General features: G+C 62.4%; 54 protein-coding genes and 1 tRNA gene (1 of these 55 running past the window's edge). 22 read left to right on the top strand and 33 right to left on the bottom strand.

From position 1 onward, the window contains the following. From RXV86_RS21120 to RXV86_RS21105, 4 genes are all read left to right on the top strand, one after another. A protein-coding gene (locus RXV86_RS21120) for a phosphopentomutase (RefSeq protein WP_316302524.1) crosses the window boundary here: on the top strand, window positions 1–607 show its 3' portion. Its footprint begins 599 nt before the window's first position; 607 of the gene's 1,206 nt are visible here — the last part of the coding sequence; its start codon lies beyond the left edge, outside the window; it ends in the stop codon at window positions 605–607. Further along, the gene (locus RXV86_RS21115) at window positions 604–1,590 is read left to right on the top strand and encodes an adenosine deaminase (protein ID WP_316302523.1); all 987 of its coding nucleotides are present in this window, start codon (window positions 604–606) and stop codon (window positions 1,588–1,590) included. Before RXV86_RS21120 ends, RXV86_RS21115 begins: the two co-directional genes overlap by 4 nt. Then, entirely contained in the window at window positions 1,587–2,219 is a 633-nt protein-coding gene (gene upp / locus RXV86_RS21110) for a uracil phosphoribosyltransferase (protein WP_316302522.1), read from the top strand. Before RXV86_RS21115 ends, upp begins: the two co-directional genes overlap by 4 nt. Window positions 2,220–2,334: 115 nt before the next feature. Continuing rightward, window positions 2,335–3,726, top strand: a complete 1,392-nt coding sequence (locus RXV86_RS21105) for an SPOR domain-containing protein (protein ID WP_316302521.1) — start codon at window positions 2,335–2,337, stop codon at window positions 3,724–3,726. Window positions 3,727–3,795: 69 nt separating this feature from the next. Here the strand turns inward: RXV86_RS21105 and RXV86_RS21100 are convergent, their stop codons facing one another. After that, window positions 3,796–4,170, bottom strand: a complete 375-nt coding sequence (locus RXV86_RS21100; RefSeq protein WP_316302520.1) for a hypothetical protein — start codon at window positions 4,168–4,170, stop codon at window positions 3,796–3,798. An 86-nt stretch (window positions 4,171–4,256) separates the two neighbouring features. Here RXV86_RS21100 and RXV86_RS21095 point away from each other — a divergent pair, with 86 nt between their 5' ends. Beyond that, complete coding sequence (locus RXV86_RS21095) at window positions 4,257–5,024, top strand: alpha/beta fold hydrolase (protein WP_316302597.1); 768 nt, start codon at window positions 4,257–4,259, stop codon at window positions 5,022–5,024. 11 nt (window positions 5,025–5,035) lie between these two features. Here the strand turns inward: RXV86_RS21095 and RXV86_RS21090 are convergent, their stop codons facing one another. The 13 genes from RXV86_RS21090 to RXV86_RS21030 all read right to left on the bottom strand — a co-directional run bounded on the left by RXV86_RS21090 (window position 5,036) and on the right by RXV86_RS21030 (window position 18,837). Beyond that, entirely contained in the window at window positions 5,036–5,215 is a 180-nt protein-coding gene (locus tag RXV86_RS21090) for a CTP synthetase (protein WP_316302519.1), read from the bottom strand. A 126-nt stretch (window positions 5,216–5,341) separates the two neighbouring features. Further along, window positions 5,342–6,340 carry a DUF1353 domain-containing protein gene (locus RXV86_RS21085; RefSeq protein ID WP_316302518.1) on the bottom strand — a complete coding sequence of 333 codons (999 nt, stop codon included), beginning with the start codon at window positions 6,338–6,340 and terminating at the stop codon, window positions 5,342–5,344. A 100-nt stretch (window positions 6,341–6,440) separates the two neighbouring features. Beyond that, on the bottom strand, window positions 6,441–6,860 hold the full coding sequence (locus RXV86_RS21080; RefSeq protein ID WP_316302517.1) for a MarR family transcriptional regulator: 420 nt from the start codon (window positions 6,858–6,860) through the stop codon (window positions 6,441–6,443). A gap of 2 nt (window positions 6,861–6,862) precedes the next feature. Then, complete coding sequence (locus tag RXV86_RS21075) at window positions 6,863–7,564, bottom strand: ABC transporter ATP-binding protein (protein WP_316302516.1); 702 nt, start codon at window positions 7,562–7,564, stop codon at window positions 6,863–6,865. Then, window positions 7,557–8,324 carry an ABC transporter ATP-binding protein gene (locus RXV86_RS21070; protein ID WP_316302515.1) on the bottom strand — a complete coding sequence of 256 codons (768 nt, stop codon included), beginning with the start codon at window positions 8,322–8,324 and terminating at the stop codon, window positions 7,557–7,559. The genes RXV86_RS21075 and RXV86_RS21070 overlap by 8 nt, the downstream gene beginning before the upstream one ends. After that, window positions 8,321–10,174: an ABC transporter permease gene (locus tag RXV86_RS21065; protein WP_316302514.1), complete on the bottom strand. Its 1,854-nt coding sequence runs from the start codon at window positions 10,172–10,174 to the stop codon at window positions 8,321–8,323. The genes RXV86_RS21070 and RXV86_RS21065 overlap by 4 nt, the downstream gene beginning before the upstream one ends. Window positions 10,175–10,253: 79 nt before the next feature. Continuing rightward, a complete protein-coding gene (locus RXV86_RS21060) occupies window positions 10,254–11,468 on the bottom strand; it encodes an ABC transporter substrate-binding protein (protein WP_316302513.1) in 1,215 nt (404 codons plus the stop codon). Between the two features lie 329 nt (window positions 11,469–11,797). Then, window positions 11,798–12,382, bottom strand: coding sequence for an amino acid synthesis family protein (locus RXV86_RS21055; protein ID WP_316302512.1), 585 nt, complete (start codon window positions 12,380–12,382; stop codon window positions 11,798–11,800). After that, complete coding sequence (locus RXV86_RS21050) at window positions 12,379–12,966, bottom strand: amino acid synthesis family protein (RefSeq protein ID WP_316302511.1); 588 nt, start codon at window positions 12,964–12,966, stop codon at window positions 12,379–12,381. Before RXV86_RS21050 ends, RXV86_RS21055 begins: the two co-directional genes overlap by 4 nt. Beyond that, window positions 12,959–13,825, bottom strand: coding sequence for a UPF0280 family protein (locus tag RXV86_RS21045; RefSeq protein ID WP_316302510.1), 867 nt, complete (start codon window positions 13,823–13,825; stop codon window positions 12,959–12,961). The genes RXV86_RS21050 and RXV86_RS21045 overlap by 8 nt, the downstream gene beginning before the upstream one ends. Continuing rightward, a complete protein-coding gene (locus RXV86_RS21040) occupies window positions 13,822–15,306 on the bottom strand; it encodes a 6-hydroxynicotinate reductase (protein ID WP_316302509.1) in 1,485 nt (494 codons plus the stop codon). Before RXV86_RS21040 ends, RXV86_RS21045 begins: the two co-directional genes overlap by 4 nt. Then, the gene (locus RXV86_RS21035; RefSeq protein WP_316302508.1) at window positions 15,299–18,016 is read right to left on the bottom strand and encodes a molybdopterin cofactor-binding domain-containing protein; all 2,718 of its coding nucleotides are present in this window, start codon (window positions 18,014–18,016) and stop codon (window positions 15,299–15,301) included. The genes RXV86_RS21040 and RXV86_RS21035 overlap by 8 nt, the downstream gene beginning before the upstream one ends. Next, window positions 18,013–18,837, bottom strand: a complete 825-nt coding sequence (locus RXV86_RS21030; RefSeq protein ID WP_316302507.1) for a xanthine dehydrogenase family protein subunit M — start codon at window positions 18,835–18,837, stop codon at window positions 18,013–18,015. The genes RXV86_RS21035 and RXV86_RS21030 overlap by 4 nt, the downstream gene beginning before the upstream one ends. 164 nt (window positions 18,838–19,001) lie before the next feature. Here RXV86_RS21030 and RXV86_RS21025 point away from each other — a divergent pair, with 164 nt between their 5' ends. Together RXV86_RS21025 and RXV86_RS21020 are read left to right on the top strand one after the other, a co-directional pair. Beyond that, window positions 19,002–19,352 (top strand): hypothetical protein, encoded by a 351-nt coding sequence (locus RXV86_RS21025; protein WP_316302506.1) that lies wholly within the window; start codon window positions 19,002–19,004, stop codon window positions 19,350–19,352. A 101-nt stretch (window positions 19,353–19,453) separates the two neighbouring features. Then, window positions 19,454–19,957 (top strand): copper chaperone PCu(A)C, encoded by a 504-nt coding sequence (locus RXV86_RS21020; RefSeq protein ID WP_316302505.1) that lies wholly within the window; start codon window positions 19,454–19,456, stop codon window positions 19,955–19,957. Window positions 19,958–20,041: 84 nt separating this feature from the next. Here RXV86_RS21020 and RXV86_RS21015 read toward each other — a convergent pair whose 3' ends face one another. Continuing rightward, window positions 20,042–20,734 carry an NAD-dependent deacylase gene (locus tag RXV86_RS21015; RefSeq protein ID WP_316302504.1) on the bottom strand — a complete coding sequence of 231 codons (693 nt, stop codon included), beginning with the start codon at window positions 20,732–20,734 and terminating at the stop codon, window positions 20,042–20,044. A 98-nt stretch (window positions 20,735–20,832) separates the two neighbouring features. Here RXV86_RS21015 and RXV86_RS21010 point away from each other — a divergent pair, with 98 nt between their 5' ends. Next, entirely contained in the window at window positions 20,833–21,513 is a 681-nt protein-coding gene (locus RXV86_RS21010; protein WP_316302503.1) for a site-2 protease family protein, read from the top strand. A 22-nt stretch (window positions 21,514–21,535) separates the two neighbouring features. Beyond that, window positions 21,536–21,979, top strand: a complete 444-nt coding sequence (locus RXV86_RS21005) for a low molecular weight protein-tyrosine-phosphatase (RefSeq protein WP_316302502.1) — start codon at window positions 21,536–21,538, stop codon at window positions 21,977–21,979. A gap of 35 nt (window positions 21,980–22,014) precedes the next feature. Here the strand turns inward: RXV86_RS21005 and RXV86_RS21000 are convergent, their stop codons facing one another. Continuing rightward, window positions 22,015–22,413 carry a hypothetical protein gene (locus RXV86_RS21000; protein ID WP_316302501.1) on the bottom strand — a complete coding sequence of 133 codons (399 nt, stop codon included), beginning with the start codon at window positions 22,411–22,413 and terminating at the stop codon, window positions 22,015–22,017. Window positions 22,414–22,585: 172 nt separating this feature from the next. On the opposite strand from RXV86_RS21000, the gene RXV86_RS20995 reads away from it, so the two are divergent. Further along, window positions 22,586–23,506 (top strand): fumarylacetoacetate hydrolase family protein, encoded by a 921-nt coding sequence (locus RXV86_RS20995; RefSeq protein WP_316302500.1) that lies wholly within the window; start codon window positions 22,586–22,588, stop codon window positions 23,504–23,506. Window positions 23,507–23,817: 311 nt separating this feature from the next. Here the strand turns inward: RXV86_RS20995 and rpmB are convergent, their stop codons facing one another. After that, window positions 23,818–24,105, bottom strand: coding sequence for a 50S ribosomal protein L28 (gene rpmB, locus RXV86_RS20990; protein ID WP_316302499.1), 288 nt, complete (start codon window positions 24,103–24,105; stop codon window positions 23,818–23,820). Window positions 24,106–24,392: 287 nt separating this feature from the next. Between rpmB and RXV86_RS20985 the strand changes: the two genes are divergently transcribed. After that, window positions 24,393–24,830, top strand: coding sequence for a hypothetical protein (locus RXV86_RS20985; RefSeq protein WP_316302498.1), 438 nt, complete (start codon window positions 24,393–24,395; stop codon window positions 24,828–24,830). Between the two features lie 15 nt (window positions 24,831–24,845). Here RXV86_RS20985 and RXV86_RS20980 read toward each other — a convergent pair whose 3' ends face one another. The 4 genes from RXV86_RS20980 to RXV86_RS20965 form a co-directional block, all read right to left on the bottom strand. Continuing rightward, window positions 24,846–25,772, bottom strand: coding sequence for a 3-keto-5-aminohexanoate cleavage protein (locus tag RXV86_RS20980; RefSeq protein WP_316302497.1), 927 nt, complete (start codon window positions 25,770–25,772; stop codon window positions 24,846–24,848). Between the two features lie 110 nt (window positions 25,773–25,882). Next, window positions 25,883–26,584, bottom strand: a complete 702-nt coding sequence (locus RXV86_RS20975; RefSeq protein WP_316302496.1) for an SDR family oxidoreductase — start codon at window positions 26,582–26,584, stop codon at window positions 25,883–25,885. Window positions 26,585–26,587: 3 nt separating this feature from the next. Further along, the gene (locus RXV86_RS20970; RefSeq protein ID WP_316302495.1) at window positions 26,588–28,417 is read right to left on the bottom strand and encodes an ABC transporter ATP-binding protein; all 1,830 of its coding nucleotides are present in this window, start codon (window positions 28,415–28,417) and stop codon (window positions 26,588–26,590) included. Next, a complete protein-coding gene (locus tag RXV86_RS20965; protein WP_316302494.1) occupies window positions 28,414–30,264 on the bottom strand; it encodes an ABC transporter ATP-binding protein in 1,851 nt (616 codons plus the stop codon). Before RXV86_RS20965 ends, RXV86_RS20970 begins: the two co-directional genes overlap by 4 nt. A 330-nt stretch (window positions 30,265–30,594) precedes the next feature. Here RXV86_RS20965 and RXV86_RS20960 point away from each other — a divergent pair, with 330 nt between their 5' ends. Beyond that, window positions 30,595–31,767: an FAD-dependent oxidoreductase gene (locus RXV86_RS20960; RefSeq protein ID WP_316302493.1), complete on the top strand. Its 1,173-nt coding sequence runs from the start codon at window positions 30,595–30,597 to the stop codon at window positions 31,765–31,767. 214 nt (window positions 31,768–31,981) lie between these two features. Here the strand turns inward: RXV86_RS20960 and RXV86_RS20955 are convergent, their stop codons facing one another. From RXV86_RS20955 to meaB, 5 genes are all read right to left on the bottom strand, one after another. Then, window positions 31,982–32,863 (bottom strand): DMT family transporter, encoded by an 882-nt coding sequence (locus RXV86_RS20955; RefSeq protein WP_316302492.1) that lies wholly within the window; start codon window positions 32,861–32,863, stop codon window positions 31,982–31,984. Window positions 32,864–33,033: 170 nt separating this feature from the next. Then, window positions 33,034–34,572: a trimethylamine methyltransferase family protein gene (locus RXV86_RS20950; protein WP_316302491.1), complete on the bottom strand. Its 1,539-nt coding sequence runs from the start codon at window positions 34,570–34,572 to the stop codon at window positions 33,034–33,036. A gap of 76 nt (window positions 34,573–34,648) precedes the next feature. After that, window positions 34,649–37,060 carry an FAD-dependent oxidoreductase gene (locus RXV86_RS20945; protein ID WP_316302490.1) on the bottom strand — a complete coding sequence of 804 codons (2,412 nt, stop codon included), beginning with the start codon at window positions 37,058–37,060 and terminating at the stop codon, window positions 34,649–34,651. Between the two features lie 409 nt (window positions 37,061–37,469). Further along, window positions 37,470–37,949, bottom strand: coding sequence for a GNAT family N-acetyltransferase (locus tag RXV86_RS20940; RefSeq protein WP_316302489.1), 480 nt, complete (start codon window positions 37,947–37,949; stop codon window positions 37,470–37,472). Between the two features lie 277 nt (window positions 37,950–38,226). Next, complete coding sequence (meaB, locus tag RXV86_RS20935) at window positions 38,227–39,204, bottom strand: methylmalonyl Co-A mutase-associated GTPase MeaB (RefSeq protein ID WP_316302488.1); 978 nt, start codon at window positions 39,202–39,204, stop codon at window positions 38,227–38,229. Window positions 39,205–39,306: 102 nt separating this feature from the next. On the opposite strand from meaB, the gene hrpB reads away from it, so the two are divergent. From hrpB to RXV86_RS20920, 3 genes are all read left to right on the top strand, one after another. After that, window positions 39,307–41,757, top strand: a complete 2,451-nt coding sequence (gene hrpB / locus RXV86_RS20930) for an ATP-dependent helicase HrpB (protein WP_316302487.1) — start codon at window positions 39,307–39,309, stop codon at window positions 41,755–41,757. 135 nt (window positions 41,758–41,892) lie between these two features. After that, a complete protein-coding gene (locus tag RXV86_RS20925; protein WP_316302486.1) occupies window positions 41,893–42,351 on the top strand; it encodes an NUDIX hydrolase in 459 nt (152 codons plus the stop codon). An 88-nt stretch (window positions 42,352–42,439) separates the two neighbouring features. Continuing rightward, window positions 42,440–43,924, top strand: coding sequence for an anion permease (locus tag RXV86_RS20920; RefSeq protein ID WP_316302485.1), 1,485 nt, complete (start codon window positions 42,440–42,442; stop codon window positions 43,922–43,924). Between the two features lie 24 nt (window positions 43,925–43,948). Here the strand turns inward: RXV86_RS20920 and RXV86_RS20915 are convergent, their stop codons facing one another. The 3 genes from RXV86_RS20915 to RXV86_RS20905 all read right to left on the bottom strand — a co-directional run bounded on the left by RXV86_RS20915 (window position 43,949) and on the right by RXV86_RS20905 (window position 47,305). Next, window positions 43,949–44,935: a 2-dehydropantoate 2-reductase gene (locus RXV86_RS20915; protein ID WP_316302484.1), complete on the bottom strand. Its 987-nt coding sequence runs from the start codon at window positions 44,933–44,935 to the stop codon at window positions 43,949–43,951. A 191-nt stretch (window positions 44,936–45,126) separates the two neighbouring features. Continuing rightward, window positions 45,127–46,053, bottom strand: a complete 927-nt coding sequence (gene argF / locus RXV86_RS20910; protein WP_316302483.1) for an ornithine carbamoyltransferase — start codon at window positions 46,051–46,053, stop codon at window positions 45,127–45,129. A 64-nt stretch (window positions 46,054–46,117) separates the two neighbouring features. Beyond that, entirely contained in the window at window positions 46,118–47,305 is a 1,188-nt protein-coding gene (locus tag RXV86_RS20905) for an aspartate aminotransferase family protein (RefSeq protein ID WP_316302482.1), read from the bottom strand. A 337-nt stretch (window positions 47,306–47,642) separates the two neighbouring features. On the opposite strand from RXV86_RS20905, the gene RXV86_RS20900 reads away from it, so the two are divergent. The 4 genes from RXV86_RS20900 to hisD all read left to right on the top strand — a co-directional run bounded on the left by RXV86_RS20900 (window position 47,643) and on the right by hisD (window position 52,111). After that, on the top strand, window positions 47,643–48,752 hold the full coding sequence (locus RXV86_RS20900; RefSeq protein WP_316302481.1) for an ankyrin repeat domain-containing protein: 1,110 nt from the start codon (window positions 47,643–47,645) through the stop codon (window positions 48,750–48,752). A gap of 71 nt (window positions 48,753–48,823) precedes the next feature. Beyond that, on the top strand, window positions 48,824–49,723 hold the full coding sequence (locus RXV86_RS20895) for a DMT family transporter (RefSeq protein WP_316302480.1): 900 nt from the start codon (window positions 48,824–48,826) through the stop codon (window positions 49,721–49,723). Window positions 49,724–49,871: 148 nt separating this feature from the next. Next, entirely contained in the window at window positions 49,872–50,453 is a 582-nt protein-coding gene (locus RXV86_RS20890; protein ID WP_316302479.1) for a GcrA family cell cycle regulator, read from the top strand. Window positions 50,454–50,806: 353 nt separating this feature from the next. After that, complete coding sequence (gene hisD / locus RXV86_RS20885) at window positions 50,807–52,111, top strand: histidinol dehydrogenase (RefSeq protein ID WP_316302478.1); 1,305 nt, start codon at window positions 50,807–50,809, stop codon at window positions 52,109–52,111. Between the two features lie 37 nt (window positions 52,112–52,148). Here hisD and RXV86_RS20880 read toward each other — a convergent pair whose 3' ends face one another. Continuing rightward, on the bottom strand, window positions 52,149–52,703 hold the full coding sequence (locus tag RXV86_RS20880) for a helix-turn-helix domain-containing protein (protein ID WP_316302477.1): 555 nt from the start codon (window positions 52,701–52,703) through the stop codon (window positions 52,149–52,151). 110 nt (window positions 52,704–52,813) lie between these two features. On the opposite strand from RXV86_RS20880, the gene RXV86_RS20875 reads away from it, so the two are divergent. The 3 genes from RXV86_RS20875 (at window position 52,814) to RXV86_RS20865 (ending at window position 54,483) form a co-directional block, all read left to right on the top strand. Next, complete coding sequence (locus RXV86_RS20875) at window positions 52,814–53,446, top strand: NAD(P)-binding oxidoreductase (RefSeq protein ID WP_316302476.1); 633 nt, start codon at window positions 52,814–52,816, stop codon at window positions 53,444–53,446. Between the two features lie 78 nt (window positions 53,447–53,524). Further along, window positions 53,525–54,004 carry a UPF0262 family protein gene (locus tag RXV86_RS20870; protein ID WP_316302475.1) on the top strand — a complete coding sequence of 160 codons (480 nt, stop codon included), beginning with the start codon at window positions 53,525–53,527 and terminating at the stop codon, window positions 54,002–54,004. Between the two features lie 5 nt (window positions 54,005–54,009). Beyond that, window positions 54,010–54,483, top strand: coding sequence for a low molecular weight phosphatase family protein (locus RXV86_RS20865; protein ID WP_316302474.1), 474 nt, complete (start codon window positions 54,010–54,012; stop codon window positions 54,481–54,483). Between the two features lie 251 nt (window positions 54,484–54,734). Here RXV86_RS20865 and RXV86_RS20860 read toward each other — a convergent pair whose 3' ends face one another. The 3 genes from RXV86_RS20860 to RXV86_RS20850 form a co-directional block, all read right to left on the bottom strand. Beyond that, window positions 54,735–56,534, bottom strand: coding sequence for an ABC transporter transmembrane domain-containing protein (locus RXV86_RS20860; protein ID WP_316302473.1), 1,800 nt, complete (start codon window positions 56,532–56,534; stop codon window positions 54,735–54,737). A gap of 292 nt (window positions 56,535–56,826) precedes the next feature. Next, window positions 56,827–56,901: transfer RNA gene (locus RXV86_RS20855), tRNA-Gly, on the bottom strand. A 320-nt stretch (window positions 56,902–57,221) separates the two neighbouring features. Further along, the coding region (locus RXV86_RS20850) for a hypothetical protein (protein WP_316302472.1) at window positions 57,222–57,413 on the bottom strand (192 nt) is incomplete at its 5' end.

Genomic DNA, 57,413 nt, shown 5'->3' with positions numbered 1-57,413 from the left:
CCCCGCCTTCCACGCCCTGAAACTCGGCCGCGTTATTGCCCGGCCCTTCGTCGGCACACCCGGCAATTTCACCCGCACCAAGAACCGCAAGGACCTCGCCATCGCCCCGCCTTCACCCACGCTGCTGGACTGGGCTCAAACGGCAGGACGCGACACCCATGCCATCGGCAAGATCGGCGACATCTTCTCGATGCGTGGCATCGCCGACAGCGTCAAGGGCAGCGATGCTGATCTGATGCAGCACCTGTCCGACCGCATCGACAACGCCGCCGACGGCTCGCTCACCTTTGCCAATTTCGTCGAGTTCGATACAAATTTCGGCCACCGCCGCGATGTGTCGGGCTACGGGCGCGCGCTCGAATGGTTCGACGCTGAACTGGGCAAACTCCTGCCCCGCCTTCGTGACGGTGACATGCTCCTGATCACCGCCGATCACGGCAACGATCCGACATGGGTTGGCACCGATCACACCCGCGAACGCGTCCCGGTCCTGATCGCGGGCCTTGCCCCCGGCAAAATCGGCCAAGTCGGGTTTGCTGACATCGGCGCCAGCGTCGCTCACCACCTCGGCCTCACCGAACGCGGCGCAGGAAGGAGCTTCCTATGAGCTGGAGCAGCTTCCCCAAGATCGAACTTCACCTGCATCACGAGGGCGCCGCACCCCCATCCTTCATCCGAGACCTGTCGAAGGAGAAATCCATCGACATCTCCAAGATATTCAAATCCGACGGCTCCTATGCGTTCAATGATTTCACCCATTTCCTGCAGGTCTACGAGGCCGCCACCAGCGTACTGACCGCGCCGCAGGACTATGGCCGCCTGACCTCGGCAATCCTCGACGAACTGGCCGAAAACGGTGTCGTCTACGCTGAAACTTTTCTGTCCCCGGACTTCTGCGGCGGCGGTGATGTCTCTGCCTGGCGCGACTACCTCTCGGAAATCGAGGATGCCGCCAAGCAAGCCGAACAAATCCACGGCATCATCACCAAGGGCATCATCACCAATGTCCGCCATTTCGGCCCGGAGGCCGCCAAACCCGTCGCCATCTGCGCCGCCGAAACCGCCGGCAACTTCATCGTCGGTTATGGCATGGGTGGTGATGAAAGCGTCGGACACCAGGGCGACTACGCCTGGGCGTTTGACTGCGCCCGCGAGGCCGGGTTGCGCCTCACGACCCACGCCGGTGAATGGGGCGGGCCTGAAAGCATCCGCGAAGCCATCGAAGACCTGAAAGTCGAGCGCATCGGCCACGGCGTCGCCGCCGCGCAGGATAACGCCCTGATCGACACCCTGATCGAACAGGACATCACGCTCGAGGTCTGCCCCGGCTCCAACGTCGCCTTGGGCCTGTTCCCGACTTTCGCCGATCACCCTCTGGCGCGCCTGCGCGATGCCGGGGTAAAGGTAACGGTAAGCACCGATGATCCGCCCTTCTTTCACACCACCATGACGCGGGAATACGAAGAGTTAGAGCGCGCCTATGGCTGGGGAGAAGCGGACTTCGCCGAGCTCAATCAAACTGCCCTTGAAGCAGCCTTCTGCAACGAGGACACCAGACAAACCGTGCAAGCCAAGCTGGAGACACCATGAAAGACCACCTCACCATCGTCAAACATCCCCTTGTGCAGCACAAACTGACCCTGATGCGTCAGAAGGACACCTCAACCGCCGTATTCCGCCAGCTGCTGCGCGAGATCAGCCAGTTCCTCGCCTACGAGGTCACACATGAACTGGACATGACCACCAAGACCATCGAAACGCCCTTGCAGGAGATGGAGGCCCCCACCTTGGCAGGTCGCAAACTGGCGCTGATTTCGATCCTGCGGGCGGGCAACGGCCTACTCGATGGCATGCTCGAACTGATCCCCTCGGCCCGGGTCGGCTTTGTCGGGCTCTATCGCGACGAGGAAACACTCAAACCGGTACAGTACTACTTCAAGGTGCCTGATCACCTGAACGAGCGACTGGTCATCGCCGTCGACCCAATGCTGGCCACTGGCAACAGCTCTGCCGCCGCCATTGACCTGCTGAAACAGGCGGGCGCCACAAATATCCGCTTCCTCTGCCTTCTGGCCGCCCCCGAAGGTGTGGCCCGGATGAAAGAAGCGCATCCGGACGTGCCCATCGTCACCGCCGCCCTCGATGAGCGGTTGAATGAAAAAGGTTATATTGTTCCCGGGCTTGGCGACGCGGGCGACCGAATGTTCGGCACCAAATAGGCCCGCGGCGTGACAGCGTCGGTTTCGGCCCGCCAAGCGGGTTTGTTAACCTAATCGCGCTTTACTCGCTCGCCGTGATCGTGCATCTTGGCACCACATCTTGTGGGGGCAAGACATGAATAAGACACGAACTATTGCATTCGGCGTGATCGCTGCATCTCTGGGCCTCTTTGTTGCCGAGTTTTCTGCTCAGGCGAAAACGCTGAACGAGGCCGAGATTCCCGCCGAATTTCCGCCTGCCTCCTATCAGGGCAAACAGTATGTGGACAGCCGTGGCTGCGTCTATATCCGCGCCGGGATCGACGGGCTTGTGAACTGGGTGCCGCGGGTGACGCGCGACCGTCAGGTCTTGTGCGGCTATCAACCGACCTTCGCCAACGCAACGCCCGCACCTGCCGCCACCCCATCCGACTCCACGGACGAAGTCGAGGTCATTACCCCGGCCCCCACCGTCAAACCAAAGCCCGCGCCCGAACCCACCGCCGAACCGCCCGCTGCCAAACCCGAACCGACCCCTGCGGCCGAACCGGCACCCCGCAAGGTGATTGCCAAGCCAGCCCCAGTGCGCAAGGCCACGCCGAAACCGGTCAGGAAACCGCGCCGCGTGGCGGCGACCCCGGCAAGACCCGCCCCCGTGGCGGCAGCACCACAAGGCAACCGGTTTTACAAATGCGTCACTGCCGACGGAACGCCTACAAAATGTGGCGTATCGGCGACCGCACCACGGGCCAATCTGATCCTACGCAAGCCGGTGACGGTGATCCGCAACGGCAAGGAAGTGACCGTCCTGAAACGCGTATCTGTCCGGCAGGTCGAAGCCGGCATGGGCGGTGTTTCTGCGCGAACCCATCAGGTGCGCGTCGTGCCCCGGCACGTTTGGGAACAACAGCAGGAAATGAAGTCCGACGCGCCGATACCCGAGGGCTACCGCGCAGCCTGGGACGATGATCGGCTGAACAAACGGCGCGCGCACCAGACAATTGACGGCATCCATGCCTCGGGGCTGACCTGGACACGCACCGTGCCGCGCAGGCTGATCGAACGGTCTTCGGGGAAGGATGTCACTTACCGCTATCCCGACCTGAAATATCCCTATCACAGCTATGCCGAAATGCAGGCCGCCGGGTATACGTTACCCGAAGCCGCGCAGATGGAAGAAAAACAACGCCGCAAACTCTTCCGCAAGAAAGCGGCCCCGCCCGCGCTGGTTTCGACCAAGTCGGTCAAGCCCCGGTCGAAGGCGGCCAAACCCTCGAACACGCGGACCAAACCCAAGGTCACGGCCAAGGCCCGCTATGTGCAGATTGGCACTTACAGCGTGCCCGCCAATGCAGACAAGGCGGCTGCCCGCGCCCGGGCCAAGGGCCTGCCGGTGCGGCTCGGAACCCTGACCAAGGGCGGAAAATCCTATCGCATCGTACTGGCCGGACCCTACGCCGCGAACCAGGCCGGTGCCGCGCTCAAACGAGTCCGCCGCGCCGGCTACCGCGACGCCATCCTGCGTTGAACCGGGCCAAAAAACGAACACCGGGGCGGGGACATCCCCGCCCTTTTTCTTTGTCCCGGTTCTACTGTTTTACAAGAACCCACGCCATTTCAGGACCACGATAACCAAGGTCGCAACCGCCAAAACGTTGAAGGCAAGACCGGCCAGGACCCCCAGCCAGAACCGAATGCGCTGTTCCCGCGGATCGATCCGGCTCAGGTGCTCTGAAATCCGATGATGCGCGGCCTTGATCCCGGCTGCATCGACCCGGCGGCGCAGTTTCGGATGTTCTGCCAACGCGGCCGCCTCACCGATCGCCGCTGCATCGCGATGCACCCGGCGCGGCAACCGCCGCCCGGCCTTTTTCATACGTTTCTCCAGCGACCCGCGCTTCAGGCCCAGCTTCTGGTCCAGGCGCGTTTTCAGATCGCTCTGCAGCTTGGTGATGTCCGCCGACTCGGTCATGGCGAACAGATTACCCTCTCCTGAACCGCCCTGCATCCAGATTCCGGTAATTGCCCTGCCATCCCCTTGACGCTATGGCTGACGACATGCTCAACACCATTGCCCATGGCGCCCCGACCACCACTCCGCCCCTGCTGATCGCCCACGGCCTGTTTGGCTCTGGCCGCAACTGGGGCGTCATCGCCAAACGCCTGTCGGAGGAACGCCAGGTGGTCGCGGTTGACATGCGCAACCATGGGCAATCCCCGCTTTTCGAGACCCAAAGCTATGCCGACATGGCCGGCGATCTGGCCGAGGTCGCCAAACATCTTGGCGCCCCCATTGACGTGATGGGCCACTCTATGGGCGGCAAATCATCGATGATGCTGGCGTTGACGCGACCCGACCTGGTGAACCGCCTGATCGTGGCCGACATCGCACCCGTCGCCTATGGCCATACCCAGGCCCACAACATCGCAGCCATGCGCCAGGTCGATCTGTCGCGCGTCGAGAAACGGTCCGACGCCGCCCAACAGCTTGAACCCCTGGTCGAAGACCCATCGCTGGTGCCTTTCTTCCTGCAATCGCTGGATGTGGCCGAAAAACGCTGGCGGCTCAATCTCGACGTGCTCGACCGCGAAATGCCGGGCATTCTGTCTTTCCCCGATATCGAAGCGCAGTTCGACGGCCCGACCCTGTTCCTGTCAGGTGGCACGTCCGACTATGTCACGCAGGAACACCGCGCCCGGATCAGACACCTCTTTCCCAAGGCGCGGTTTGCAAAAATACCGGGCGCAGGGCATTGGCTGCACGCCGAAAAACCGCGCGAATTCGAAGCCGCTGTGCGCGGCTGGCTCGCCCATACGGGCGGCTGACGTGAACCGGTTCAGAGGCTCCGGATCAATTTGGCGACATAGAAGGTCGCCGGGATCGAGATGACCCATCCGATCAACGCCGCGACGATCACCGGCTGCATCGTGTCATACCCCATGGTCAGCCCCGCCACGACGGCGCTTCCGGCAAGGGTTGCCCCCAAAAACAAATGCACAATGAAGACCAGGAACATGTCTGTCCCTCCGTATTTTGATTCCGCGTTCGACGCGACATTGCCGAACTGAACAAAACCGGTCCTTGATCTGCGTCAGAAAAGATACCGCCAAAACCCATCCTTGAACGCCTTCGCAGGCACGGATCAGATTGTCCCCGCCGGGTCCGCCGGGGTGCCCCCGATTGCCGGCGCCGTCGAGGCCCCGGTGCCCGGCGCACCCACGGTGGGATCACCCACCGGAGCACCAGTTGTCGGATCGCCCACGGGCGATTGATTGCCGGTGTCGGATGCGCCATCATCCTGTTCGCCGCCGACATCGCTGACCCCGACCGCCTGGCTCAGCGAAGCATCGGCAAAGCTCTCGATCTCCGGCAAAGTCGGATTGCGGCTCTCGATGAAACCGATCGTCTTGCGCAACACTTGCCTCAGTGCCCCCGGTGACAGGCCCGCGTTGCCCGCCGTATCGTCAGCGTCCCGCCGATACCTGCCGGCACCGTCGACTACCGGCATATCCCGACGCCATACCTGACCCCGATCGCCGTTCCAAACCGACACACTTGTCCAGTCCGACACGGTATCGCGGGCAACGCCGTTTCCGCCACCTTGGCGCACCCCGCCCCAACGCGGCCCGCCGATATAGACGGCGGCATACATGATCTTGGCCTTGGTCTCGGGGGTGCCGCCGACCCGCAACGCGTCATAGAACATCCGGTGTACCGACCGCCATTCGGCGGTGTGGAATTTCGGCCCAGCCTCGTTTCCAACCCCGCAATAGGCGTCATGGATCGCCGCCGCATTAGTAAATTCCTGCGAGGTCGGATTGCCGACAATCGACACGAAGATGCGCGGGATCGATGCCCCGTCGGTCAGGGTTTTCGACGGCGCGATCCAGCTTCGGTTTGACGCGTCAACGAATTCCAGCTCTTCCGCGATCGGGAAAAACGGCAGTTTCCGACCCGGCAGGCGCACCGCCTGCTGCTCCAGCCGCACCGGGCTGTTGCGGAACCGGCAGGACGGGGCGGACGAGCCGACACAGGTGCCGATTTCCGCACCGGACGGATTTTTCATGCCAAGGTTCACCGCTGCTTGGTCACAAGCCGACAACGCTGCGAACACGGCCAGGAATGGAACAATTGCTCTCATGGCGACACCACCAGAACTGGAAATAGTCATTGTACGAGTCGAAATTAGGATCAGCGTGACGCATAACACCCTAGCAAATCAAGCACAGCTGCAGATTTCCTCAGGTCAGCCGGCGCAGCAGTTCCAAAAGCGTCGCACTTTCCTCTTCCGTCAGCGGTTCCAGCGTTTCGCGACTGATCCGGTGGCCCTGCGCCGTCATGGCTTCAAGTAGCGCTGATCCGGCCGGGCTCAACGATATGAGAACCCGCCGCTTGTCCTCCGGGTCCTTTTCGGCATTCACCAACCCCTTGTCGCGCAGCCGGTCGACCACCCCCTTGATCGTTGCCACATCCATTGCCGCGGCCCGGCCCAACCGGTTCTGCGACACCTGTCCCACCTCGCCGATACGCACCAACGCGGCGAATTGCTGCGCGGTCAACCCGTCAACCGCATGGGCCTGGAAAATCGCCGCGTGGCGCTGGCTGGCCAAGCGCAATAGATAGCCAACCTGTGCATCCAGAATATAGCCCTTCTCTGCCATCTCTAAACCGCCAGATATTGCTGCGAAATCTCGGGGTTTGCGTCCAACTCGTCAAATCCACCCTCGTAGACGACGGCACCCTTCTCGATAATGATTGCCCGATCCGACACCGCGCGGGCAAAATGCAGGTTCTGCTCGCTCAAGAGCACCGACAGCCCTTCGCTTTTCAGCTCGGCAATCACCCGCGCCATCTGTTCCACGATCACCGGCGCAATCCCCTCGCTGGGTTCATCCAGCAGCACCGCCTTGGGGTTGCCCATCAATGTGCGCGCAATCGTCAGCATCTGCTGCTCCCCTCCCGACAGCTGCTTGCCCAGGTTGCTGCGCCGCTCCGCCAGGTTGGGAAACAGCTCGAAAAGGTGCTCGCGGCTCCACTCCGGTGCATCCTCGCGCGCCGGCCGTTGTCCCACCTCAAGGTTCTCCTCAACCGTCAAGTCCGGGAAAATCCGCCGCTCCTCGGGCACATAACCCAGCCCCGCCCGACAGATCATATGCGGCGGCAGCTTCATTAGCGACTGCCCGTCATAGCGGATCTCTCCGGTCTTGGTCTCGAGCAGCCCCATGATGCATTTCATCGTCGTGGTCTTGCCTGCACCGTTGCGCCCTAACAGCGCCACGACCTCGTGGCCTTTCAGGTCAAGCGACACCCCGTTCAGGATCTGCGCCCGGCCATAGCGCGCCGTCAGGCCCGTTACCTCAAGCATGACCCACCTCCCCGAACACCGTACCCCCGCCCAGATACACCTCCTGAACCAGCGCATTTTCCCGAATCTCGTCACCGGTCCCCTCGGCGATCAGCGCGCCACGGTTCAGCACCAGAATGCGATGCGCATGGGCGAAAACCACATCCATGTCATGCTCGGTAAACAGAACGCTCACCCCGCGCTCGGCCACGATCCCGGCGGTCAGCTCCATCAGTTCCACCCGCTCGCTTGGCGCCATGCCTGCCGTCGGTTCGTCCATCAACAACAAAGCCGGCTCATGCGCTAGCGCAATCGCCAACTCCAGCCGTTTCAAATCGCCATAGGCCAATTCCGAACAGGCCCGATCTCCCTGGTCCTTCATTGAAACCAGGTCCAAAAGCGCATCCGCCTCCCCGACGTAAAGCCGCGTCGCCCGGCTCACCATGTCAAAGACCCGCTTGTGATGTGCGATCAACGCCATCTGCACGTTCTCGCGCACCGTCATTGACAGGAAGGTCCGGGTGATCTGGAAGGTCCGCCCCACCCCCATCCGCACGATCCGCCGAGGTCGCAACCCGACCAATTCCTGCCCGCTCAGCTTCACCGACCCGGCATCGGGTCGCAAATACCCCCCCAGCATGTTGAAACAGGTGGTCTTGCCCGCTCCGTTGGGCCCGATCAATGCCAAAAACTCCCCCTTGCGCAGATCAAAGGAAACATCATCGACCGCCACCAACCCACCAAAGCTTTTCGACAGGCCACGCACCTCCAGCACACTCATGACTCACGCTCCTTGCGCAGCCCCAGCGCCCGCAACAGCCGATCCACCCCACCGGCCACCCCGTCGGGTGCCAGCAGGACAACCAACAATATGATCGCCCCGAAAATGAACCGCCAGTAATCCAGCTTCAGAACCCAGTCTTCGATCAAAACGAATACCCCGGCACCAAAGATCGGTCCGGCCAGCGCATGGATGCCGCCCAATAGCACCATGATTAACCCATCGACCGACTGCCCGATCCCCAGAACATCCGGGAAAACCGATCCCTTGGAAAAGGCAAAGACCGCCCCTGCCAAACCCGCCACAGCTCCGGCCAGAGTGAACCCCATCCATTGGTGAAACTTCACATCCATACCAAGCGCCTCGGCGCGTATTGCGCTATCGCGAATGCCCCGCAAACCGTATCCGAACGGCGCATGCGCCACCCGCCGCATCAACCATATACCGCCGACACACAGGACAAAGGCGACATAGAAATAGATCCAGTCATCGCTCGCCCACTTGTCAGGCCACACCCCAAGAATACCGTCGTCGCCACCTGCAAACTCCTGCCATTGGAACGTCACGCCCCACAGGATCTGCGCAGCGGCCAATGTCAGCATGGCAAGGTAAACCCCGCTAAGCCGCACACAGAACCAGCCGAACACCAGTGCGGCTCCGGCAGCCGCCAGAGGTCCGATCGCCATCGCGGGCAGCATCCCAAGCCCAAGGTACTTCACCGTCATTGCCGCGCCATAGGCGCCAACGCCGAAATAGGCCGCATGGCCGAACGACACCATGCCGCCCAGTCCCATCATGAAATGCAGGCTCACGGCAAACAGCGTCGCCACCATCACATCGACCAGCAAGGTCGTGGAAAACTCGCTCACCACCGCCGGGCTTGCGGCCAGCACCATTACCAGCGCCATCAAAACCATTGTGGCCTGTGGCGACAACAGGCGCAAAGGCTGCTCTGGCTCCTCCGCTCCGCCATGCTCGCTGCCCGGTTTGCCAAACAACCCATAGGGCCGCACGATCAGCACCACCGCCATCACCACGAAAGGCAACACGATCGAAATCTGCGGGAATACCAAAATCGCAAAGGCATTCAGCACGCTGATCAAAACCGCCGCCACGAAGGCCCCGGCCACACTGCCCATGCCGCCGATCACCACCACGACAAAGGCCTCGCCGATCACGCTCAGATCCATTTGCAGGCTCACCGCCTCGCGCGGGATTTGCAACGCGCCGCCCAGCCCCGCCAGCGCCGACCCGAGCACAAAGACACCGGAAAACAGCCACGCTTGATTGACGCCCAGCGCATCGACCATCTCGCGATCCTGTGTCGCTGCCCGCACCAACACACCCCAGCGGGTGCGATGAAACAAAACCCAAATGCCGGCTAGCACCAGCGGCCCGATGAGGATCAGGGCAAGGTCATACTCCGGAATCGGCTCGCCCATGATCCGCACGGCCCGGTCCAGCCCCGGCGCGCGCGGCCCCAACAGGTCCTCCGCCCCCCAGATCGCCAGCGCCACGTCCTGGATAATCAGCACCACGCCAAAGGTCGCCACCAGCTGGAACAGCTCTGGCGCATGGTAAATCCGCCGCAGGATGGTCAGCTCGATCAACAAGCCCACCACGCCAACGATCAACGCCGCCACGACTACGCTGAACCAGAACCCGAAAATGCCATGTGGCAGCGTGGTGACCAACGTATAGGCTAGGTAGGCGCCGATCATGTAAAACGAGCCATGGGCAAAGTTGACGATCCGCGTGACCCCGAAAATGATCGACAGCCCGCAGGCAATCAGGAATAGGGACGACGCATTGGCCAGCCCGGTCAGCAATTGCGCAAAGTAAAATCCCATGCGTCCCGTCCCCCGTCACATCGCGACTATGTGCGAAAAATCGGGGCGGCTTGCGCCGCCCCGATCCATATTTACCTTGTTATTCGGCCGGCCGCAGCTTGGCCGCCTCTTCTTCACTCGGCAGGTAATCCGCCCCGTCGGCATAGGCCCAGTCGGTCATCATGCCCATACCATCCTTTTGCGTGGTCAGACCCACATAGGCCCCCATGGTCGACTGGTGATCTGCCGCCCGGAACATGAACGGCCCGGTTGGGGACGTCGGAATTTCCAGCCCTTCCATCGCCGCCAGCAGCGCCTCGGTTTCCACCGATCCGGCCTTCATCAACACCGCCTTGATCGCCAGCATCGAGTTATAACCGACAATCGACCCGGTCTTGGGTGCCTCACCCCAGCGCGCCTCATAGGCCGCCATGAACGCCTTGTGCTCGTCCGTCTCGATCTGTTCCGGCGGATAGCCGGTCACGATCCAGCCTTCTGGCGCCTCGGTGCCCAATGGGTTCAGGTATTCCGGCTCCCCGGTCAGCAAGGATACAACCGTGCGATCCTCAAACAGGAAGCGCAGGCTGCCTTCGCGTACGAACTTCGCCAGATCCCCGCCAAAGGTCACGTTGAAGATCGCATCGGGTTTCGACGCTTCCAGCGCCCGCACCGTGCTGCCTGCATCGATCTTGAACACCGGCGGCCATTGCTCTTCGACGAACTCCACGCCCGGCTGCAACTTGGTCAGCTCGGATTTGAACGCGGCCACCGCATCCTTGCCATAGGCATAGTTCGGCGCCACCGTGGCCCATTTCTTCTTGCCCAGCTTCGCCGCCCGTTCAGCCAGCATCGCCGCCTGCATATGGGTCGAAGGCCGCAGACGGTAGGTATACTTGTTGCCCTTCGACCAGACGATCGCATCTGACAGCGGTTCGCTGGCCAGGAACAGAACTTCCTTCTGCTTGGCAAAATCCGCGACGGCCAACCCGATGTTGGACAGGAAGGTGCCAAAGATCATCACCGCCCCCTCTTTCGAGGTCAGCTCCTCGGCAATCCGGATCGCGGTTGCGGGATCGCCGGTATCATCGCGGCTGATCACCTCGATCATCCGGCCATCAATACCGCCCGCAGCATTCAGCTCTTCCATCGCCAGCGTCCAACCCTTCTTGTAAGGCTCGGTAAACGCCGGAAGGCGGGTATAGGAATTAATTTCGCCGATGACGATCTTGCCCTCAGCCTGCGCCGCACCGGGGATCATCCCCAGCATCGGCAGAGCTGCCAGCGCGCCCAGCAGTTTGCGTCGTATCATTTGCATGTCACATCTCCCTTTAGGTGTGCGTTGCACATTAAAATATTGTTTTTGTTACACGAATTTCCAGCCTGTTCTCGCTGGTTCCCCGGGGAAATATCCCCCGAAATTCTCATCATTGACATGAGTTGGCACGAAAAAGCGCGTTTTCACACGCAAATTACCAACCCTCGGCTCCTCCTCTTGCCCCAATAATCGCCGCCCATTGCTCGGCAGGTGGCTTGTCACCGAAATGAGAGGCACCTGTGATCTCAACTTGTGGCAAAGCTCCAAACTCGGCCACCAAGCCCCCTGAAAGCGCGGGGTCGGCGGGTGGGAGCCGCTTTCAGGGGCTTTTACCTCAGTCCATCCTTTCCTTCCGCATCCTTGGCTTCCAGCCCACCAACCCGCGGCAAGGGTCGCCCGCTATCGGTCACGGCCACGGCCACCATGATTTCATTCGCCCGCGGCGCATCGTTCAACATCACCTCGATCCCGTCGAAATGGCTGCGCACATAGGCTGCATCTTTGTGCCCCAACGGAACGTCCAATACCTGCCCCGGGCTGCCCATTTTCTTCGATGACGGCACCAGCGCCGCGCCCTTCTCAACCGCCTTGCGAAGAGGCGCCCCTAGCTTCGGGTGCAGGATTGCGGCGGCATGTTCCAGCTCACCGTTTTCCCCGACCATCGCCGATTTACCATAGCTCTCCGCATCCTCCGGCGTGATATCGAGCGCCAGCACGCAGCGCTCGCCCAGCAAGCCACCCAGCTCGGCACCGATCTCCATCAACTCGCTCAAATCCTCTTCATAGCGCCCGGCAAACGGGTTTTCGATCACTGCCGTTGCCACTGCCTTGCGAGTGGGCGGTGTAATCTCACGCCCCATTTCGCTCAGGGTCTCCTCTACCGTCACAACCAGCTTCCTGATCTTGGCTTTCATCGCAATCCGTCCTCTCCCTTGATGTCCCAGGCCTCAAGCCCGCCCGAACGTGAATGCACCCGCGCCCCGTTGGTCATCACCAGAATCAGCGCAATTTCATCGCGCTTAGGCGCATCATTGCACCCAACCTCGATACTATCAAAATGTGACCGCACATAGGACGCGGTGATATGGGTCACCGGCACGTCCAGCCGGGCACCAACCCCGCCCACCTTCTTGGTCGATGGCACAATCGCCTTGGACCGCTCCGCCCCCAGAAGCTGGCGCATCGCGTAACCGCCCGGCGCATGCCATAATGCGCCGTGCTCGATTTCTCCGCCGCTGCCGATGATTGCACCCTTACCATATCCCTCTACAAGATCGGCCCCACCGATCAGTTTGATCAACCGTTCCGCCATCGACAGGCCCAGCGGCTTCAGGTCCTCCATGAAGGGCTGAATGTCCTGCACGAAGCCACCGGCGAACGGGTTCTCGATCACCGCCATCACACAGGCCCGCACATAGGGCGTGTCCGCCACTTCACCACCCTCGTGCCAGATCTCTTCCCGACTTTCGATGGTCTTCCTGAGCTTCAGTTCAGGCATCCAATTGCTCCCTTTCCGCAATTCCAATTACTCCGGGCTCTTGACCGACAACGCGATTTTGCCCCCGCAGGAACAAGGCCGCGGCGTGGATCAATCCGCGCTGCCGCATCTTCTCGGCCACATCCACGCCACGCCTCAAGGCGCGCGCAACATCCGATCTCGCCAGCGCGCCGACCTCGGAAACCACCTTCCGCTCCCCCAGATCGCTGTCCGGACGCAGTTCCAGCGCAGGCACACGCATAATCGCCGCATGCCCCGGCAAATTTACCGCGTTGCCAATTAAGGTCGCGGCCACGTCAGCGCTGGCTGCATTCGCTGCCAAAACTGTCACGCTGTCCGCAATCCCCATGCTCAGGCTGCGTCCGTTGCGCCCGCTGGTTGCCACGCCGCCAATGCCATCACCAGCCGTTATCCAAACCCGGCCCAACCCGGCCCCGTCCGGCCCGGCAACAGCAAGCCGAAACCGCTCCCCCGGGTTCAGCCACAGTGCAATATCCCCACCATTGTTGACATAGGCCCGCCGCACCCCCGACACGTCCCGGATTGCCGCCAGCACGTGATCGGCCACAGCCCCCGCCACAGCCGCCATCGGCGTCACGAACCCCTCATGCGCGGCCACCGCCCGAACCATTCTTTTCGCGACCGGCCCGCGAACTGCGCAGGGCGGGGTTTCATCCCGCCATCCCGAGGATCTCAACCTTTCCAACTCATCAACCAACCCCTCCAACACTCCGTCAAACGCGCTACACGCCGCCCCAAACCCGGCCTCGCGAGCTCCATCCACCCCGATCACAAGGTCAATCGGCCCGTGCTGCAAATGCAACCGTTCGCCAGGCAGTATCGCGGCGGAATAGCTCACTCGTCATCCCTCCAGCGGTAATGCCCCTTCTCCATCGGATCATGGCCCGCGGCACCGGGCCCGACCTTGCGAGTCTCATCGCCCAACACCACTTCTACGGGCCGGATTTCCTCGACATGCCCACCCAGCGCTGCGTAATCGCTCACTCGCATGGTGAACTCGATCGGGGCGACGATCGCGGGCGTCGGCACATAGCCAAACGAATTGCTCGGCATCTCCATCACGTCCGCCATCACCGTGATCCCGCCCCCGGGCCAGACATAGGCCTCGGCACCGCCACAGCTCACCTTGGCCAGCGCCTCGCGTACGGATCGCGTCAGCCGAACCGGGTTTTCCGTCACCCCTGCGCGCAAGCTGCCCCCGGCCCCGCCCATGAACAGCACCGACGACACCGACGGCTCGCAGTTCTCCGCAATCCGCTCCGCCGACAGCCGCACCGCTTCCGGCGCCTCGCCCGCCTGCGGCACCAGGTCTGAATCCAACTCGTAATAGGCCCATTGCTCACCGGTCGTCGACACCATGAACAGCCGCAACCCTTCCCAGGCCACGTTCGGTTTCCACGTATCCAGAATGGTCAACGGGTCCTCGATATCGGTCCCGCCCCAGCCCAGCCCCGGTTCAGCCACCTGGAAATAGCGCCCCGGCGTCGACCGCCGCCCCTTGATCCGTATGCCCGTCGGCGGCACACCCAAGACCTGCCCCGCCTGATGCTCTGACAGAACGCCGGTGATATGGTCATCTACGACGACCACCTCATCGACGATATCACGCCACTGTTTGGCAAACATGCCAATCGCGGCTGAGCCACAGCCCACGCGCATCAAAGTCTCGCGCTGTCCGTTGATCACCGGCGCCTCGCCCGCCTGCACCATCACGGTGGTGGCGTGATCCTCTTCCCCGATCACCATCTCGACGGCTTCCCGGTTGCACAGCGCCATCAGCGCGTCACAGGTGACCCGGCCTTCCTTCTTAGACCCGCCTGTCAGATGCTCCACGCCCCCCAGCGACAGCATCTTCGAGCCATACTCGGACGTCATCACATGGCCAATCGGCTCACCATCCACGCGCACGACGTCGCGCTCGTCGCCGATATGGCGGTCGGTGTCGATCTTCACCTTGGCCCCGCAGTAAGAAAATATCCCCTCGGTCACCACGGTGACCATGTCGACCCCTTCGATTTCCTGAGAAACAATGAACGGCGCGGGCTTGTAATCCGGATACGTCGTCCCCGCCCCCACGGCGGTCACGAACCGACGATGCCCCTTCACCACATCGCCATCCCAATCCCCGGCCTCATCACCCTGCAAAAACGGCACCAGTTCAGCCGAGTGCTCAACAATGGTCAACGGATCCAGCCGCACCAGTTCCCCGCCATGGTTGGCATAGCGGTCACAGGCCCCCGGTTTGCCGTCGGCGATAAAACACATCACCGGACAGGCATCGCAGCGGATCTTTTCCTCGCGCACGCGTCGTTCAGCCATCCTCCATCTCCTTCAAGGCCGCCTTCAGTCTCGAAGGCGTCACCGGCAGCCGTGTCATCTCGACCCCACAGGCATCGCGGATTGCATTCAGGATTGATGGCGCGGTCGGGATCAGCACATGCTCCCCCAACCCCTTGACGCCATATGGCCCATGCGCGTCCGGCTCCTCTATGATCAGAGTCTCCACCGGTGGCATATCCCCGATGGTCGGCATCAGGTAATTATGCAGGTTCTCGGTCCGTCCCGGCAGGTATTCCTCCATCAGGGCCATCCCCAGACCCTGCGCAATCCCGCCTTCCACCTGGCCCTCGACCAACAGCGGGTTGACCGCCTTGCCAAGGTCATGCGCCGCCACGAACTTCACCGGCTTCATCGTGCCAAGACCCGTGTCGACCTCGATCACACACAAATGCGCGGCATAGCCGAACTGGGCATAGGGCACCCCTTGCCCATTCTCGTCCAACGGTTTCGTTGGCGGGTCATAGGTCTCTTCCGCCCGCAACACATAGCCTTCGCCATCCGCTTCCAGAGCCCGCAACTCGATCCGATGCACCCGGTCGCCATCGTACAGTTCAACCGCGCCATCAAGCAGCACGATCTCCGCCTCGGGCCCGGCATTCACCCGGCCCAGCAACTCGCGCCGCATCGCCTCGCCCGCCAGCCGCGCCGCGTTACCGGTCACAAAGGTCTGGCGCGAGGCCGAGGTTTTACCCGCATCCGGCGTTACATCCGTGTCACCGCCGAGGATTTCCAGCGCGCCCACCGGCACGCCCAGCGCGGTGGCAAACAGCTGGGCAATCACCGTGTTGGCCCCCTGCCCGACATCCGCAGCCCCCTGATGCAGCACCACCTGACCATCGGCGCGAATCCCGGCCTTGATCGTCGACGGATTGGGCAGCGAAGTATTGCCACAGCCATACCAGCCCGCCGCCACGCCGACACCGCGCCGCACTGGCCCCTCCAGCGCGTTCACCCGCGCCGCCTCGGCCCGTTCGGTCTTCCATGGGTCACGCAGGGCCTGCAAACATGCCTTGATCCCGACACCCTGTTCAAACACCTGCCCGCACACCGTCGGCATACCGTTCTCCAGCGCATTCAGAATCCGGAACTCCAGCCGGTCCATCTCCAGCCCATCCGCCAGCCGGTCAAACAGGCTCTCCTGCGCCACCGCCGCCTGCGGCACGCCAAAGCCGCGAAATGCTCCCGAGGGCGGCCCGTTGGTGTAAATCCCTTTCGCCTCAGCCCGGTAATCCGCCACCCTATACGGCCCCGAGGCATGCACCGGCACCCGGTTTGCCACGGTCGGCCCCCAGCTGGCATAGGCCCCGGTGTTGAACAGCCCGTCAAAGCGGAACCCGCTGATCCTGCCGGCCTTGGTGGCCCCGATTTTCACCCGCATATCCGCCGGGTGCCGCTTGGTTGTGGCTTGCATCACCTCCCAGCGTTCAAACGCCATCCGCACGGGCTGCCCGGTCTTCAGCGCAGCTATCGCCAGGTAGGGTTGCACCGACACATCGAGTTTTGATCCAAACCCACCGCCGGTCGCTGTCGGTACGATACGGATTTTGTCGCGTTCCATGCCCAGCACATCGACCAGCGTATCCTGATCCATCACCGGCGCCTGGGTGCAGGCATGCACCTCCAGCCGGTCGCCCACCATCTGTGCAAACCCGGCCTCGGGCTCGATATAGCCATGTTCGACGTAAGAGGTCTCGAACCGGTCCTCGACGACCAGATCGGCCTTGGCCAACCCGGCCTCCGCGTCTCCATGGGTGACGAACCCGCCGCACATCACGTTGCCTTCGTGCCCCTCGTGTAGTTGTGCGGCCTCGTCCGACATCGCGGCCTCAATCCCTTCGGCCGGGGGCAATACCTCCCATGTCACCGGGAAGTCATTCGGCTCAAATACCGCCATGACCGCGGGCTCTCCCACCACGGCGGCCACCGCTTCGCCCCGGAACCGGGTTTCGAACTCGGCAAAGACCGGCTGGTCGATGAACCCCGGAATGGTGCCGAACCGGTTCAACCGCGGCACGTCCAGCGCCGTCAGAACCGCGACGATCCCCGGCCGCTCGGCATAGCCATCCAGATCGCCAAACTCGAACCGCGCCCTTGCGTGGGGCGAGCGCACCAGCTTGACCACCAACGTCCCCTCGGGCGCCACGTCATCGCCAAACAACTCGGTGCCGCTGACCTTTGGTTCGCCATCCAGCTTCTCAATCGCCGCCCCGGCATGACCCAGCGCATCGGCCCCGGCCACGACACCGCGATCCATCACCGCATCAATGATCTTGGCATACCCCGTGCACCGGCACAGTACCCCGCCCAGCGCATCCTTGACCTCTTGCTCGTTCGGTTCCGGCACATCGCGCAACAACGCCACCGCCGACACCATCATCCCCGGCGTGCAAATCCCGCATTGCGCCGCGCCGCGCGCCTCAAACCGCTTGCCCAACTCCCCGGCCAGCGGCTCTTCTTTTACCAGTCCCGCCAATGTCTCGACCGTGCGACCGTCAACTTGCTCCACCGGCGTCAGGCAGGCGCAAACCGGCGCGCCATCCAGCAACACCGTGCACGCTCCGCAATCCCCGGCGTTGCAGCCGACCTTGACGTCCCTCGTCCCCAGCCGCTCGCGCAATGCCTCCGACAGGCGTTCGCCTACACGCGGGGTCACCTCCACATCACGCCCATTGAGATGAAACCGGGTCATGGTGTCCCCTCCGCCAGCATCCGCCGGATCATTTCCCGCACTGCCTCCAGCCTATAGCCGGCCGAGCCGCGCACATCGTCGATCGGGCGCAGCCCCGCCAAATGATCCGGCTCGACAACAACCTCGTCGGGCCTCTTCCCGATCATCTCGGCCTCCAGGCCCTCCAGCCGCATTGCAATCGGCGAACAGGCTCCAACAGCCACCCGGGCGCGTTCAATCTGGCCTTGCGCATCGCACCCCACAACCATCGCCACCATGGCAATCGAAATCACCAGGTATTCCCGGCTACCCAGTTTGTCGAACAGGCCCACGGCCCCCACGGGCGGTTCCGGCAAATGCAACGCCACGACCATCTCGCCCGGAGCCAGCGCTGTCTGGCGCACACCCTTGAGAAACGCCTGCAAAGGAATCCGCCGCAACGCGCCCGGCCCGGCAACCTCCACCTCCGCCCCCAGCGTTAGCAACGGCGGCACCCCGTCCGCTGCAGGTGACGCATTACAAATGTTTCCGCCCACGGTCCCCGCATTCTGGATTTGCAGGCTGCCGACCTGCCGCGCCGCCGCCTGCAACCCGGCCATCGCTCTCGGCAACTCTGCCCGGGCCACGTCGCTCCAGGTTGTCGCCGCCCCGATCCTCCACCCGTCGCTCGTTCGGTCTATCCCGCGCATTCCCGCAATGCCGGTCACGTCCAACAGGTTCGTTCCCGGCCCGCCCGCGGCCATCGCCGGGTAGACATCGGTGCCCCCCGCAATCACCCGCATGTTTTTCCGGGCCAAAAGGCCCAGCGCCTCGTCAAGGCTCCCTGGTGCGTGATAGTCCAATGTCGTCCCCCTGCAGGACAGATAAAACTCGTTCGTATGCAAATGATATTCAGGCAAATTGCCACCTGTCAAAACCTTTCCCTTTTCGCGGCACTAAACACCCGCCTTGGCCTGATGCACTTTGTCACCTTCCGCGGCCTTCCAGAGCGCCTATATTTCCCTTGATGAAACCGATCCTCAGGACATACGCGGGCATCGTTCTGACGCTTATGCTGGTTCTCACGAGCCAAAGCATGGCGGTTGCGCGCGGCATGCCCAACGCTACGGGCGAGATCATTCTCTGCACCAGCGAAGGGATCGTTTCAGTTGCGGTTGATGAAAACGGACAACCCGTCGACCCGCCGCATATCTGCCCCGATTGCGCGATGTCGCTCTTTGCCTTTGTTGCAGAGACGTCACCGTTTCCTGTGCGTCCTTTGGGAAGCGTCGAGACACTCATACCGACAAAGGTGATTCACCAAGCCTCAGCGCAAGAGGTTCCGGCAGCAGCCCGTGGGCCGCCCGTGTTCTCCTGATCGCATTGGCGATCACATCCCTAAAAAAACCCTGAACACGATGCCAGACCGAGTTGACCTCAACCGGCCGCATGCTCCCACGTAAGAAAACAGGAACTCAAATGTTCACCAAAACCCGTATCGCCGCTACCGCGGCCGCCATGATGCTTGCCGCCCCGGTCTTTGCCGACGGCATCCGCGTCGAAGATCCCTATGCCCGGGTCAGCGCGATGATGTCCTCCTCCGGCGCGGCCTTTATGATGATCCACAACGAAACCGGCCAGGCCGATCACCTGATCGACGCCAAGTCCGACATCGCGAAAAAAGTCGAACTGCACACCCATATCGAAAACGCCGACGGCGTGATGCAGATGATCCATGTCGAAGAAGGCTTCGAACTGCCCGAAGGTGGCTTGATCGCGATGCAACGCGGCGGCCATCACGTGATGTTCATGGGCCTGAACCAACAGCTTGAGCACGGCGACACCGTCAATGTCACCCTGGTGTTCAAGAACGCCGGCGACGTCGCTGTTGAAATACCGGTCGACCTCAAGCGCAAGCCGAAACACGGTATGATGAACCATGGCGAGATGAAAATGAACGGCGGCCAGATGTCGTCGGACTGAGGTTCCACTCTCGGAAACACCTGGGGCGTCGCGTGTCATCGCGGCGCCTTTTTCGTAGGGTGCGCATTCATTGCGCGCCATCCCTCACCCCAACAGACGCCCCACCCATTCGGGCACCTTCTCGGTTGCCGGGCCGAACCATGTCTCCTCAAACGCCGACACGACCGAGGACGGCTCAAGGTTGATCTCAACCGTTCTGGCCCCCACCGCCCGCGCCTGATGCACGAAGCCCGCCGCTGGATAGACCTCGCCGCTGGTGCCGATCGCCACGAAGGTCTCGCACCCTGCCAGGTGGTCCATGATCCCGTCCATCGCATACGGAATTTCCCCAAACCACACGATATCCGGCCGCGTCGCCGGGGCGCTGCATTTCGGACAGGCATCCTCGACAAACATCTCCTTCGGCGCGTCCCAGCGGTGCCCGCAATCCGCACATAACGCCCGATCGAGCTGCCCGTGCATATGGATCACGTCCCGCGCCCCACCCCGCTCGTGCAGATCATCGACATTCTGGGTGACGATCACCACCTCACCGGCCCAACCCTCCTGTAGCCGGGCCAGCGCCTCATGCGCCGCATTGGGCGCGGCTCCGAGGCAATTCGCCCGCCGCGCGTTGTAGAACTCCAGCACCAGCTTCGGGTTGCGCTCGAACCCTTCGGGCGTCGCGACCTCGTTCAGATCATATTGCGTCCACAACCCGTCCACGTCGCGAAACGTGCCCAGCCCGCTTTCGGCGGAAATTCCCGCCCCGGTCAGAATGACAATCTTGCCGCTCATGCCTGTCTCCCTCTTCTGCCCTGACCCTACGCGCGCAACCGGCAATCACAACCGCTTTCCCTCTTGTTCCTTTCTGCACTCTCGCCCACTGTGCGCTCATGTTGCAGACCGGTCCAATTATTCTCCGCTTTAACGGTATCTTCGGTGTTCCGGTGGAAATCGGCCAGACCCTGGCGTTTCTCCTCCTGCTCTTTGCAGGCTTCGGGCTCAGCGCGGGCGGCGACATGCTCTGGCTGATCACCGTCGTGGCGATGATCATTGCAATCATCTACCTGCACGAGCTTGGCCATGCCTGGGCCTCGCTGGTCCAGGGCGTGCCAGTGCGCCGCATTGTGCTGCATGGCGGCGGAGGTTTCTGCGAACAGGCCCGTGCCGCCACGGCGCGGGAGCAGGAGTTCATTGTCGCCATGGGCCCGATCGTCAATCTCGGCCTCTGGGCCCTGGGATCGCTGGCCGCCGCCTGGGTCTGGCAAAACGGCAGCGGCAGCGGAGTCTTGGGCCATTACCTGTCGCTCTTTGCCACGCTCAACCTGATGTTCTTCATCTTCAATCTGATCCCGGTGCAACCACTGGATGGCGGCCGCCTGTTGCAACTCTTTCTGCTGCGCTTTGTCGAACAGAAACCAGCAATGCGCATCGCCGGGGGCATCGGGCTGATCTGCGCCGTACTGTGGTGGCCAGCGCTGCTCTATGTCTGGTTCACCACCGGCTGGCTTCTGCTCTTCGTTCCCTCGATCGCCTTGCATTATCACATGATGCGTGGCGAATTACGGTTCTGACCACCAATTGCGAGCCCACTACATGAAAGTCCTTTTCGTCTGCCTCGGAAATATCTGCCGCTCTCCCGCTGCCGAGGGCGTGTTCCGCGCCGTCGTCAGTGACGCCCACAAGGTCGACAGTGCCGGGACGGCAGGCTGGCACGTCGGCAATCCCCCCTATGGCCCGATGCAGACCGCCGCCAGCGCCCGCGGTGTCGACTTGTCATCCCTACGTGCGCGACAGTTTTCGTCTGCTGATTTCGACGCTTTCGACCTGATCATCGGCATGGACGCGGAAAACATCTCGAATATCGAGCGCCTGCGCCCCCCCGGCAACCAAACCGAGCTGCGCCTGTTCACCGACTACGCCCCCGAAACGCAAGCCGACCACGTGCCCGACCCCTATTATACAAGGGATTTCGACGGCACCCTCGACCTGATCGAAACCTGCGCCGCCGGTTTGGCGCGAGCGTTGCAGCAAGGCTGAACGTCACAGGTGCGCTGAAGCACACCCTTCAAGGCTCAGCCGCACACCGCCGCCGCCGACTGGGCATAATCCTTGTAGGTCTGCCAGAACCGTTCATGCCCGGCGTCATCCGACTGGCGGATCACCTGCGCCCGGTGCGGATCACCATAGAACGTCACCGCCAAACGCTGATCGGACGCCGACAACGTGTCATTGGCCACCGCCTGGATACAGCCGCAGCGCTCGCGCGACCGCGCTTTGCGGTCCGACGCCATACACGCCTGCGAGATCGGCCCCGACGCAAAGCGCCGCACCGCGGGTTGGCTCGATGCGGGCTGGCCCGTCGGCACCGTTCTGACCTTACTCGGCCCGACATCACGCGCCGCTTTGCGGTAGCCGCCACCACCACAAGCCACCAGCGCCAGGCACGCCGTTATAGCAATGAAAATCCGCATTCGTTTCGCCTCGGGTTTTTCAGTTATTCTTTTGTACCGATCATGCCGCAAAACCGGCCCGAATTCAATCAGCCCTCAATATGCCCCATGAGGCGTGATGCCACGCTGTCTTTTGCCCGGAAAATACGGCAGGCTCGCCTCACGCGCAGGATCAAGAAACAGGAGAAAGCACATGCGGCTCGGATCGGTATTCTATGGTGGCAAGGTGCGGGTGGTCTCGCCACTCGATGATGACACCTTTCTCGACCTTGACCGCGCCGCCGAACTGGCGCGTTACGAGACCGATACTTTCACCAACATGCAATCGGTGATCGACGAGGGCGAATACGGTATCGAACAGGCCACCCACCTGCTGCGCCGCGCCAACAAGCGCGCTTTCATCAATGCGGCTGACGTGATCTTCCTGCCGCCGGTGACGCCGGTACAATACCGCGACTGCCTGGTGTTCGAGGACCACCTGACAAACTGTCTCAAGGCCTTTGGTCAGGACGACCCCACCCCACCCCAGGCCTGGTACGACCAGCCGCTCTATTACAAGGGCAACCGGATGAGTTTCATCGGCCACGAGGCTGACGTGATCTGGCCCGACTATGCCGAACATCTCGACGTTGAACTGGAACTGGCCATCATCGTCGGCAAGCAAGGCAAGAACATCCGCCCCGAAGAGGCGCACGATTATATCTTCGGCTACACCATCCTCAACGACATCTCGGCCCGTGACGCCCAGATGCGCGAAATGCCCGGGTCATTAGGCCCCGCCAAGGGCAAGGATTTCGACACCGGCAACATCCTCGGCCCCTGGGTTCTGACCCCGGACGAGGTCGACCACCCGGTCGGGCTGAACATGGAACTGCGGGTCAACGGTGAACGTTGGGGCGGCGGCAATTCGCGCGACATGCACCACGATTTCGGCGCCATTCTGGCGCATATCTCGGCCTCTGAAACGCTCTACCCCGGCGAGGTCATCGGCTCCGGCACCGTCGGCACCGGCTGCGGCCTGGAACTCGACAAACGCCTGTCCCCGGGTGACACCTTCGAGCTGGAAATAGAAAAGATCGGCACCCTACGCAACCGGATCGTCAAGCCGGGCTGATCCAGCGGGATGCTTCGCATGCAGGATCACATCCGTTCAGGCCACGGAGGCCCGGGGGGACCAGTCCCCCAGACCCCCTGGAGTATTTGACGCCAAGAAAGAGAACCAACCTGAGCCTCTTTCTTGGCCGAAATACTCCCGCCGGAGGCTCCCGCACCTTCTCTACACACCTACATTTGCAACTCCATTCCCGCAATTGCCGCCCGAACGCAGCAGGGCGGGTGGGCGGGCTGCGTTCGGGCGGCAATCCACGACAGAAAACGGCCCCACCAACCTGGCAGGGCCGTTCTCAAATTCCGATCAGGACGGGATCAGGCTTCGGCCTGTGCCTTCAGGATCTCTTTCTTCACTTTCAGCGCGTTGGCCGACAGCTCGCCATCCTTGGCTTTCATCAGGAACGCGTCCAGGCCGCCACGGTGATCGACCGAGCGCAGAGCAGCGGCCGAAATCCGCAGCTTGATGCCACGGCTCAGCGCTTCCGACTGCAGCGTCACGTCGTTCAGGTTCGGCAGGAAACGGCGGCGGGTTCTGTTTTTGGCGTGGCTGACATTGTTGCCAGTCATCGGGCCTTTACCGGTCAGTTCGCAAACGCGCGACATCTCTTAATCCTCATCTCAGGTGCGGGCGTTTCATCCAGTCCCGCAATGCATATGGGCGCCGCTGGCGCAGCGCCCCGAATTCCGTTCGCGGTCTTTAGGCGGAATCACTCGGGGCGTCAAGTGTCCGTATCAGGTCGACCCGGGTTTGAACACCGTCTCGGCGACAATTGCGCTCGCAGGTGTTATCAAAAGGAAAAGCTGGCGCGCGTACCCTATCACCGCTCCGCGTTGCTCGGCCTTTTGACCCGGCTGCGGTGACCGTGTGACACCTTTCAAATCGGCCCGCCATGACATCTGAAAATCCGAGTGACACATTGGAAAAGGCAATCCGGGTGATCGAAGACCTCGACACCTGCCACGATCTTCACAAATCTGTTCCGATTCTGCTTTTCACGCTGTCCGGCGCTTTCGCGTTAAGGTCGTTTTTCTGGCAGGTCGACTTGATGACCTGGTTCGGGTTGGCCCGGCTCGACCCGGTCTTGCCGTCATCGCTTGCATTCATCGGTTTGTTTATGGTCTGGGTTCTGACCTTTCTGATCTGCATGTCGATCCTGCAGAAGATGCGATTCATAGACCTGCAGATGGTCGCCACGACGCAACTGTCGAAGCTGGACCTGACCATGGCAGAGCGTGCCGGACTGCACCGGCTCATTTCGGCTGGGGATTGGCGGCATGAGAGCGTCCTGATCCGTGCAATTGACGCGCTCGTACCGGTCGGCCATTGACCGCGCCCAGCACGATCAGAACGCCACCTTGTCGCCACCTTTCAAGGCCAGCATCTCTCGCGCCTCGTCAGCGCTGGCAATCTCCAGCCCCAACCCCTCGACAATGCCACGCGCCAGCGTGACTTGCTCGGCATTCGACTGCGCCAACCGACCCGGCCCACCCCAGAGCGAATCCTCAAGACCAACCCGCAGATTGCCCCCCATCGCCACGGCGAGGCTCGCCACCCGCATCTGGTTCTTGCCCGCGCCCAGCACCGACCATTGATAATCCTTGCCAAACAGCCGGTCCGCGGTGCGCTTCATATGCGCCACGTCCTCTTCATGCGCCCCGATCCCGCCCAGAATGCCAAACACCGACTGGACAAAGAACGGCGGCTTCACCAGCCCACGGTCGGCAAAATGCGCCAGGTTGTAGAGATGGGCAATGTCATAGCATTCAAACTCGAACCGTGTGCCGGTTTCCGAAAGCGTCCGCAACACGTATTCGATCTGCTCGAAGGAATTGCGAAACACCAGGTCACGCGAGTTCTCCAAATGCTCGCGCTCCCACGCATGCTCAAACTCCTTGAACCGCTCCAACATCGGATACAGCCCGAAATTGATCGATCCCATGTTGAGCGAGGCCAGCTCGGGCGCGAAGGTCTCGGCCGGCTTCACCCGCTCCTCCACCGTCATGAAGGGCGAACCGCCGGTGGTGATATTGACCACCGCGTCGCAGCCCTGTTTCACCACTTTCAGAAACGGCTCAAACGCCTCCGGCGTCTGATCGGGCTTGCCGGTCTCGGGGTCACGCGCATGCAGATGCACCACCGCCGCACCGGCCTCTGCCGCGCCAATCGCGGCCTCGGCAATCTCGGCTGGCGTCACCGGCAGATGCGGTGACATGCTCGGCGTATGGATCGCACCGGTCACGGCGCAGGTGATGATGACCTTCTGGGGCATGGGCGTCTCCTCTGTCTCCATGATGCCCACATTGACCAATCGTGCAACCCGTCGGGTGGGTGGTTCCGGCCTTCACGCCAGTGTCGCGCCTCATTCGACGCCCGGTCAACCTACAACCGATACCCGCCCGAGACGGTCAGCACCTCACCGGTTATGAAACCTGCCGCATCGCCAGCCAGGAATCGTACCGCCCGGGCGATATCCTCGGGCACCCCAATCCGGCCCAGCGCCGTTTCCGCGACAAACAGGTCCGTTAACTCCTTGCTGCGCGGCGCCTCGGGGATGTTGATCGCGCCCGGTGCCACGGCATTAACCCGTATCCCCTTTGCCCCCAGCTCCTTGGCCATTCCTTTGGTCCACAGCTCCAGCGCCGCCTTGCTCGCCCCATAGGCCACCGCCCCACGCGGCGGCAGCGCCGCGTTGACCGATGATACGTTCACGATTGCCGCACCTGGTTTCAGATGTGGCAGGGCCGTCGACAAAAGGTCAGCGGGCACCATCACGTTAACATCGAAAATGCGCCGCCAGTCTTCGCCCTTGAAACCCTCTCTCGGCGTTTCCGCCATTACCGCAGCATTGTTGACGATCACGTCCAACCGCCCGAACCGGTCGATCACCTCGGCCACGACTTCTTTGCAACTCCCAACCGCGGCTAAGTCCGCCGTCATCAAATGTATTTCCTCGGGTAATCCCTCGCCGGGCGAAGTATTCCGTACGGCCACCACCCGATGATCACGCGCAAGATCGTAGGCAATCGCCCGCCCGATGCCCCGCGCCCCTCCGGTCACCAATGCCACCTTGCGATCTGTCATGATCTACTCCGCTGCCTCCTCGATGCCGATGAACCCGCCTGACTGGTGCGCCCAGAGCCCGGCATAGATGCCACCCTGCGCCAGCAAGACCTCGTGCGACCCTTCTTCGACAATCCGGCCCGCATCCAGAACCACGATCCGGTCCATCTGGGCAATCGTGCTCAACCGGTGCGCAATCGCCAGTACCGTCTTGCCCTCCATCACCCGGGTCAGAGCTGTTTGGATCGCTGCTTCAACTTCCGAGTCCAGCGCCGAGGTTGCCTCGTCCAGAACCAGGATCGGCGCGTCCTTCAGGATCGCGCGGGCCAGCGCAATCCGCTGCCGCTGCCCGCCGCTCAGCTTCACGCCCCGTTCGCCCAAGAACGCCTCATAGCCCTGCCGGCCCTCGCCATCTTCCAGACCCAGGATAAATTCATCCGCTTCTGCCTTGGCCGCAGCGGCGCGCAACTCCTCTTCGCTGGCATCAGGACGACCATAAAGGATGTTGTCCCGCGCCGTCCGGTTGAACAGCGCAGTTTCCTGCGTGACCATGCCAATGGCGCGGCGCAGGCTGATCTCGCTCACATGCGAAATCGCCTGCCCGTCGATCCTCACCGCACCGCGTTCCGGATCATAAAGCCGCAGCAACAACGCCACGAGGGTCGATTTCCCAGCCCCGCTGGCCCCAACGATTCCCAGCTTCTCGCCGGGGCGAATGGTCAGGGCAATATCCTGCACCCCGCCGCTCTCGCGCCCATAGGCAAAGCTGACATTGTCAAAGGCAATCTCGCCCTGCGAGACTGCCAAAGCAGCATTGTCCAACTCGGGCAAACGCACCCGCCGGGTCAGGGTCTGGATACCATCCTCGACCTCGCCGATATGGGAATAAATCACCATCATCGCGAAGCTGACCCAACCGGTCATCTGTGCCAGCCGGATTGCCACCGTGCCCGTGGCCACGATTTGCCCGGCCGTTATATTGCCCTGCGTCCAGACATAGAGCGCCGTGCCCAGCAAAAGCACCGGCACCAGCCCGGCCAGTGTCATTAGCCAGAACCGGAACGCCGCCGCCATCCGACCGAACTCTATGAAGCGCTGACGATAGCCGCCAATCGCGCCCAGCGCGGCTCGGTCCTCGTGATCGGCGTGAGCGAACAGCTTCACCGTCTTGATATTGGTCACCGTGTCGACAATCTGCCCGGTCACATCCGCCCGTGCCGCCGCCCGCGCCTTGGAGCGCTTGCGGATTTTCGGGATGAAATGGCGGATGAACAGGATATAGCCACCAACCCACAGCACCAGCGGTACGCCGATGCGCCAATCAATCGCCGTAACCATCCACAACGTCCCCAACACCGATGCCGTGGCAAACAAAACTGTCTGGATCGTCTCGACCACCACGTCATTCAGCGCGGTCGCGGTCTGCAACTCCTTTTGCGCAATGCGGCCCGCGAAATCGTCATCAAAGAAGGTCACCGACTGGCCCAAGGTAAAACGATGCAACCGCGACAGGGTCAGGCTCAGGATATTGGGCTGGATCACAACCGTTTGCAGGAACGCATTTGCCCCAAACAACACCGGTCTGAGGCCAAGGAAGAACAGCACGCCCACCGCCAGCAACCAGGCGTTCGAGGCGAAAAATCCCTCCGGCCCTGCCACCAGCGTGGCATCAATCAGATAGCCCAGCAGCAGCGCCGCAATCACCTCGGCCACCCCGCCCGAGATCGACACCAGCGCCGTCAGCAACACCGGCCCCCAGGCCCCTTTCAACGCCCAGCGAAAAAACGCACCGAGGTTGTCGGGCGGCATTTCATCCGCCCGCGCGAACGGGTCGATCCAGTCCTGTGGTTTCATTCCGCCACCTGCTCTACCGCCTCGTCACCAAGGAACCCGCCCGACTGGCGCTCCCAGAACTGGGCATAAAGCCCGTTCTTCCGCAGCAATTCGCCATGGCTGCCCTCTTCGACAATCCGGCCCTGATCCATGACCACGATCCGGTCCATATGGGCGATGGTAGACAGCCGGTGGGCGATGGCAATCACCGTCTTGCCCTGCATCATGCCATACAGCGTCTCCTGGATCGCTGCCTCAACCTCGGAATCCAAAGCCGATGTCGCCTCATCCAGCAACAGGATCGGCGCATCCTTCAGGATCACCCGTGCCAGCGTCACCCTCTGCCGCTGTCCACCGCTGAGCTTGACCCCGCGCTCGCCAACCTGCGCCGCGTAACCCTTCCGCCCCTGCGGATCCCGCAGGTCACGAATGAAGTCATGCGCCTCGGCCTGTTCGGCGGCAGCAAACACCTCGTCCTCGCGCGCCTCAGGTCGCCCGTAACGGATGTTGTCCATGACCGAGCGGTGCAGCAAAGAACTGTCCTGCTGCACCATGCCGATCTGGCGCCGCAGGCTGTCCTGCGTCACCTGCGCAATATCCTGCCCGTCAATCCGGATCTCACCGTGCTCAACGTCGTAAAACCGCAGCAAAAGCTTGACCAGGGTCGACTTGCCCGCCCCGGAGCGACCGACAAGCCCTACCTTCTCGCCAGGTGCAATGCTCAAGCTGATATGATCCAGCCCGCCACTATCGCGTCCGTAATGGTGCGACACCGTATCGATCTCGATCTGCCCGTCGCTGAGCGCCAGCGGTTTGGCCCCCTGCGCATCCACAAGGTCGATCGGCTGGGCGATGGTCTCCATCCCCTCCTTCACGACACCCAACTGGCGGAAGAAACTGGTCAGCGCCCACATGATCCAGCCGGTCATGGCATTCAACCGCAACACAAGCGCAGTCGCCGCCGCAACGGCCCCCACGGATGCGGCGCCCTGCATCCACAGCATCAACGCCCAGCCGACAACCCCGAGGATCAGCAAGCCATTCAACACCACCAGCCCGAAATCCATCACGGTATAAATCCGCATCTCGGCCAGGAAGGTTTCGCGTGAATGATCAATCGCCTCGCGGGCGTAATCCAGTTCCGCTTTGGTGTCGGCGAACATCTTGACCGAATGGATATTGGTATAGGCATCGACGACGCGCCCCGTCACCGCGCTGCGTGCGTCCGACGCCTTCTGGCTTGCCGGTCCCACCCTTACAACGGTCCATCGCACCAGCGCGCCATAACCCACCAGCCAGATCAACAGCGGCACCGCCAACCGCGCATCCGCCTGGCCCAGCACGATGACCGCGCCAACCGCATAGGCCAGCGAGAATGTCAGCGCGTCAAACACCTGGAACACCGCCTCGCCAGCGGCGGGTGGGGTCTGCATGATCCGGTTTGCAATCCGACCGGCAAAGTCATTCTCGAACCAGCCCACCGACTGGCGCAGCACATGCTTGTGTGCGCGCCAGCGGATCAGCGTGCCGAAATTGGGCAGGATCGCGTTGTTCAGAAGCAGCACGTCCAGCAACTGGAACGCCGGGCGCAAAAGCAGGATGAACAGCGCCAGAACGACCAGCGTGGTGCCATGATCAGCCCAGACGTTCGCCGGATCCCCCTGCAGAATATCGACGATCCAGCCCATGTAATAGATCAGCACGATCTCGACCGCGGCCACCACGATCGACATGATCCCGGCCATCCAGAACACCCGCTTGAAGGGTTGCGAATAGCCCATCATGAAACGCCACAGCGTCTGTGGCGGGCGGTCTTCGTCCGGGTAGTCGCAATAGGGGTCTACAAGGTTTTCGAAAATGCGGAACATGCGGGGGGCTCCTTCACAGAGCAAAAAGACAATATGTTTTCAGACGACGTTGTTTCCGGGCAGGGGTGCCTGCCGGTCCGAACAGCGTCCGCTCTGGGATGGACTGTTCAGGTTAGTGTGAACCAGATCCCACGATACATATTGCACCCTCCGTTTTGGTTGCCGGGTCACGCTAGCCGAGGATACCTTATTTGTCACCCCTCTTGGTCGAGTGGCTGAATCAAATGATTTTACCCTTGGCATCACGTGGCGGAATACCTGCCACCATCGGACCCAGATCATATGTCCCGAGCCAACAAACTATCGGATTGGCTTGACCCCGATCATCGCATGACCCAGCGTGCCGCCATGACACAGGAAATCATCATCATCGGCGGCGGCATCATCGGCTGCAGTATCGCCTACGCCCTGACCCGGGCCGGGTTGCGCGCGACACTGCTGGAACAAGGTACGCTGGCCGAGGGCACCACCGGCAACAGCTTTGCCTGGGCCAATGCCTCGTCCAAGACGACTAACGCCGCCTATCACCGCCTGAACGCTGCCGGCGTCGCGGGTTACCAGGCACTGATCGCGGAATATGGTGCCGAACAAATCGGCATCCGCCAGACCGGCGCGCTTCAGGTGGTCTCACGCTCGGATGCGGCCGGGTTTCGCGCCATGCAGGACGATTTTGCCGCGCTTACGCGGTTCGGCTATCCCTGTGAATGGCTGGATGGGGCGGCCCTGCAGGCTGAAACCCCGGCCCTGAGCCTGCCCGCCGACGCCGAGGCGCTACTGCTGCCGTCCGACATGGTGGTCGACGCCCCCAAAGCGGCTCGCACCTTCGCTGAATTGGCCCGCCTTGCTGGTGCCAACATCCGTGAAAACTGCCCGGCACAGGCGCTGATCGCTGATGATGACGGTGCCATACAGGGGGTCGAAACCAGCAACGGCTCGATCCATGCCGCAAATGTCATCCTTGCCGCCGGAGCAGATACCGGATCCCTGCTGGCCCAACTCACGGGCTTTGACGGTTTTTCAACCCGCTTTCCCCTTCGCCAGGTGCCAGGGCTTTTGCTGACCACACCGCCCATCGCCCCCAACCCGCTGACCCGCGTGATCTACGGCTCAACCACGAACGAGCTGCACATGCTGCCCGCCCCCAATGGCGGCATCCGGATCGGCTCGGACGATGTCGATGGCATCATCTGGGAGGACCGCAGCCCATCCGCCATGCAGCGTGGCGGCACCGCCCTGCTCAAGCGCGCCGCCCAGGTCATCCCCGATTTACCAACCAGGGTCCGGCTCGAGGACTGCCACCTTCAAATCGGTGTCCGCCCCTACCCCGAGGACGGGCTGACCATCGCCGGTCCCCTGCCCGGATCGGATGGTCTGATCATTGTTGCAACCCATAGCGGCATAACCCTGGCGCCTGCCATCGCCGCCCATATGGTCGATCTCGTGAAAACCGGTGCCGCGCCGGGATTGACCGGGTATGGCCTGTCGCGCTTCCCCGGCTTCTGAACACGCAGAGCCCATCGTGCGGTACGGGCCACGGTGGCACGCCCCGCAGTTACTCGCACGGAAACGCACCAATTTGACCCCGACACCGCCAACCCCGGTGACGCTTGTCAACCAGCGCTGGAAAACCTCAGCAAATGCCCTATTGCAGCCCCTGCGTTTAAAACTCGCCACAACATGCCAGGCCCCACAGCGGTGCCAATCCGCAACCGACCCGCTATGGCATCTGCGGCGGCGGCTTGCGCCGCATCCCCGACACCGCGTTACCCAGGATTGCCGCCAACAGGATCACGCCGCCGATCATCGTGTTCACCGATACCGCCTCACCCAGAAACAGCCAGACCCAGACCGGCCCCAGCACCACCTCGGCCATCGACAAGAGCGTCAGCTCCACCGCCGGAACCGTCTTGGACCCAATGGTGTAGAGCAGCAGCCCAAGCCCCACCTGCCCCACCCCCATGGCCAGCGCGACACCGCCATCGTTGGGCGTCAGGATCAGCGGCAGACCGGTTGCGGCACAGACGCTCAGCGTGATGGCGACGGCAAACAGCCCCGACAGGAACACCGCCGGCAACATGTCCGATGATTTGCCCCAGCGCAGCGCCACCGTGAACACGGCAAAACCAACAGCCGAGAACAAGGCAGCAAGGTTGCCACCCATCGTGCCGGTGCCCGACTTGTCGCTCACCATAATGACGATGCCCGCGACCCCGAAGACAATGGCAATCCACGTGGCCCGCCGCACCCGTTCACCCAACACGATCCACCCAAGAATGGCCGTGACAAAGGGCGCCACCGCAAACAGCAGCATCGCATTGGCGACAGAGGTGTTCTGGATCGAGTAGATCGCGCCGGTATAGGCCGACACCAGCCCCAGCGCCCCGATCGCCCCGGCAAACCCGTTGCGCCGGGCCGCCGCAAACGGGTTCTGACCCGACCGGAACAGGATGACAAAGAACAGAAAGGTCGACAGGCTGATCGATCGATAGAGCATGATCTGCCACACTTCGGCCTCCTGGATCATCCGGATGCCAAGTCCCACGGTCGACCACAGCACCCCGGCTAGGAACACCAGAACCATGCCCGATCTGTTTGTCATGTGACGCCCTTCGTTGATCCGGTAACAGGGTCAACTTGTCGGGCATCCGTTTGGCGCGGCTGTTCCATCCACGACATGTCCGCCCATCCGCGACACGCGATTTTCGGCTGCACGAAAAAAGGACCCGGTCGCAGGCCGGGACCCGCGTAACAGCGCCTTCCGCGACGGCCTCAACTCTCCGGCGGCGCGCCCCCTTCTGCACTGCGTTTCGCAATGAACACCGCCAACGCCTCGACCCGGTCACGGTCCACCTCAGGCGCGCCCTGCCGCTCTTCGACAATCCGCTTCCAGATGCCCGTAGCCCGGGTGGTCGCATCCACCGCACCCCGTTCGGTCCAAGTCCCGAAATTCGACCAGTCGCCGACCAGGGGACTGTAAAACTCGGTCTGATAGCGTTCCATCGTGTGCGCCGCGCCAAAGAAATGGCCGCTTGGCTGCACCTCTTCCAGCGCGCCCAACCCGATCTCGGCCTCGCCCGCCGGGGTCTCGGCACACATCTCCGCCACCATCTGCAGCACTTCCAGATCGGTGATCATCTTCTCGTAGGAAATCGTCAGCCCCCCTTCCAGCCACCCGGCCGAATGGATCACCACCGTCGCCCCGCCCAGCAGGCATCCCCAGGTCCCGAACTGGGTCTCGTTCGCCGCCTGCGCATCGCCCATGTTCGCCGCAGACCCGCTGGCTGACCGCCAGGGCAACCCCACCAAATCCGCCAATTGCCCCGCCACCAGCGAGGCCTTGAAATGCTCGGGCGTGCCAAACGCCGGCGCGCCGCTCTTCATGTCCACATTGCTGGTGAAGGTCCCATAGCACACCGGTGCCCCGGCCCGCGCCAGCTGAGTCAGCGTGATCGCCGCCAGCGCCTCGGCATGGCTCAGCGTCATCGCCCCTGCCACCGTGATCGGCGCCATCGCCCCCATCAACGTGAACGGCGTGACGATACTCATCTGCCCCGCGCGGGCGAAATCGATCAGCCCCCGCGCCATTGGAATGTCCAGCACGCGGGGCGAATTGGTGTTGATGATCGTATAGCAATGCGAGGTCGCCGCGAACGCGTCATCCGTAACTCCGCGAAAATCGCGGATCATCTCGAACGCGTCCGTCACCTGTGGTGTCCCGCGCGCGTAAACAAAGGGCAGCTTGTCCGACAGGGTCAGCTGCGCCTGCGTCATCGCGTAATGCCGTACATTCGGCGCCACATCCTGTGGCTCGACCAGTGGCGGCACCATGTGCAGCACGTCAAAAGCCTGTGTCAGCGTCACCAGCTCGCGGAAATCCCGCTCGGTGCCGGGCCTGCGTCCCCGTTCCAGGTCGGTCGCATGCGGACATCCGGCCCCGGGTTGGAAGATCAGCCGCCCCAACTCAAAGGTCAGGTCCCGCGCGCGTATCCCGGCCCTTGCCTCAAACCGCTTCGGTGCCGTGGCCAGCGCGGCCTCGACCATCTCGCGCCCGATGAATACCATCTCGCTGGCGTCGTCCACCTTCGCCCCGCCCGCCTTGAACAGCTTGCGCGCCTCCGGCAGCAGGACCTTCATGCCCAGTCGTTCCAGCACCTCGAGCGAGGCCTCGTGAATGGCCGCAATCCGGTCATCGGAAAACAGCCGCATCCGCGGAAATGGATTACGCAGGTTGCGGTAATCGACCTTGCGCTTGGGCGCATCCTCCGCCGTTTTCCGGCGTCCGCGGCGGCCGCCCGTGCGCACGCTCATATCCGCGCCCCTGCGGGGGTGGGTGGGCGGGACACCACCGCAGGGGCGCCCTTCCGCAAACGCAACACCAACAGGATCATCCCCGCATCGCCTTGCCCTGCGGGTCATAGGGCGAAGCCGCCACGACGCGCGCCTTCCGTTCGACCCCGACCACATGCACCGACAACTCGGTGCCTTCTGCCGCGCGATCTGGATCCACCAACGCCAGCGCCAGTGATTTCTTCAAATGATGCCCATAGCCACCCGATGTCACGAATCCCACAAGGTTCTCCGCCCCGGCCCAGACCGGCTCATAGCCGCTGGCATCCGCGTCCCCATCTTCCAGCTCCAACGTCACCATCACCTTCGACGGCCCATTGCCATCGCGCTCGGCCAAGGCCGCCTCGCGCCCGATGAACTCGCCCTTGTCCCAGGCGATCCAGCGGTCCATGCCGGTCATCGCCGGCGTGCGGTCCTGGGTGAACTCTGCCGACCAGATGCCGAAGGATTTCTCCAGCCGTGTCGACAGCATCGCATTGAAGCCGCATTCGCGGATACCCTCGCCCGCCCCGGCCTCCAGCAGCATCCGCCGTAGCTTGATGTGGTCGCCCATCCGGCAGTTGATCTCATAGCCCATCTCGCCGGTCACGGACATTCGCGCCACATGGGCGCCCACCAGTCCGATATCGAACCTGCCACAACCCATGAACGGTAGACCGCTGATATCCCGTTCGGCAAGCTTCTCGACCACGGCCAGCGCCTTGGGTCCGACAACGCCAAACCCGCACATTTCCTCGCCAAGATCACGGACCGAAACCCCGTCCTCCAGATGGTCATTGAACCACCGCATGTGCCAGGCCCGCAAGTAATAGGACCCCATGATCCAGTAGGTCCCGTCACCCCAATTCAGCAGCGTCAGGTCGCCCTTGAGCCGCCCGGTCTCGCTCAGCATCACTGCCAGCCGCGCCCGTCCCGGTCCAGGCAGCTTGGTCGACAAAAGCTTATCCAGCCATGCCTCGGCGTTCGGCCCGGTAATCTCGTAGCGCGAGAACCCGGTAATATCCATCAGCCCAACACCCTCGCGGATCGCCTTGCATTCCTCGGCCACGATATCGAAGGCATTGGACCGTTTCAGCGTCAGGTTCTCCTCGAAATCCTTGCTCGGTGCGAAGTATAGCGGCGTTTCCAAATCCCACGACACGCCCCAGCGGCACCCGGCCTCACTCATCGCGTCATGCGCCGGCGCCATCTTCAACGGCCGCCCGGCGGGCAACTGCTCGTTGGGATAGGACATCACGAAGCGGCGGGAATAGAACTGCCCCGTCGTCTCGCCGATATAGCGCTTGTTCTGCGCATAATCGCCGTAACGCGCCACATCCATCGACCACGCGTCGGTCTCGGGCTCGCCATGGATCATCCACTCGGCCAGGGTCTTGCCCACGCCGCCACCCTGCAGGAACCCGGCCATCACCGCACAGGCGCTCCAATAACCGCGCTTGCCCGGCACCGGTCCAACCAGCGGGTTGCCATCGGGGCTGAAGGTGAACGCCCCGTTGACCCAGGTCTTGATGCCGACGTTTTCCAACGCCGGATAGCGCGCATAGGCACACATCAACTCGTTCTCGATCCGGTCGGTCTGTTCCTGGAACAGCTCCTGCCCGTAATCCCACGGCGCGCCATCCATGGCCCAGTGTTCATGCTCGATTTCATAGATGCCGACCAGCAGCCCCTTCTGGTCCTGACGGGTGTAGGTGAACCCCTCAAGGTCCACGGTCATTGGCACCTCGAAATCAATCGCCTCCAGTTCGGGCACGGTGTCGGTCACGAAATAATGGTGTTTCAAGGGCGAAACCGGCAGTTCGATCCCGGCCATCCGGCCCAACTGTTTGGCCCAAAGGCCGCCCGCGTTGACCACGTGCTCACAAGTCACGGTGCCCTGCTCGGTCACCACTTCCCAACCGTCGGGCTTCTGGTTCAGCTCCAGCACGCGGTTGCGCAATACCACCTCGGCGCCGCGTTTTTTCGCTGCCGTGGCATAGGCCACCACCGTCGAGGTCGTATCCAGATACCCCTCGCGATCCGCCCACATCGCGCCCAGCACACCCTCCTTGGACATGATCGGGTTGCGCTCCAACGCCTCTTCCGGGCTCATCAACTGACAGTCATCAATGCCGATCGACTGGAAGGTGCGGTAATTGGCCTGCAACCATTCCCAGCGCTCGGGCGTCCCGGCCAGGGTCAAGCCACCGGTCATGTGCAGGTTGATATCAACTCCGGCCTCTTCCGACACCTCGGACAACAAATCGATCGTATAGGCCTGCAACGCCGCCATGTTCGGGTCCGCATTCAGCGCGTGAATACCCCCCGCCGCGTGCCAGGACGACCCACAGGCATATTCACCACGCTCGATCAGGCAGACATCGGTCCAGCCAAACTTGGCCAGGTGATAGAGAACCGAGGTCCCGACAACCCCACCCCCGATGACGACAACCCTGTAGTGCGATTTCATGGCCGATCTCCCTTGGCTTTCAGTGCAAGCCTAGGAACCGCCCTTTCCCGCCGTCAAGCGTGGCAAAGTCATTTCAATGGTCAGAAAACGACACGATGCGACGCTAGCGGAAACAGCCGACACATTCCTAACCAGTATTCACGCCTCGCCGCATTTTCTACATAATGGAAGGTTTAGTCATAGCGTGAGTTGCGGTTCGTCACGCTTCACACGGATGTCTGCAGGGCGGACAAAACAGCCGTCCGCATCGAGGAAACGAGTGTCTGCTCTTACTGATAATTCAACTGATGGCCGCACTACATCGGGCAAATTTCTTTGCAAGCGTTTCGGATTGCAAGGCCTTTCTCGGGCGATCGTTGAGCTGTCTGGAGACTGCGCTTCGTGCCTTCCTTTTGATTCCCAGAAGTTGCTATCGGAGCGGCTTACTCATCAAGACGAATGGTCCTTCCGGGTATGATTGGAACTCCACAAATTCATAACCGAGAGCTGAATAAAATTCCCGCGCAGTCAGTGATGAATGAAGCATCATTTCCGGGATTGCTTTTTGTCGTGCCTCCTCTTCAATTCTTGAAACCAGCATTTTGCCCAACCCTCGCCCATGATAAGTAGGGTCCACGAACATGGAACGCAGATAGTCATCCTTCAGCCCCACCGCTCCAACAAGTTCGGTGCCCATGAAGCAAAGAAGAATTAGCTCGTTTTCAATTCTTTCGGCGACCGGCTCCGGTTCAAAAATCGCGCACAACATGTCGATAGATTTTTGATCGTAGTCCTTGGAATTCGAAACGCGAATTGTGCGCTGGATCAACCCACTGAGTGGGATTGCGTCGGCAACGGTCGCCTGTCGGGTATTGAGCGACTTAATCGCGGCAAGCCTATCCCTGGACATCCAACATCGAATAGCTGGTAGATATGGCGAGAGCGGGCTGGAAGCATTTGGACTTCTTTATGTCTTTCACTAGTGGAAGCGGGTTCGCAATCTTCATGGTATGTCCTGCAGGAATTATCGGATCAGATGATTCCATCACTATTGCAGACATTCCTTCGAGGCGCAGCATTGGTGGTATGGGCTCGTTGCGGCCATGCGCCTTGCTTTCTGCTAAGGGCCGTTCGGGATTCCGCGTCAAAGCGCGGCTCATGAACAAATCCAAAAGGACCAGCGTGGCCTATGCTCCGCCTAACCGCGCCAGCACCTCTTCCGCCGCCCGCGTGGCGCTCATATCCCCGGTTGCCACCTTTTCGGCCAGCGTCGCCATCACCGCCCGCGCCTCGGGCGTTTCAAGCTGCCGCAGCAACCCCTGCCGCACCTCTTCGCCGAACCAGAACCGCGCCTGCGCCGCCCGCGCCCCGTCGAAATGCCCGTTCTCGCGCCGCCATTGCACCAACGATGACATCTCGCCCCAGGCCGTGTTCAAACCTTCTTCCGCCAGCGCCGACACCATCATCGCCTTGGGAAACCCTGCCGGGTCCTGCGGCCGCTTGCGCAGCAGTTTCAACGCGCCCATGTAGTCTGCACAGGTCCGCGTCGCGGCGGGTTTCAGATCACCATCCGCCTTGTTGACCAGGATCAGGTCGGCCATCTCCATGATGCCGCGCTTCACGCCCTGCAACTCGTCGCCCCCCGCCGGGGCCAGCAGCAGCACGAACAGGTCCGCCATCTCGGCCACCATGGTTTCCGACTGGCCCACCCCTACGGTCTCGATCAGGATCACGTCGAAATCCGCCGCCTCGCACAGCTCGATCGCCTCGCGCGTCCGCCTTGCCACCCCGCCCAATTGGCTTTGCGACGGAGAAGGCCGAATAAACGCGTTGGGATCGCGCGACAGCCGCTCCATCCGCGTCTTGTCACCCAAAATCGACCCACCCGACCGCGCACTCGACGGATCAACCGCCAAAACCGCCACCTTCAGCCCCTTGCCAGTCAGCAAACAGCCAAAGGCCTCGATAAAGGTCGACTTGCCAACCCCCGGCGTGCCCGACAGGCCAATCCGTACCGCCTGCCGCCCCTGCGGCTTCAACGTCTCCAGCAACTCGGTCGCCTGCGCCCGGTGATCGTCGCGGCTGCTTTCCACCATGGTGATCGCCCGCGCCAGCGCCCGCCGGTCGCCCTTTGCAATCTTTTCTGCGGTCGCCGCGATGTCCATCAGCCGTCTCCTTGGGGAATGCGCGGCCTATTTGCCCAATGCGCCCGCGCAAGTCCACCCCACACCATGGACGCCGCCCGTCGTGTACCGCATAAAGCGCCCATGCAATCCGGCCTTCCCATCGACAGCGCGCTTGCGCCCCTGATCTCTGCCCTGCGTGACAAGGGCCGCGCCGTGTTGCAGGCCCCTCCCGGCGCAGGCAAAACAACCGTGGTCCCCCTGGCCCTGCTCGAGGCCAACCTGACCAAGGGGCGCATCCTGATGCTGGAACCCCGCCGCCTTGCCGCCCGCGCCAGCGCTGAACGCATGGCCGAAACCCTGGGTGAAACCCCCGGCGAAACCGTCGGTTATCGCATCCGCGGCGAAGCCAAGGTTTCAAAACAGACGAAAATCGAGGTTGTCACCGAAGGCATCCTCACGCGTATGATCCAGTCCGACCCGGAACTCTCCGGTATCGGTGCCGTGCTGTTTGACGAATTTCACGAACGGTCCCTCAACGCCGACCTCGGCCTCGCCCTCTGCCTTGAAATCGCCGATGCGCTGCGCGACGACCTGATCCTTCTGCCCATGTCCGCCACGCTCGATGCCGAACCACTGGCCGAGCTGATGGCTGCCCCGCTCATCACTTCCGAAGGCCGCGCCTTCCCGGTCGACACCAAATGGCTCGACAAACCCCTGCCGAAAACCCGGCGCCTTGAACAGGCCACCGCCGAGCTAACCCTTCAGGCCCTCTCTGAAACCGAAGGCGGCATTCTCGTCTTCCTGCCCGGCGAAGGCGAAATCCGCCGCACCGAGGCGTTGCTGAAATCCAAGCTCCCGCCAAACACACATCTTCGCCCGCTGTTCGGCGCCATGCCCTTCAAAGACCAGCGCGCCGCGATCCGCCCCGCCGAACAGGGCCGCAAGATCGTGCTCGCCACCTCCATCGCCGAAACCTCGCTCACTATCGAAGACATCCGCGTCGTGATCGACGCAGGCCGCGCCCGACGCGCCCGCTTCGACCCCGCATCCGGCATGTCGCGGCTTGTGACCGAACGCGTCACCCGCGCCGAAGCCACTCAGCGCGCCGGCCGAGCCGGTCGCGTCGCCCCTGGCGCGGCCTACCGGCTCTGGACCAAGGGTGAGGACGGCGCGCTGGCGGCGTTTCCCCCGGCCGAGATCGAAGCTGCGGACCTGTCATCCCTGGCCCTGGAACTGGCCGTCTGGGGCGCCACCCCGACCGACCTGCCCTTCCTGACCCAGCCCAATCCCGGTGCCTACGCCGAGGCGCAATCGCTGCTGCAGATGCTTGGCGCACTCGACACCCACACCCGCATCACCGCGCACGGCAAGACCCTCGCCACCCTGCCGCTGCATCCGCGCCTTGGCCATATGCTGGCACTTGCCGGTCCCGGCGCCGCGCCGCTCGCGGCGCTGCTGGCTGACCGCGATCCCCTGTCGCGCTCTGCGCCCTCCGATCTGACCCTGCGGCTCGAGGCCCTCGCTGATTTCCGCCGCTTCTCCGACACGCGCCCTTACCAGGCCAACCGCGCCGGGCTCGACCGTATCCGGCAGGAAGCCAAGCGCCTCGCCCGCGTTCCAGCGAGGCACACAACCAAAGGCGTGACGAGTACCGCCGAAATGGCCGCCCTCGCTTACCCGGACCGCATAGGCCAACGCCGCAAGGGCAACGAACCCCGTTATGTCCTGTCGGGCGGCAAGGGCGCCATCCTCGACGAGGGCGATCCGCTCGCCGCCACCCCCTTCCTCGTTATCACTGACACTGACGGCAACCCGCGCGAAGCTCGCATCCGGCAAGCCATCGCCATCACCCAGTCCGAAATCCGCGCGCTCTTTGCCGATCAGATCGCCTGGCACGACACCTGCGATTGGTCCAAACGCGACCGCCGTGTCGTCGCCCGGCGCCAGGAACGCCTTGGCGCGATCATCCTCGATGATCGTATCTGGAAAGACGCCCCAACAGACGTCATCGCCCGCGCCATGTGCACCGGCATCCGTGACTTGGGCCTGCGCGCCTCAAGCGCTGCCAACCGCTTCCGTGCCCGCGTGGCCCTTGCCCGCGAGGCCGGTGAAGACCTGCCCGACATGTCCGACGAAACGCTTCTCGACACACTCGAATCCTGGCTCCTGCCCCATCTGGCAAAAATCAAATCGGCGCAGGACTGGAAAGGCTTCGATCTGTTGCCTGCCCTGCGCGCCATGCTCGACTGGACCCAGACCCAGCGTCTCGATACCCTTACGCCGCCGCATTTCACCACACCATTGGGTCGCAAGATCCCGATCGACTATTCCGGCGACCATCCGGAAATATCGCTTCGCCTGCAGGAAATGTTCGGCCAAAAAACCCACCCCACGGTCGCCAGTAAACCGCTGCGCGTCACGCTGCTGTCGCCCGCCCAGCGCCCGGTCCAGACCACCATGGACATCCCCGGCTTCTGGGCCAATTCCTACGCTGACGTGCGCAAGGACATGCGCGGCCGTTATCCGAAACACCCCTGGCCCGAAGACCCGACCCAGGCAGACCCAACCTTGCGCGCCAAGCCCCGCCGCTGATCCCGACGGGCACGCAGAAAACAGCCCGGAATGCAGCCGTCCAAAACCTGTATCTCGGACCAGGCTTTGCATTTTCTCAAGAAACCCCTTATATGCAGGGCCAACAAAGAAAAAAACAGGCGTGCAGTTTCACACATGACAGATGGTTTAAAAAAGGCCTGGACCGAACTGGTCCGCCCCTTGTTGCGTCGCCCCGACCGGCTTCAGGTCGCGGCGCTGTGCTATCAGGGCACGGCCAAGAACCGTGAAGTCCTGCTGGTCACGTCGCGCGACACAGGACGCTGGATCATCCCCAAAGGCTGGCCGATCAACGGCAAGGACGCCGCCGGCGCCGCCATGCAGGAAGCCTGGGAAGAGGCCGGCGTCAAGCAAGGCCAGGTTGCCGACGAACCGCTGGGCAGCTACGGCTATGAAAAGGAACTTAGCACCGGCCTGCCGGTGCCGGTGGAAACCCTGGTCTTCCCGGTCGAAGTCTCCAAATTGAAAGACAACTACCCCGAAGCAGGTGAGCGCCGCCGCAAATGGGTCAGCCCCGAAAAAGCTGCCAACATGGTGAACGAGCCTGAACTCAAGGAACTGATCCGCCAATTGTAGAAGATTCCTGTCGGTTTTGTGACAATTTCATTGATCCGATCGTCCACTGGCACTACCCCGTCCCTGCAGATTCTTGGGGGACCTACGCGTGACTGATCCGAACACCAATGCCGACCACCGTGAAACGCTCGACCGCGACCTTCACCGGTTTTCGCATCTCGAAACCGCCACGCAATATGTCGGCCGCCCGATGGTCGGCATCGGCATTTCCTTGCTCTTCATCGTCATCGCCGGCGTTGGCGCCGGATTGCTGTTTGGCCAGACGCCGATCAACATGGTGGTGGTCGCCGCCGCCGTCTTTGGTGCCTACATGGCGCTCAACATCGGCGCCAATGACGTGGCCAACAACATGGGCCCCGCCGTTGGGGCCAATGCGCTCACCATGGGCGGGGCCATCGCCATTGCCGCCATTTTCGAAAGCGCAGGCGCGCTGATTGCCGGGGGTGACGTGGTCTCGACCATTTCCAAGGGCATCATCGCCCCCGAAACCATGGAAAATGCCCAGATCTTCATCTGGGCGATGATGGCGGCACTGATCTCTGCCGCGCTCTGGGTCAACCTCGCCACCTGGGTCGGCGCACCGGTCTCGACCACCCACTCGGTCGTGGGTGGCGTCATGGGCGCAGGCATCGCCGCCGCCGGATTTGCCGCCGTGAACTGGCCCACCATGGGCAAGATCGCCGCGTCCTGGGTGATCTCGCCGGTTCTGGGCGGCGCCATCGCCGCCTTCTTCCTGGCCATCATCAAGTGGCGCGTCATCTACCGCGAGGACAAGATCGCCGCCGCCAAACGCTGGGTGCCGATCCTGGTTGGCATCATGGCCGGAGCCTTTGCTGCCTATCTGGCCCTCAAGGGCCTCAAGCGGATCATGAAGATCGACATCCAGACCGCGCTGACCATCGGCCTGGTGCTGGGAATCGCCGCCTGGCTCGTCACCATCCCGCTCATTGCCAAACAGGCCAAGGGGCTGGAAAACCGCAACAAGTCGCTCAAGGTGCTGTTCGGCATGCCGCTGGTGCTGTCAGCGGCGCTCCTCAGCTTTGCCCACGGCGCCAACGATGTCGCCAACGCCGTCGGCCCGCTTGCCGCCATCGTACACGCAACCGAGTTCGGCTCGTTCTCGGCCAAGGTCGCCATCCCGGTCTGGGTCATGGTGATCGGCGCCTTCGGCATCTCCTTCGGCCTCTTCCTCTTCGGTCCCAAGCTGATCCGCATGGTCGGCTCGCAGATCACCAAGCTCAACCCGATGCGCGCCTATTGCGTGGCGCTCTCAGCCGCCATCACAGTGATCGTCGCCTCCTGGCTCGGCCTGCCGGTCAGCTCGACACACATCGCGGTCGGTGGTGTCTTCGGCGTCGGCTTCTTCCGTGAATGGGACACCTCGCGGCGGATGAAGAAGAACAACCACGCCCGCCCGCCGGAACTGCGTGTCGCGCCCGAAGAGCGCCGCCGCCGCAAACTGGTGCGCCGGTCGCATTTCATGACCATCATCGCAGCCTGGGTCATCACCGTGCCGGCCGCCGCGCTTCTGTCAGGCGTGATCTTCCTGATCCTCAACGCGATCGTGGGCTGAGGCAGTGGCGGGCTGAACCCCGCCCTACCCAAGAACCTCGGAAGGGCGGACCGGAGACAATCCCGGTTCGCCCTCTCTCGCCTCAACCATCTGTAACACGCAGGCATTGACCGGCACCGCCACCCGATGCGCCGCCCCCAACCGCACAATTTCACCCTGGAACTCATCCACCTCGGTCCTGCGCCCCGCCTCCAGATCCGCCACCATCGAGGTCTTCGCGCCTGCGTCCACCGTCAGCATCGGTGCCGCCACCCTTTGAAACAGCCCCGTCGGCAGACGCAATATCCAAGGGATCATCCAACCCGGCGCCTTGGCCGGCACCCGCACCTCCAGCCCTGCGGCTTTGAAAACCTTCAACGCCTCGCCCATCTGTACCGCCATCACCCGTCGCCAACCGTAATCCAACAGCATCTCGCGCAAGCCCATCCCCGACAACGCATTCACCGCATTGGTCAGATTCAGGATCAACTTGCCGCGCTGCACCGCCTCGATGTCACCCACCTCTTCCACCTCCAGCCCCGGCACGTCCAATAGCTGGCCCAACGACCCCGACCCGGCCCCGATCATCACCTCGCCACTGGTCGAGCGATGAAACCGCCCCTCACCGCGATGCACCACGTTGAACCCGACCATCCCACCACGAACATCGCGCCCGCCCAGAACCTCGCGCAAAACCGCCACATTGCGCACCCCGTTCTGCAGGCTCACCACCACCGCCCCTTCGGGCGCATGTTGCGCAATCAACCGTCCGATCTCGGCACTGGCCCCGCTCTTGACGCAGACCAGAACAACATCGGCCCCCGCCAGCACGCCAGGATCGACCGCTACCTCCGGCGCAGCCGAGACTTCCATCCCGTCAAAATCGCTGCACGTCAGCCCGCGCGCGACCACCTCATCCCGCAGCCAGTCCCGCCCCAACAGGACAACATCACGCCCCGCCGCGGCCAAGAGCCCGCCAACAAAACACCCAATCGCCCCGGCTCCGGCGGCAACAATCCTCGGCTGATCCATCACGCCTCCCACGTCTTCCTTTTGCCTAAAATATCCCCGCCGGAGGCTCCCGTCACCTCGGCACGCACAAAGGCGGATAATCAAAGGGGTAGACAGCCCCCATGTTCCTCCGCCCCGAGGGCGGAGGCCAGGAGGTGGGGTCAGGAAAAGTCTTGCGCCACCAGGCGCGCATTCAGATCAGATGTTCCGGTTCAGACGCCCAGGCACCAGCGCATGATCGCCTTTTGGGCATGCAACCGGTTTTCGGCCTCGTCAAAGATCACCGAATGCGGCCCATCCATCACGGCACTGGTCGCCTCTTCCTCGCGGTGCGCCGGCAGGCAATGCATGAACAACGCATCCTCGCCGGCATGGCTCATCAGCTCTTCATTCACCTGGTAGGGACGCAGTAGGTTGTGCCGCCGTTCGCGGTTGGTCTGGCTGTCATGCATGCTGACCCAGGTATCGGCAACCACCAGGTCAGCACCCTCGACCGCCTTCTGCGCATCGCGCTCGATGATCACCTTCGACCCTTTCTCGCGCGCCAGCCCAATGAACTCGGGCTCCGGGTCGAACTGCGCCGGGCCGGTGAAGGTCACATCGAACCCGAACTGCCCGGCGGCATGCAGGACGCTGGCACAGACATTGTTGCCATCGCCGCACCACACCACCTTCTTGCCCCTGATCGGCCCGCGATGCTCCTCATAGGTCATCACGTCGGCCATAATCTGACAGGGATGGGTGCGGTCGGTCAGCCCGTTGATCACCGGCACTTGCGAATATTCCGCCAGCTCCAACAGAACGCTTTCGTCAAAGGTCCGGATCATGATCAGGTCGACATAGCGGCTCAGCACGCGGGCGGTGTCGGCAATGGTCTCGCCATGACCCAGCTGCATGTCGGCGCCGCTGAGCACCATGGTTTCACCACCCATCTGGCGCACACCCACGTCGAAACTGACCCGGGTCCGGGTCGAGGGTTTTTCGAAGATCAGCGCCACCATGTGCCCGGCCAGGGGCTGATCGTCATCCACTGCGCCCTTGGGACGGCCCCGGCGTGCGTCCTTCATGTCACGCGCATGGCTGATCATGCCGTGCAGGTCGTCAGCGTCGGTTTTGTGGATATCAAGGAAATGGTTCATAGGTTCGGTCCAATGTCATGGGACGGTGCCGGGGGGCCAGCCCCCCGGACCCCCCGGGATATTTTCAGCAAGAGGAAGAGGCGGCTTCGAGCGCACTTGCGGCCTTGTCCAGGCGGTTCACCGCTTCGGCAATCTCTTCCTCGGTGATGTTCAGCGGCGGCAGCAGGCGCACCACGTTGTCGGCGGCGGGCACGGTGATCACTTCGGCCTCGTAACCGGCATTCACCAGGTCAAGGTTCGTCACCTTGCATTTCAACCCCAGCATCAGCCCGGTGCCGCGCACTTCCTCGAAAACGTCAGGATGCGCCGCCACCAGCCCTTCGAGCCTTTGACGCAGCGCGCCCGCGCGGGCATTCACCTCTTCAAGGAACGCAGGCCCCGAGACGATCTCCATCACCTTGCCGCCCACGGCACAGCCCAGCGGGTTGCCGCCATAGGTGCTGCCATGGGTGCCCGCGGTCATGCCGCTGGCAGCGTCCTCGGTGGCCAGCACAGCCCCCAGCGGGAAGCCCCCGCCGATGCCCTTGGCCACCATCATTACATCCGGGGTGATCCCGGCCCACTCATGGGCGAAAAGCTTGCCGGTCCGGCCCATGCCGCATTGCACCTCGTCGAGGATCAGCAGAATGCCCGCCGCGTCACAGATCGCGCGGACCTCGCGCAGCGTCTCGTCGGCCATCGGGCGAATACCGCCCTCGCCCTGCACCGGCTCCAGGATCACGGCGGCCGTGTTTTCATCAATGGCCGCCTTCAGCGCCGCCATATCGCCCCAGTCGAGATGCTTGAACCCGGGCAGCAGCGGCCCGAACCCCTTGGTCATCTTCTCGGCCCCGGCCGCGGCAATCCCCGCCGAGGATCGGCCATGGAACGAGCCCTCGAAACCGATGATCTCGACCCGTTCAGGCGCGCCTTTCTCATAGAAATACTTGCGCACCATCTTCACCGCCAGTTCACAGGCCTCGGTGCCCGAATTGGTGAAAAACACGGTGTCGGCAAAGGTCTTGTCGACCAGCGCATCCGCCAGCGCCTCCTGCTGGGGAATGTGATAGAGGTTCGACACATGCCACAGATCGTTCGCCTGCCGGGTCAGCACCTCGACCAGCTCGGGATTGGCATGGCCCAGCGCGTTCACTGCGATGCCGCTCCCGAGGTCAAGAAAACGTCGCCCGTCGCGCTCCACCAGCCAGCTGCCTTCACCTTTGACAAACTCCAAAGGGGCGCGGGAATAGGTTGGCAGAACCGAAGAGATCATGGCGATCATCCTTTATCTAAAGAAGCCCCGTGAGTGCCTGAGCAGGGGCGTTTCGTCAACGATTTTTGATGGTGTGCGCCGCTTGCGGCGTCAGATGAACAAGAGTGGACGGCCGACGGGTTAGCGTCGGCGTCGGATCTGGCGATATGCTCGGGTCTTGGTCATGGACCGCGAGCTACAGCAAACCAGGCCAAGAGTAAAGCACTTGGTCTGCCCCGCCTGCACCCTACCGGTGAGGTCACGCACTTCAACGTAACACCGTCGCACAGCCGGGCGGTTCTTTGTCACATTGATATCATGTTTGCGCGGTTTACGCTTTTCGTCGGGGAGAGAGCGAATGAAGAGACAAATGATTGCCGCAGTCCTTTTTGCGCTTTGGGCCAGTACTGGCAATGCAGACGACTGTGGTCAGTTTTGCGAAATGTCGTTCTGGAAGGACCGAGACCGCCCGCCCCTTGAGGCCAGCCAGATCGAAGGTCGCGACTTGGATGCCCTGTTGCCGATCACAAAAAAGCGCCGTTTCACACTGGCCCAGTTGTCGCTCCTTTTTTACCGTTGGGAAGATGTCGTTTTCCTGATCGAGGCGGGCGCGGATCCAAACGTCTTCAGTTCCCGAGGAGACAGTCTTTTGGGGATGACCGCGACCAAGCATTTGGGGATTACAGCCCATATGGCCGACAGCGAGCGTGACGCGAAAATCAACGAAAGGATGGACCGGGTTTTGTACCTTCTGGAAAAAGGTGCAGACCCAACGCAGGTGACGGAAAAGAGCGACGGGATAATGCACTATATGTCGTGGCAGGATGAAAATTACATCATCGGCCCGCTGATTGCCCATCTTGGCTTGGATGTGAATGATCGCAATTCGCAAGGATTCGCGCCCATCCACCTTGCTGCGCTGCGTGGGGGATATCCGCAAATCTATACTTTGGCCAAGATCGGGGCAGACGTAAACCTGCCGCTGGAAAACGGGGAAACGCCGCTGCATCTGGTCGCGGGGCAAAACTATCTGAACTACAACACCGTGCCTGCACTGTTGGAATATCGCGCGGACCCGAACGTGCGGGACAACGGCGGGCAAACACCTTTGCACGCCCTGGCGGGGGGGGAAGAACCTGATGCCAAGGCGCTGGATTGTCTGTTTATCGCCGGGGCCGAGTTGGACGCGCAGGACAACAACGGCGACACTGCGCTGCATTTGGCCGTTCGGGAAGGACACGGTGACATTGCTTCGGCTCTGATGGCACTTGGGGCCGACAGGAGGATCGTGAACCTTCAAGGAGAGACCCCTTGGCAGGCGTTTCTGAACCGTCCGGCGGATGTGGAGTATTTCGGCGGCGATCCCCTTGCGTTGAGAAACGGGCAGCCAGTCACCTATATCTTCTCGTCGATACCCGGCTTCCGGACGGGCCCCGATCCGGTCTGCGAATTAACCTACAGAAAGTGATGGGCAGACCCTGATCCACGAAGCTATTCCATTTCGCTTGCACCGGCGTTAAATCCGGCACACCAAGGCGCATGGCCCGCCCGATTGTCCCGAACCCGCCCCTCGCCGTGGGCCTGATGCTGACCGCGTGCCTGTTCATCGCGGGTTCGACGCTGATGGCGAAACTGGCGGGCACCGATACTCTGGGCGAGCCGCTGCATCCCTTGCAGGTCAGCCACGGCCGGTTCCTCTTTGCCTGGATGCTTGTGGCCTCTCTGGCGGTGGTGATGCGGCTCAGAATCCGACAGCCGAACCTGAAACTGCACGCCCTGCGCACGCTTTCGGGTTGGGGCGGGGTCAGCCTGATGTTTGCCGCTGTCGCTTTCATCCCGATGGCCGATGCCACCGCAATCAGCTTCCTCAACCCGGTCTTTGCGATGATGCTGGCCATTCCACTGCTGGGCGAACGGGTCGGCCCGGTGCGATGGGCAGCCGCGGGGATTGCCCTGATCGGCGCGCTGGTACTCCTGCGACCAACCCCCGCCAGCTTTCAGCCTGCTGCCCTGCTGGCGCTGGCCGCCGCCGTTGTGATGGGGCTCGAAATCACCCTGATCAAGCTGCTCTCGGGTCGCGAAGGCCCGTTGCAGATTCTCTTCATCAACAATTCGCTCGGCCTGATCATTGCCTCGCTGGCGGTGATCCCGGTTTGGGCCATACCCTCGCCCGAACAATGGATGGCTCTTGTCGGTGTCGGCATCCTGATGGCACTGGCGCAGATGGCATATGTCAACGCCATGGCCCGGGCCGAGGCCAGCCTCGTCGCCCCCTTTGCCTATGCCACGCTTATCTTTGCCGCAGCCTTTGATACCGCTGTTTTCGCCCGCCTGCCCGACACCATCACCGTGCTGGGCGCGGCCATCATCATCGCCGGCGCCGCGCTTCTGGCATGGCGCGAGACGCGTGCGGCCCGCCTCGCCCGGCGGAATGGCTGAATCTACCGGCTTTCGGGGCGGATTACACCAGATATGCCACCTTGCGCTCGTCCCGTTGATGACTAGAATAGGGCGCTGACCGGATGACCGGATTACATTCTGTGGCGGCCCAACAGCTGTGGCCGCCTTTTCAAGTTGAGGAAACCTCATGTCCTGGACCGACGAACGCGTTGAGCTTTTGAAAAAGATGTGGGGCGAAGGCCAGTCGGCCAGCCAGATCGCCAAGGAACTTGGCGGCGTCACCCGCAACGCGGTGATCGGCAAGGTCCACCGCCTAGGGCTTTCGAACCGCGCCACCGGCGGCAAAACCGACGCCAAGAAAACCGCGGCCAAAGCCGAGGCCAAACCACGTGCAACCCGGACCAGGGCCAAACCGGCCGCCAAGGAGGCCCCCGCAGCCAAGGCGACTGCGGCCGAGCCCGAGGCCAGACCGACACCCTCTCCTGCGCGCAAGGCCATCATCCCGGCCGGCCAGCCGCTGCCGCCGCAGCCGTCTGCCAACGAGATTTCGCCCGAGGCGTTGGCCAAGGTCAACGAGGTCGAAAAGAAAGCCAAGAAACTCACGCTGATGGAGTTGACCGAACGGACCTGCAAATGGCCCGTCGGCGATCCCGCAACCGAGGATTTCTGGTTCTGTGGCCTGCCGGTGCAATCGGGCAAACCCTATTGCGAGGCCCATGTCGGCGTGGCCTTCCAGCCGATGTCGTCGCGCCGCGACCGCAAACGCTGATTATTGTCGCAAGGGTTTGCGCCGCCTGACGGCGTCGCCCGGGGGCCTCGCTTCGCTCGGCCCCGCATGGTATCTGGTGGCACCGAGTTGGCGCTCGGCGGGTGCTCACCCGACAGATGACCTCAAAATTTTCCGTCGGCATGCAAACCCCCTTCCCAAGAAGGAAACAAGGACGCCCATCCTCTTTCTTTGTTCAAATACTCATGTCCCCGGCACGGCCCTGCACACGTCGTGAAAACGAAACGCCCAGCCCCCTCGTCCGGGCGGGGTGGGTGGGCGGGAGCCCGGACGAGGGGGCTTGTTCCTCCCTGCTCTGCCACCTATGAGTCCTGCGCGATCCAAAGGAGTGCCCCATGCCCGTCGTTCTTGATGCCGCCCAGGCCGATTTCGAAACCCAGTTCGCCGCCCTTTTGGGCGCCAAACGCGAAGACAGCGCCGATGTTGATGACGTCGTCTCCGGGATCATCTCCCAAGTCCGCCGTGACGGCGACGACGCCCTGATCGCGCTCACCGCCAAGTTCGACCGGCTGGCTTTGACGCCCGACACCATGCGCTTTTCCCAAGAAGAGATCGCCATGCACTGCGCCGCCGTGCCCGATCACGAGCGCGCCTCGCTGGAACTGGCCGCCGAACGGATCCGCGCCTATCACGCCCGCCAGATGCCCGAGGACGCGCTCTGGCAGGACGAGACCGGCGCGACCCTCGGCTGGCGCTTCACCCCGGTCTCGGCGGCCGGGCTCTACGTACCCGGCGGGTTGGCATCGTATCCGTCGTCCGTGCTGATGAACGCCATCCCGGCCAAGGTCGCCGGGGTTGAACGCCTAGCCATCACCTGCCCTACACCGGACGGCGAGGTTAACCCGCTGGTGATCCTCGCCGCGCAAATCTCCGGCGTTGATGAAATTTACCGCGTCGGCGGGGCCCAGGCGATTGCCGCGCTGGCCTATGGCACCGAAACCATCCGCCCGGTGGACAAGATTACCGGCCCCGGAAACGCCTTTGTCGCCGCCGCCAAACGCCGGGTCTTTGGCCGCGTCGGCATCGACATGATCGCAGGGCCGTCGGAAATCCTGGTCATCGCCGACGCCGACAACGATCCCGACTGGATAGCCCTCGACATGCTCAGCCAGGCCGAGCACGACGAAAGCGCGCAATCCATCCTGGTCACCGACAGCCCGGCCATGGCCAAGGCCGTACAAGTCGCCATCAACCGCCATCTCCAGACTCTTGAACGGCGCGAAATCGCCGGGGCAAGCTGGCGCGACTATGGCGCGGTGATCACCGTGCCGGACCTGGCGACGGCAGCAGAACTCAGCAACCGCGTCGCCCCCGAACACCTCGAACTTTGCGTCGCCGAGCCGATGAAGCTGGCTGACGAGATCACCCATGCTGGCGCCATCTTCCTTGGCGCCTGGACTCCCGAGGCGATCGGCGACTATGTCGGCGGACCCAACCACGTGCTGCCCACGGCGCGTTCGGCCCGGTTCTCCTCTGGCCTCAACGTTTTGGATTTCCTCAAGCGCACCACCTTGTCACAGATGACACCCGAGGCCCTGCGCGCCATCGGCCCCGCTGCCGAGACCCTCGCCATCAGCGAAAGCCTTGAGGCGCACGGCCTGTCGGTCCGCGCCCGGCTCAATCATCTCAATCAGCCCTGATCTTTTCGCTCGGCCGACTTAATGAATGCAGGATTGGTCAGGGCAACTCGACAAGTGCGGCCCGTGCCAATCGCTGCATCTCGACGACGTAGTCCGCCTGTGTCCAGCCACAGCCCTGGCGCAGCTGCTCCCAATTGCGCACCGACATGAGCGTCCAGAAAAGATCGGTCGCCCGCTCCTCGCTCAGCCCGTCACGCAACACGCCCTGATCCTTCAGCGCCGCAACCGCTGCCGCGCAGCCATGGCGCACCGCTTGCATCCGCTCGGCCCAGGCCGCTGCGGCCTCGGCGTCGCTGTCTGACATCGCCATCAACGCCCGGCCCACACCATGGATCATCGGGATGTAATTGCCCCAGGCCTCGACAAAGGCCGCCAGCCGGGTCTCGCCATCACGCGCCTGCCGACTGGCCGCAAGGCGCCGGTCGACATCGTTCACTTCGTCCATCCAACGGGTCAGCGCCACCAGCAGCTCAGCCCGTGTTGCGAAATGCAGGTAAAGCCCCTGGCGGCTGATCTTGGCGGCCTTGGCAATGTCCGACATCCGGACCTGCCCGCCATCGCCTTGTTCCAGCAGTTGCTGTGCCGCCTGCAAGATTCTCGTTCGGGTTGGATTCGCATCACTTGACATGATGTCAAGTTACCCCATATGTATCCCCTGTCAACTTGACACCATGTCAAGCAAATCGAACAGGAGACCAAACCATGAAAGTCATCGTATTCGGTGCCACCGGTTCCATCGGCCGCCTCGCGGTCAAACAACTCCTCACCGACGGGTATGACGTCACCGCCTTTGCGCGGCGCCCCGAACGGATGGACGACCTGTCAAATCCCCGCCTGACCCTGGCCAAGGGCGACGCCACCGACGCTGCAACCGTGGCCAACACCATCGCCGGTCACGACGCGGTCGTCGTCACCCTCGGCGCTGGGGCCTCGCGCAAAAGCACGATTCGTTCGCAGGGCACGCTCAACGTGATCCAGGGCATGCACCAACACGGTGTCCGCCGCCTGATCTGTCAATCGACGCTGGGCGCCCATGAAAGCTGGGCCAATCTCAACTTCTTCTGGAAACGGATCATGTTCGGCGCGCTGTTGCGCCCGGTCTTCCTTGACCACGAGCTTCAGGAAAACCTGGTCCGCGCCAGCGGTCTTGATTGGACAATCGTGCGGCCCAGCGCCTTTAACGACAAATCCCCCATCGGTCGGTTCAAGATCGGCTTTGGCCCCTCCGAACGCCGCCTGACGCTCAAGATTGCCCGCCGCGATGTGGCCGCCTTCCTTGCTCGCCAGCTCAGCGAGCCGGTGTGGCTGCGTCGCGCCGTCGGCATTTCCAATTGACGCCACACCACAGCGAAGTGATTGCCAAGAACCATGAGCGGCTGTTAGACGGGCTGTGCATCCGTTCAAAGGTCGCCCATGTCCCATATTGCCCAGATCGAGCTCGACGATTCGAACCTGCCACCGCCCACGCCCGAGATCGAGCAGGAGCGCAAGGTTGCTATGTTCGACCTTCTCGAGGAAAACAGTTTCACCCTGCCCAAGCGCGACGACAGGCAGGTGCCTGACGGTCCGTATCATGTCGACCTGTCGATTCGTGAAAAGCGGCTGGTCTTCGACATCGACACGGCAAAGGGCGACAACGCGGCCGAGTTCCACCTGTCGCTTTCGCCCTTCCGCCAAGTGGTCAAGGATTACTGGGCGATCTGCGAAAGCTACTATGACGCGGTCAAGAACATGCCGCCCAGCCAGATCGAAACCATCGACATGGCCCGGCGGGGAATCCACAACGAAGGCGCCCGCATCCTGACGGAACGGCTTGAGGGCAAAGCTGATATCGACAATGACACCGCGCGGCGCCTCTTTACCCTGGTCTGCGTGTTGCATTTCGGGGGATGATGCGCGTGGCCGATCCCCAACCCGGTGCCAAGGCGGAAAAACTGCCGCAATCGATCCTCTTCTGCTGCGATCACAACTCGGTCCGCTCGCCGATGGCCGAAGGTATCGCCAAGAAACTCTATGGCGTCTCGGCCTACCTGCAATCGGCCGGGCTCCGCAATGACCGCGAAATCGACGGCTTTTCCATCTCGGTTTGTGCCGAGATCGGCGTCGAACTGTCACTGCACCGCTCGCGCAGTTTCGAGGAAATGTCCGAGATCGGTGATGACCTCTCGTCCTATGACATGATCGTGGCGCTTTCGCCCGCCTCCCATGCTGCCGCGCTCGACCTGACCCGCGGCACTCATACGGTGGTCGAATTCTGGCCGATCACCGATCCCTCGGGCGCTGGCGAGACCCGCGAGGCCAAGCTCGACGCCTATCGCCAGACCCGGGGCGAGATCCTGGGCCATCTGGAAAACCGCTGGCAGGCCGCCTAACATTTCCTCGTTCGAGAACAAGCCTCAAGATCACCAGACCGCGGGATGGTGATCTTACCGCAGCCTGCGGCCTGGATGCCGCGCGGGCTCTGCTTGGCAACCCACTGCACGCGGCGTTAACCTATCCCTGAACCAATCCCTGCACCACCGAACGCCAGACAGATACCCGACAGAAAGCAGACGGATACCAGCACCTTCATTTTCGGTTAATTCACGGCGTTAACCTACCGGGCCGTTGCAGCAGGGCTTGGTTAACCCGCCGCGCCCCCATCGGTGAATTGCAGCTTGGCGAGCCGCGCATAAAGCCCGCCTTCGGCCACCAGTTCGTCATGGCTGCCCATGGCGACCACGCGGCCGGCCTCCATCACAACGATCCGGTCGGCCTTTTTCACCGTCGCCAGACGGTGCGCCACGACGATGGTCGTGCGCCCTTCCGACAGGGCATCCACAGCCGCCTGCACCGCGCGTTCGCTTTCCGCATCCAAAGCACTTGTCGCCTCGTCCAGAAGCAGGATCGGCGCGTCGCGCAGGATGGCGCGGGCAATGGCAATCCGCTGTTTCTGACCACCCGAGAGCAGCACCCCGCGTTCCCCCAGCGGGCTGTCGTAACCCTCTGGCAGCGCAGCAATAAACTCATGTGCCGCCGCCGCGCGCGCGGCCGCTTCGACCTCGGCATCGGTCGCGTCTTCGCGGCCAAACCGGATGTTGTCACGCGCCGAGGCAGCAAAGATCACCGGGTCCTGTGGCACCAGGGCCATCGCCCCGCGATAGTCTTCCCGTGCCAGGGTCTTCACATCCTGCCCGTCGACGAGCACCCGCCCTCCTTCGGGATCATAGAAGCGCTGAACCATCTGCACGATTGTGGTCTTGCCGGCCCCTGACGGGCCGACCAGCGCCACGGTCTCGCCGGGTTGGATATTCAGGTCCACTTCGTGCAACGCCGGGGTCTCCGGGCGCGACGCATAGGAAAAAGTAACATCTTCAAAGGTAATTTCACCCTTGACCGGTTTTGCCATACTTTCAGGCGTTTCCGGGTCACGCACCGCGTCTTGTGTTTCCAACAGCTCGACAAGCCGCTCGGTGGCACCCGCCGCACGCTGCAACTCGCCCCAGATCTCGCTCAGCGCGGCCACCGCGCCCGCCACAAGGACCGCATAGATGACAAACTGAACCAGCTCTCCAGACGACATCGCGTCCATGCGCACATCGCGCGCGCCAATCCAAAGCACGCCCACGACGCCGGTAAAGACCAGGAACATCACCAGCACGGTCATCACCGCGCGCACCGTGATCCGCTTGCGCGCCACGTCATAGCTCTTCTCGGTGACGTCGCTGAACTGGCCACGGCTGGCGGCCTCGTGGGTAAAGGCCTGCACCGTCTGCACGCTGGTCAGCGCCTCGCTGGCGCTGCCGGAACTGGCTGCAATCCAGTCCTGGTTTTCCCGGCTCAACACCCTGAGCCGCCGCCCCATCACCAGGATAGGCACGATCACCAGCGGTACAATGAGAAGAACCAGCCCGGTCAGCTTGGCCGACGTCAGCAGCATCAGCACCATTCCACCTAGGAAAATCAACACGTTACGCAAAGCGACCGACACCGATGAACCAATCACCGACAGGATCAGCGTGGTATCCGTCGTGATCCGGCTCAGCACCTCGCCGGTCATGGTTTTCTCGAAGAAACCGGGGCTCATCGCGATCACCCGGTTGAACACCGCCATGCGGATATCGGCCACCACCCGCTCGCCCAATCGCGTGACCAGCGCATAGCGAAGCCCGGTGCCAACGGCGAGCAACGCGGCAATCGCAATCGCGGCCAGGAAATACTTGTCGAGGATCGCATCGTTCTCGGTGCCGAAATTGTCCACCACCCGGCGCACCGCCATCGGCAGCGCCAGCGACAGCGACGCCGTCATGATCAGCGCCAGACCTGCCAGAACCACCAGCACACGATACGGACCCAGAAACGGACCCAAGCCTCTCAACGCGCCAACACGCTTGGACTTCTCGCGCTCAGCTTCGCCCCCGTTCTGCACCGGTTTCCTGGCCATTTGCGGCTCCTCATCTACTGGGGTTCCGCGTGGAAAACCCTATGTTCGCACCTTGCCGGGCTTCATGGCCGCGCAAACCCCCGCGGTCAAGCCACGATATGACGCGCCGCTGGCACGCGGCGCGGTCAAGCAACGGTCAAATCGGGTGAGTTTCTTGGAGCGGGTAGCGGGAATCGAACCCGCACCTTAAGCTTGGAAGACATGATTGCAAATCATGATTTTCTTTGCAAATACAATTTTATAAATGGCGTCGTCGCCAATTTTTGCAGGTTATGTGTCGGAAAAGAACTCTTGGAGCGGGCGGCGGGAATCGAACCCGCTTCATCAGCTTGGAAGGCTGAGGTAATAGCCAGTATACGACGCCCGCTCAGCGCCAAGACACGTAAGTCATGCATCCAATGCCGTCAAGTCCACCGTTTGGAAGTCTAACAAAAATCTGGTGATTTCCGCGAACAACTAGGTTCTGGGTGGCTGGCGCCACTTGCCAAATTAGAGCTTTCTGAACCAACGCTTGCTATTTCTCGTCGCCGAAATCTCGCATCTGTTGCCACCTCCTGCCTACGATCTCACCTCGGCTCATCTTTGCAAAGCACAACGGAGATTGGTTTGCGTTGCCCTATCTTCCCATGCGGAACTACCTTGCAGGCATAGTGTCTTTTCCACTTGCTTAAGGCCCAAAGTCACTTCCTATTTCTTCAGCGTGTTAATCCCGGCGGTTTCGCCGAATGCGATCATGCCGTGCTGGAGCAGCCCGAGTTCGAGGGGCGGCGGTGTGCGCGTGGCGATGGCATGGTCGAGCTGACGGGTGGCGTTGCGGGTGAGGATATCCCCGGCCGTGGCCATGCGTTGATCCACCGGGGTGGTGGCAAGCACATCTTC

Source organism: Aliisedimentitalea sp. MJ-SS2, assembly GCF_032586155.1.
Taxonomy (GTDB): Bacteria; Pseudomonadota; Alphaproteobacteria; order Rhodobacterales; family Rhodobacteraceae; genus JAWHTC01.
The sequence above is the reverse complement of the archived record's forward strand: the minus strand, read 5'-3'. Positions and strand labels throughout refer to the sequence as shown.

Coding starts and splice junctions, on each gene's coding strand:
- RXV86_RS21115 (WP_316302523.1), top strand. CDS start 604: ATGAGCTGGAGCAGCTTCCCCAAGATCGAACTTCACCTGCATCACGAG.
- upp (WP_316302522.1), top strand. CDS start 1,587: ATGAAAGACCACCTCACCATCGTCAAACATCCCCTTGTGCAGCACAAA.
- RXV86_RS21105 (WP_316302521.1), top strand. CDS start 2,335: ATGAATAAGACACGAACTATTGCATTCGGCGTGATCGCTGCATCTCTG.
- RXV86_RS21100 (WP_316302520.1), bottom strand. CDS start 4,170: ATGACCGAGTCGGCGGACATCACCAAGCTGCAGAGCGATCTGAAAACG.
- RXV86_RS21095 (WP_316302597.1), top strand. CDS start 4,257: ATGCTCAACACCATTGCCCATGGCGCCCCGACCACCACTCCGCCCCTG.
- RXV86_RS21090 (WP_316302519.1), bottom strand. CDS start 5,215: ATGTTCCTGGTCTTCATTGTGCATTTGTTTTTGGGGGCAACCCTTGCC.
- RXV86_RS21085 (WP_316302518.1), bottom strand. CDS start 6,340: ATGAGAGCAATTGTTCCATTCCTGGCCGTGTTCGCAGCGTTGTCGGCT.
- RXV86_RS21080 (WP_316302517.1), bottom strand. CDS start 6,860: ATGGCAGAGAAGGGCTATATTCTGGATGCACAGGTTGGCTATCTATTG.
- RXV86_RS21075 (WP_316302516.1), bottom strand. CDS start 7,564: ATGCTTGAGGTAACGGGCCTGACGGCGCGCTATGGCCGGGCGCAGATC.
- RXV86_RS21070 (WP_316302515.1), bottom strand. CDS start 8,324: ATGAGTGTGCTGGAGGTGCGTGGCCTGTCGAAAAGCTTTGGTGGGTTG.
- RXV86_RS21065 (WP_316302514.1), bottom strand. CDS start 10,174: ATGGGATTTTACTTTGCGCAATTGCTGACCGGGCTGGCCAATGCGTCG.
- RXV86_RS21060 (WP_316302513.1), bottom strand. CDS start 11,468: ATGCAAATGATACGACGCAAACTGCTGGGCGCGCTGGCAGCTCTGCCG.
- RXV86_RS21055 (WP_316302512.1), bottom strand. CDS start 12,382: ATGAAAGCCAAGATCAGGAAGCTGGTTGTGACGGTAGAGGAGACCCTG.
- RXV86_RS21050 (WP_316302511.1), bottom strand. CDS start 12,966: ATGCCTGAACTGAAGCTCAGGAAGACCATCGAAAGTCGGGAAGAGATC.
- RXV86_RS21040 (WP_316302509.1), bottom strand. CDS start 15,306: ATGGCTGAACGACGCGTGCGCGAGGAAAAGATCCGCTGCGATGCCTGT.
- RXV86_RS21035 (WP_316302508.1), bottom strand. CDS start 18,016: ATGACCCGGTTTCATCTCAATGGGCGTGATGTGGAGGTGACCCCGCGT.
- RXV86_RS21025 (WP_316302506.1), top strand. CDS start 19,002: ATGAAACCGATCCTCAGGACATACGCGGGCATCGTTCTGACGCTTATG.
- RXV86_RS21020 (WP_316302505.1), top strand. CDS start 19,454: ATGTTCACCAAAACCCGTATCGCCGCTACCGCGGCCGCCATGATGCTT.
- RXV86_RS21015 (WP_316302504.1), bottom strand. CDS start 20,734: ATGAGCGGCAAGATTGTCATTCTGACCGGGGCGGGAATTTCCGCCGAA.
- RXV86_RS21010 (WP_316302503.1), top strand. CDS start 20,833: ATGTTGCAGACCGGTCCAATTATTCTCCGCTTTAACGGTATCTTCGGT.
- RXV86_RS21005 (WP_316302502.1), top strand. CDS start 21,536: ATGAAAGTCCTTTTCGTCTGCCTCGGAAATATCTGCCGCTCTCCCGCT.
- RXV86_RS21000 (WP_316302501.1), bottom strand. CDS start 22,413: ATGCGGATTTTCATTGCTATAACGGCGTGCCTGGCGCTGGTGGCTTGT.
- RXV86_RS20995 (WP_316302500.1), top strand. CDS start 22,586: ATGCGGCTCGGATCGGTATTCTATGGTGGCAAGGTGCGGGTGGTCTCG.
- rpmB (WP_316302499.1), bottom strand. CDS start 24,105: ATGTCGCGCGTTTGCGAACTGACCGGTAAAGGCCCGATGACTGGCAAC.
- RXV86_RS20985 (WP_316302498.1), top strand. CDS start 24,393: ATGACATCTGAAAATCCGAGTGACACATTGGAAAAGGCAATCCGGGTG.
- RXV86_RS20980 (WP_316302497.1), bottom strand. CDS start 25,772: ATGCCCCAGAAGGTCATCATCACCTGCGCCGTGACCGGTGCGATCCAT.
- RXV86_RS20975 (WP_316302496.1), bottom strand. CDS start 26,584: ATGACAGATCGCAAGGTGGCATTGGTGACCGGAGGGGCGCGGGGCATC.
- RXV86_RS20970 (WP_316302495.1), bottom strand. CDS start 28,417: ATGAAACCACAGGACTGGATCGACCCGTTCGCGCGGGCGGATGAAATG.
- RXV86_RS20965 (WP_316302494.1), bottom strand. CDS start 30,264: ATGTTCCGCATTTTCGAAAACCTTGTAGACCCCTATTGCGACTACCCG.
- RXV86_RS20960 (WP_316302493.1), top strand. CDS start 30,595: ATGACCCAGCGTGCCGCCATGACACAGGAAATCATCATCATCGGCGGC.
- RXV86_RS20955 (WP_316302492.1), bottom strand. CDS start 32,863: ATGACAAACAGATCGGGCATGGTTCTGGTGTTCCTAGCCGGGGTGCTG.
- RXV86_RS20950 (WP_316302491.1), bottom strand. CDS start 34,572: ATGAGCGTGCGCACGGGCGGCCGCCGCGGACGCCGGAAAACGGCGGAG.
- RXV86_RS20945 (WP_316302490.1), bottom strand. CDS start 37,060: ATGAAATCGCACTACAGGGTTGTCGTCATCGGGGGTGGGGTTGTCGGG.
- RXV86_RS20940 (WP_316302489.1), bottom strand. CDS start 37,949: ATGTCCAGGGATAGGCTTGCCGCGATTAAGTCGCTCAATACCCGACAG.
- meaB (WP_316302488.1), bottom strand. CDS start 39,204: ATGGACATCGCGGCGACCGCAGAAAAGATTGCAAAGGGCGACCGGCGG.
- hrpB (WP_316302487.1), top strand. CDS start 39,307: ATGCAATCCGGCCTTCCCATCGACAGCGCGCTTGCGCCCCTGATCTCT.
- RXV86_RS20925 (WP_316302486.1), top strand. CDS start 41,893: ATGACAGATGGTTTAAAAAAGGCCTGGACCGAACTGGTCCGCCCCTTG.
- RXV86_RS20915 (WP_316302484.1), bottom strand. CDS start 44,935: ATGGATCAGCCGAGGATTGTTGCCGCCGGAGCCGGGGCGATTGGGTGT.
- argF (WP_316302483.1), bottom strand. CDS start 46,053: ATGAACCATTTCCTTGATATCCACAAAACCGACGCTGACGACCTGCAC.
- RXV86_RS20905 (WP_316302482.1), bottom strand. CDS start 47,305: ATGATCTCTTCGGTTCTGCCAACCTATTCCCGCGCCCCTTTGGAGTTT.
- RXV86_RS20900 (WP_316302481.1), top strand. CDS start 47,643: ATGAAGAGACAAATGATTGCCGCAGTCCTTTTTGCGCTTTGGGCCAGT.
- RXV86_RS20895 (WP_316302480.1), top strand. CDS start 48,824: ATGGCCCGCCCGATTGTCCCGAACCCGCCCCTCGCCGTGGGCCTGATG.
- RXV86_RS20890 (WP_316302479.1), top strand. CDS start 49,872: ATGTCCTGGACCGACGAACGCGTTGAGCTTTTGAAAAAGATGTGGGGC.
- hisD (WP_316302478.1), top strand. CDS start 50,807: ATGCCCGTCGTTCTTGATGCCGCCCAGGCCGATTTCGAAACCCAGTTC.
- RXV86_RS20875 (WP_316302476.1), top strand. CDS start 52,814: ATGAAAGTCATCGTATTCGGTGCCACCGGTTCCATCGGCCGCCTCGCG.
- RXV86_RS20870 (WP_316302475.1), top strand. CDS start 53,525: ATGTCCCATATTGCCCAGATCGAGCTCGACGATTCGAACCTGCCACCG.
- RXV86_RS20860 (WP_316302473.1), bottom strand. CDS start 56,534: ATGGCCAGGAAACCGGTGCAGAACGGGGGCGAAGCTGAGCGCGAGAAG.